Origin of the sequence: Bacteroides sp. 214 (assembly GCF_010501015.1) — a bacterium.
Lineage (GTDB): Bacteria > Bacteroidota > Bacteroidia > Bacteroidales > Bacteroidaceae > Bacteroides.
Genome location: NZ_QVML01000006.1, coordinates 173,014 through 230,684, shown reverse-complemented (window position 1 = coordinate 230,684; position 57,671 = coordinate 173,014). Strand labels below are relative to the sequence as shown.

54 protein-coding genes, 2 tRNA genes and 2 pseudogenes (2 of these 58 only partly in view) are annotated in these 57,671 nt (G+C 44.7%); 24 read left to right on the top strand and 34 right to left on the bottom strand.

Features of this window, described 5'->3' with window-relative positions; translation table 11 throughout:
- The 11 genes from D0T50_RS06860 to fucI form a co-directional block, all read right to left on the bottom strand.
- Positions 1 to 499, bottom strand: partial view of an AMP-binding protein gene (locus D0T50_RS06860; protein WP_163222767.1) — the 5' portion only. It extends 1,157 nt beyond the left edge of the window; the window shows 499 of its 1,656 coding nt (coding positions 1-499); the start codon lies at positions 497 to 499; its stop codon lies off the left edge, out of view.
- Positions 500 to 529: 30 nt separating this feature from the next.
- Entirely contained in the window at positions 530 to 1,084 is a 555-nt protein-coding gene (locus D0T50_RS06855; protein ID WP_163222766.1) for a helix-turn-helix domain-containing protein, read from the bottom strand.
- Positions 1,085 to 1,095: 11 nt separating this feature from the next.
- Complete coding sequence (proC, locus tag D0T50_RS06850; protein WP_163222765.1) at positions 1,096 to 1,878, bottom strand: pyrroline-5-carboxylate reductase; 783 nt, start codon at positions 1,876 to 1,878, stop codon at positions 1,096 to 1,098.
- Positions 1,875 to 2,999: an aspartate aminotransferase family protein gene (locus D0T50_RS06845; RefSeq protein WP_163222764.1), complete on the bottom strand. Its 1,125-nt coding sequence runs from the start codon at positions 2,997 to 2,999 to the stop codon at positions 1,875 to 1,877. Before D0T50_RS06845 ends, proC begins: the two co-directional genes overlap by 4 nt.
- A gap of 1 nt (position 3,000) precedes the next feature.
- The gene (gene argC / locus D0T50_RS06840; RefSeq protein ID WP_163222763.1) at positions 3,001 to 3,969 is read right to left on the bottom strand and encodes an N-acetyl-gamma-glutamyl-phosphate reductase; all 969 of its coding nucleotides are present in this window, start codon (positions 3,967 to 3,969) and stop codon (positions 3,001 to 3,003) included.
- Positions 3,966 to 5,168: an argininosuccinate synthase gene (locus D0T50_RS06835; protein ID WP_163222762.1), complete on the bottom strand. Its 1,203-nt coding sequence runs from the start codon at positions 5,166 to 5,168 to the stop codon at positions 3,966 to 3,968. Before D0T50_RS06835 ends, argC begins: the two co-directional genes overlap by 4 nt.
- A gap of 73 nt (positions 5,169 to 5,241) precedes the next feature.
- Positions 5,242 to 5,829 carry a GNAT family N-acetyltransferase gene (locus D0T50_RS06830; RefSeq protein ID WP_163222761.1) on the bottom strand — a complete coding sequence of 196 codons (588 nt, stop codon included), beginning with the start codon at positions 5,827 to 5,829 and terminating at the stop codon, positions 5,242 to 5,244.
- A gap of 31 nt (positions 5,830 to 5,860) precedes the next feature.
- A complete protein-coding gene (locus tag D0T50_RS06825; RefSeq protein WP_163222760.1) occupies positions 5,861 to 6,337 on the bottom strand; it encodes an arginine repressor in 477 nt (158 codons plus the stop codon).
- Positions 6,338 to 6,453: 116 nt separating this feature from the next.
- Entirely contained in the window at positions 6,454 to 7,572 is a 1,119-nt protein-coding gene (locus D0T50_RS06820; protein WP_163222759.1) for a serine hydrolase, read from the bottom strand.
- A 124-nt stretch (positions 7,573 to 7,696) separates the two neighbouring features.
- Complete coding sequence (gene fucP / locus D0T50_RS06815; RefSeq protein WP_163222758.1) at positions 7,697 to 9,013, bottom strand: L-fucose:H+ symporter permease; 1,317 nt, start codon at positions 9,011 to 9,013, stop codon at positions 7,697 to 7,699.
- A gap of 80 nt (positions 9,014 to 9,093) precedes the next feature.
- Positions 9,094 to 10,887 (bottom strand): L-fucose isomerase, encoded by a 1,794-nt coding sequence (gene fucI / locus D0T50_RS06810; RefSeq protein ID WP_163222757.1) that lies wholly within the window; start codon positions 10,885 to 10,887, stop codon positions 9,094 to 9,096.
- A 179-nt stretch (positions 10,888 to 11,066) separates the two neighbouring features.
- On the opposite strand from fucI, the gene D0T50_RS06805 reads away from it, so the two are divergent.
- Positions 11,067 to 11,915 carry an AraC family transcriptional regulator gene (locus tag D0T50_RS06805; RefSeq protein ID WP_163222756.1) on the top strand — a complete coding sequence of 283 codons (849 nt, stop codon included), beginning with the start codon at positions 11,067 to 11,069 and terminating at the stop codon, positions 11,913 to 11,915.
- Positions 11,916 to 11,994: 79 nt separating this feature from the next.
- Positions 11,995 to 12,552 (top strand): hypothetical protein, encoded by a 558-nt coding sequence (locus tag D0T50_RS06800; RefSeq protein WP_163222755.1) that lies wholly within the window; start codon positions 11,995 to 11,997, stop codon positions 12,550 to 12,552.
- A gap of 34 nt (positions 12,553 to 12,586) precedes the next feature.
- On the opposite strand, the gene D0T50_RS06795 is transcribed toward D0T50_RS06800, so the two are convergent.
- From D0T50_RS06795 to prmC, 9 genes are all read right to left on the bottom strand, one after another.
- Positions 12,587 to 12,670: transfer RNA gene (locus D0T50_RS06795), tRNA-Leu, on the bottom strand.
- Between the two features lie 21 nt (positions 12,671 to 12,691).
- Positions 12,692 to 12,764, bottom strand: a tRNA-Gly gene (locus D0T50_RS06790).
- Positions 12,765 to 12,828: 64 nt separating this feature from the next.
- Complete coding sequence (locus D0T50_RS06785) at positions 12,829 to 13,269, bottom strand: hypothetical protein (RefSeq protein WP_163222754.1); 441 nt, start codon at positions 13,267 to 13,269, stop codon at positions 12,829 to 12,831.
- A gap of 36 nt (positions 13,270 to 13,305) precedes the next feature.
- The gene (locus tag D0T50_RS06780) at positions 13,306 to 14,310 is read right to left on the bottom strand and encodes an aldo/keto reductase (RefSeq protein ID WP_163222753.1); all 1,005 of its coding nucleotides are present in this window, start codon (positions 14,308 to 14,310) and stop codon (positions 13,306 to 13,308) included.
- A 38-nt stretch (positions 14,311 to 14,348) separates the two neighbouring features.
- A complete protein-coding gene (gene argH / locus D0T50_RS06775) occupies positions 14,349 to 15,689 on the bottom strand; it encodes an argininosuccinate lyase (RefSeq protein WP_163222752.1) in 1,341 nt (446 codons plus the stop codon).
- 33 nt (positions 15,690 to 15,722) lie between these two features.
- Complete coding sequence (locus tag D0T50_RS06770; RefSeq protein WP_163222751.1) at positions 15,723 to 16,133, bottom strand: SRPBCC family protein; 411 nt, start codon at positions 16,131 to 16,133, stop codon at positions 15,723 to 15,725.
- A gap of 201 nt (positions 16,134 to 16,334) precedes the next feature.
- The gene (pyrE, locus tag D0T50_RS06765; protein WP_163222750.1) at positions 16,335 to 16,973 is read right to left on the bottom strand and encodes an orotate phosphoribosyltransferase; all 639 of its coding nucleotides are present in this window, start codon (positions 16,971 to 16,973) and stop codon (positions 16,335 to 16,337) included.
- Positions 16,974 to 17,095: 122 nt separating this feature from the next.
- On the bottom strand, positions 17,096 to 17,569 hold the full coding sequence (locus D0T50_RS06760) for a regulatory protein RecX (protein ID WP_370520891.1): 474 nt from the start codon (positions 17,567 to 17,569) through the stop codon (positions 17,096 to 17,098).
- Positions 17,556 to 18,407, bottom strand: coding sequence for a peptide chain release factor N(5)-glutamine methyltransferase (prmC, locus tag D0T50_RS06755; RefSeq protein WP_163222749.1), 852 nt, complete (start codon positions 18,405 to 18,407; stop codon positions 17,556 to 17,558). The genes D0T50_RS06760 and prmC overlap by 14 nt, the downstream gene beginning before the upstream one ends.
- Before the next feature lie 55 nt (positions 18,408 to 18,462).
- On the opposite strand from prmC, the gene ribD reads away from it, so the two are divergent.
- The 10 genes and pseudogenes from ribD (at position 18,463) to nrdG (ending at position 30,077) form a co-directional block, all read left to right on the top strand.
- Entirely contained in the window at positions 18,463 to 19,470 is a 1,008-nt protein-coding gene (gene ribD, locus D0T50_RS06750; protein WP_163222748.1) for a bifunctional diaminohydroxyphosphoribosylaminopyrimidine deaminase/5-amino-6-(5-phosphoribosylamino)uracil reductase RibD, read from the top strand.
- A gap of 199 nt (positions 19,471 to 19,669) precedes the next feature.
- Complete coding sequence (locus D0T50_RS06745) at positions 19,670 to 21,070, top strand: DUF6242 domain-containing protein (RefSeq protein ID WP_163222747.1); 1,401 nt, start codon at positions 19,670 to 19,672, stop codon at positions 21,068 to 21,070.
- Positions 21,071 to 21,140: 70 nt separating this feature from the next.
- Positions 21,141 to 21,842: a DUF6089 family protein gene (locus D0T50_RS06740; protein WP_163222746.1), complete on the top strand. Its 702-nt coding sequence runs from the start codon at positions 21,141 to 21,143 to the stop codon at positions 21,840 to 21,842.
- A 6-nt stretch (positions 21,843 to 21,848) separates the two neighbouring features.
- Positions 21,849 to 22,580 (top strand): isoprenyl transferase, encoded by a 732-nt coding sequence (locus D0T50_RS06735; protein ID WP_163222745.1) that lies wholly within the window; start codon positions 21,849 to 21,851, stop codon positions 22,578 to 22,580.
- Positions 22,581 to 22,714: 134 nt separating this feature from the next.
- Positions 22,715 to 25,243 (top strand): annotated as a pseudogene (locus D0T50_RS06730) (outer membrane protein assembly factor); the annotation flags it as partial.
- 26 nt (positions 25,244 to 25,269) lie between these two features.
- Positions 25,270 to 25,785 carry an OmpH family outer membrane protein gene (locus D0T50_RS06725; protein WP_163222743.1) on the top strand — a complete coding sequence of 172 codons (516 nt, stop codon included), beginning with the start codon at positions 25,270 to 25,272 and terminating at the stop codon, positions 25,783 to 25,785.
- A 57-nt stretch (positions 25,786 to 25,842) separates the two neighbouring features.
- Positions 25,843 to 26,349, top strand: coding sequence for an OmpH family outer membrane protein (locus D0T50_RS06720; RefSeq protein WP_163222742.1), 507 nt, complete (start codon positions 25,843 to 25,845; stop codon positions 26,347 to 26,349).
- 94 nt (positions 26,350 to 26,443) lie between these two features.
- Positions 26,444 to 27,292, top strand: coding sequence for a glutamate racemase (gene murI, locus D0T50_RS06715; RefSeq protein WP_163222741.1), 849 nt, complete (start codon positions 26,444 to 26,446; stop codon positions 27,290 to 27,292).
- Positions 27,293 to 27,532: 240 nt separating this feature from the next.
- Positions 27,533 to 29,632, top strand: coding sequence for an anaerobic ribonucleoside-triphosphate reductase (gene nrdD, locus D0T50_RS06710; RefSeq protein ID WP_163222806.1), 2,100 nt, complete (start codon positions 27,533 to 27,535; stop codon positions 29,630 to 29,632).
- A complete protein-coding gene (gene nrdG, locus D0T50_RS06705; protein WP_163222740.1) occupies positions 29,610 to 30,077 on the top strand; it encodes an anaerobic ribonucleoside-triphosphate reductase activating protein in 468 nt (155 codons plus the stop codon). Before nrdD ends, nrdG begins: the two co-directional genes overlap by 23 nt.
- Before the next feature lie 106 nt (positions 30,078 to 30,183).
- Here nrdG and D0T50_RS06700 read toward each other — a convergent pair whose 3' ends face one another.
- Both D0T50_RS06700 and D0T50_RS06695 read right to left on the bottom strand, forming a co-directional pair.
- The gene (locus D0T50_RS06700; RefSeq protein WP_163222739.1) at positions 30,184 to 32,265 is read right to left on the bottom strand and encodes an LruC domain-containing protein; all 2,082 of its coding nucleotides are present in this window, start codon (positions 32,263 to 32,265) and stop codon (positions 30,184 to 30,186) included.
- A gap of 831 nt (positions 32,266 to 33,096) precedes the next feature.
- The gene (locus tag D0T50_RS06695; protein WP_163222738.1) at positions 33,097 to 33,507 is read right to left on the bottom strand and encodes a DUF4332 domain-containing protein; all 411 of its coding nucleotides are present in this window, start codon (positions 33,505 to 33,507) and stop codon (positions 33,097 to 33,099) included.
- A gap of 157 nt (positions 33,508 to 33,664) precedes the next feature.
- Between D0T50_RS06695 and D0T50_RS06690 the strand changes: the two genes are divergently transcribed.
- From D0T50_RS06690 to D0T50_RS06660, 7 genes and pseudogenes are all read left to right on the top strand, one after another.
- On the top strand, positions 33,665 to 35,044 hold the full coding sequence (locus tag D0T50_RS06690; RefSeq protein ID WP_163222737.1) for a hypothetical protein: 1,380 nt from the start codon (positions 33,665 to 33,667) through the stop codon (positions 35,042 to 35,044).
- A gap of 45 nt (positions 35,045 to 35,089) precedes the next feature.
- Positions 35,090 to 35,631 (top strand): annotated as a pseudogene (locus D0T50_RS06685) (CatA-like O-acetyltransferase).
- Positions 35,632 to 35,718: 87 nt separating this feature from the next.
- Entirely contained in the window at positions 35,719 to 37,053 is a 1,335-nt protein-coding gene (locus D0T50_RS06680; RefSeq protein WP_163222736.1) for a hypothetical protein, read from the top strand.
- A 72-nt stretch (positions 37,054 to 37,125) separates the two neighbouring features.
- Positions 37,126 to 37,359 carry a DUF2007-related protein gene (locus D0T50_RS06675; RefSeq protein ID WP_163222735.1) on the top strand — a complete coding sequence of 78 codons (234 nt, stop codon included), beginning with the start codon at positions 37,126 to 37,128 and terminating at the stop codon, positions 37,357 to 37,359.
- 73 nt (positions 37,360 to 37,432) lie between these two features.
- A complete protein-coding gene (gene proB, locus D0T50_RS06670) occupies positions 37,433 to 38,515 on the top strand; it encodes a glutamate 5-kinase (protein WP_163222734.1) in 1,083 nt (360 codons plus the stop codon).
- A gap of 4 nt (positions 38,516 to 38,519) precedes the next feature.
- On the top strand, positions 38,520 to 39,773 hold the full coding sequence (locus D0T50_RS06665; protein ID WP_163222733.1) for a glutamate-5-semialdehyde dehydrogenase: 1,254 nt from the start codon (positions 38,520 to 38,522) through the stop codon (positions 39,771 to 39,773).
- 13 nt (positions 39,774 to 39,786) lie between these two features.
- Positions 39,787 to 40,743, top strand: a complete 957-nt coding sequence (locus D0T50_RS06660) for an acetylornithine carbamoyltransferase (protein WP_163222732.1) — start codon at positions 39,787 to 39,789, stop codon at positions 40,741 to 40,743.
- 7 nt (positions 40,744 to 40,750) lie between these two features.
- Here the strand turns inward: D0T50_RS06660 and D0T50_RS06655 are convergent, their stop codons facing one another.
- From D0T50_RS06655 to D0T50_RS06640, 4 genes are read right to left on the bottom strand one after another with little or no spacing between them, the layout of a single operon-like run.
- Positions 40,751 to 41,902, bottom strand: a complete 1,152-nt coding sequence (locus D0T50_RS06655) for an acyltransferase (RefSeq protein ID WP_163222731.1) — start codon at positions 41,900 to 41,902, stop codon at positions 40,751 to 40,753.
- 12 nt (positions 41,903 to 41,914) lie between these two features.
- Positions 41,915 to 42,889, bottom strand: coding sequence for a D-alanine--D-alanine ligase (locus D0T50_RS06650; RefSeq protein ID WP_163222730.1), 975 nt, complete (start codon positions 42,887 to 42,889; stop codon positions 41,915 to 41,917).
- On the bottom strand, positions 42,889 to 43,962 hold the full coding sequence (locus D0T50_RS06645; protein WP_163222729.1) for an RluA family pseudouridine synthase: 1,074 nt from the start codon (positions 43,960 to 43,962) through the stop codon (positions 42,889 to 42,891). Before D0T50_RS06645 ends, D0T50_RS06650 begins: the two co-directional genes overlap by 1 nt.
- Before the next feature lie 12 nt (positions 43,963 to 43,974).
- Positions 43,975 to 44,589 carry a PASTA domain-containing protein gene (locus tag D0T50_RS06640; RefSeq protein ID WP_163222728.1) on the bottom strand — a complete coding sequence of 205 codons (615 nt, stop codon included), beginning with the start codon at positions 44,587 to 44,589 and terminating at the stop codon, positions 43,975 to 43,977.
- Between the two features lie 133 nt (positions 44,590 to 44,722).
- On the opposite strand from D0T50_RS06640, the gene D0T50_RS06635 reads away from it, so the two are divergent.
- The gene (locus D0T50_RS06635) at positions 44,723 to 46,135 is read left to right on the top strand and encodes an alkaline phosphatase (RefSeq protein ID WP_163222727.1); all 1,413 of its coding nucleotides are present in this window, start codon (positions 44,723 to 44,725) and stop codon (positions 46,133 to 46,135) included.
- Positions 46,136 to 46,465: 330 nt separating this feature from the next.
- Here D0T50_RS06635 and D0T50_RS06630 read toward each other — a convergent pair whose 3' ends face one another.
- The 8 genes from D0T50_RS06630 to efp all read right to left on the bottom strand — a co-directional run bounded on the left by D0T50_RS06630 (position 46,466) and on the right by efp (position 55,208).
- Positions 46,466 to 47,281, bottom strand: a complete 816-nt coding sequence (locus D0T50_RS06630; RefSeq protein WP_163222726.1) for a hypothetical protein — start codon at positions 47,279 to 47,281, stop codon at positions 46,466 to 46,468.
- 317 nt (positions 47,282 to 47,598) lie between these two features.
- On the bottom strand, positions 47,599 to 49,305 hold the full coding sequence (locus D0T50_RS06625; protein WP_163222725.1) for a helix-turn-helix transcriptional regulator: 1,707 nt from the start codon (positions 49,303 to 49,305) through the stop codon (positions 47,599 to 47,601).
- A gap of 19 nt (positions 49,306 to 49,324) precedes the next feature.
- A complete protein-coding gene (locus D0T50_RS06620; protein WP_163222805.1) occupies positions 49,325 to 50,089 on the bottom strand; it encodes a UDP-2,3-diacylglucosamine diphosphatase in 765 nt (254 codons plus the stop codon).
- A complete protein-coding gene (locus D0T50_RS06615) occupies positions 50,089 to 50,400 on the bottom strand; it encodes a metal-sulfur cluster assembly factor (protein WP_163222724.1) in 312 nt (103 codons plus the stop codon). The genes D0T50_RS06620 and D0T50_RS06615 overlap by 1 nt, the downstream gene beginning before the upstream one ends.
- A 116-nt stretch (positions 50,401 to 50,516) precedes the next feature.
- Positions 50,517 to 52,829 carry a TonB-dependent receptor domain-containing protein gene (locus tag D0T50_RS06610; RefSeq protein WP_239058224.1) on the bottom strand — a complete coding sequence of 771 codons (2,313 nt, stop codon included), beginning with the start codon at positions 52,827 to 52,829 and terminating at the stop codon, positions 50,517 to 50,519.
- A 100-nt stretch (positions 52,830 to 52,929) separates the two neighbouring features.
- Complete coding sequence (radC, locus tag D0T50_RS06605; RefSeq protein WP_163222722.1) at positions 52,930 to 53,622, bottom strand: DNA repair protein RadC; 693 nt, start codon at positions 53,620 to 53,622, stop codon at positions 52,930 to 52,932.
- A gap of 26 nt (positions 53,623 to 53,648) precedes the next feature.
- Positions 53,649 to 54,638 (bottom strand): glycosyltransferase family 2 protein, encoded by a 990-nt coding sequence (locus tag D0T50_RS06600; RefSeq protein ID WP_163222721.1) that lies wholly within the window; start codon positions 54,636 to 54,638, stop codon positions 53,649 to 53,651.
- A complete protein-coding gene (gene efp / locus D0T50_RS06595) occupies positions 54,639 to 55,208 on the bottom strand; it encodes an elongation factor P (protein WP_163222720.1) in 570 nt (189 codons plus the stop codon).
- A gap of 189 nt (positions 55,209 to 55,397) precedes the next feature.
- Here efp and rpmH point away from each other — a divergent pair, with 189 nt between their 5' ends.
- The 4 genes from rpmH to D0T50_RS06575 form a co-directional block, all read left to right on the top strand.
- Positions 55,398 to 55,556, top strand: a complete 159-nt coding sequence (gene rpmH / locus D0T50_RS06590) for a 50S ribosomal protein L34 (protein ID WP_163222719.1) — start codon at positions 55,398 to 55,400, stop codon at positions 55,554 to 55,556.
- Positions 55,557 to 55,697: 141 nt separating this feature from the next.
- Positions 55,698 to 56,279 (top strand): hypothetical protein, encoded by a 582-nt coding sequence (locus tag D0T50_RS06585; RefSeq protein WP_163222718.1) that lies wholly within the window; start codon positions 55,698 to 55,700, stop codon positions 56,277 to 56,279.
- 37 nt (positions 56,280 to 56,316) lie between these two features.
- Positions 56,317 to 57,558 carry a GTPase HflX gene (gene hflX / locus D0T50_RS06580; protein ID WP_163222717.1) on the top strand — a complete coding sequence of 414 codons (1,242 nt, stop codon included), beginning with the start codon at positions 56,317 to 56,319 and terminating at the stop codon, positions 57,556 to 57,558.
- A 24-nt stretch (positions 57,559 to 57,582) separates the two neighbouring features.
- Positions 57,583 to 57,671 carry the start of a DUF4954 family protein gene (locus tag D0T50_RS06575; protein WP_163222716.1) on the top strand. The gene runs 1,900 nt beyond the window's last position, so only the first 89 of its 1,989 coding nucleotides appear in the window; its start codon is at positions 57,583 to 57,585; its stop codon lies beyond the right edge, outside the window.

Below are 57,671 nucleotides of genomic sequence, written 5' to 3'. Positions count from 1 at the left end.
CAGGACCAATGCTCACCAATCGTTTCACGCTGGGCGAATCGGGCATGGCATCTACAATGTGCTTGGTAATGTTCTCTTCTCCGGCGGCAACAATCATCTTTATATCGGCAGCGTTGCAGCGATAAACAATGTCTTTCTTGGTCAGCAAATGTGTAGCCGGAATAACCACAGCACCCAGTTTATGTAGCGCGATGATGCTAAACCAAAACTCATAACGACGCTTGAGGACAAGCATTACCATGTCTCCGTGTCCTATACCCAGGCTCTGAAAGTAGGAAGCAGTCATATCGGTATACTTCTTCATTTCTGCAAAGCTGAATGTTTTGCACTGATCCTGGTCGTTAGTCCACAACAGCGCTTGTTTGTTGGGTGCTTCTGCCGCCCAAGCATCAACCACATCGTAGCCGAAGTTGAAATTGGCAGGTACCTTTATCCGGAGATTATTCTTGAAATCTTCTTGCGAAGTAAATGTTGTTTGTTCTAAAAAACGTTCTACCATTGGGTTTCGTGTTATCGAGTTTGTGTGATGTTACATGATGATTGCTAAGAAACGCACCTTCTGCCCGTCGAGTGCCTTCATGCCGTGCGGGTACTTGGAGTCGAAAAAGATGCTGTCTCCTTCGTTGAGGATAAGTTCTTTACCATTGATACTGAGTAGTAGTTTACCCTCAAGCACGTAGTTAAACTCCTGTCCGGTGTGGTGGTTGTAATTCATCGGGATGCTTTCGTCTTTGGGTTCTACAGTTACGATGAAAGGATCGGCGTTGCGGTTTCTAAAGCCCGAAGCAAGCGACTGGTATTTGTATGCTTTCGTACGTTCTATGGATACTCCCTTGCCTGAGCGGGTCACAAAGTAAGTGCTCATTTTGGGTTCTTCACCAAACATCAATGCATCCAACGCGATGTTGTACTTACGGGCAATGGTTTGAAGCATGCTCACCGATATATCATGTTCTCCCGTTTCGGCTTTAACGTATTCATCGTGGGCAATGCCACACTCGGTGGTTATCTCTTCTACAGAGAGCTCCAGCACTTCGCGCAGTCCGCGCAAGCGTTCGGCTATTTGTTTGATTTGGTCTTCCATGTATATTGTTTTTATGTTGTAGGATTCGAGACTTTCATCGCTTTGATGATAGCCGAGGTAAATCCCGCGTGTTCCAGTTCATTTATCCCTTTGATGGTATAGCCACCCGGAGTCGTTACTTTGTCTATCTCTACCGAAGGATGGGTATCATTATTGAGTATCAGCTCGGCAGCTCCTTTTACGGATTGTGCTACCATTTTCATCGCACTTTGAGGCGGAATACCCATTTCGACACCGGCTTGCATAGCAGCTTGCATATATTTCAACGCATAAGCAATGCCACAGGAAGCTAATGCCGTAGCTGCCCCCATTTGGTTTTCGGGAATAAGCATAGCAAGTCCCATCTCGTTAAAGATGTCCAACATAAGTTGATTTTGTTCTTGAGTAGCAAGTCGTGAGGCAATAAGCGTCATACTTGCCTTATCGGAGATGCCGGTGTTGGGCAATAAGCGAAAGATTGTAGCGTCATCTCCTATCAGGTCGGCAATATTGTAAAACGTAACGCCTGCAGCTATCGAAATAATTACCTGCTTCTCTATATTGAGTTGAAGGCCTTTGATAACCTCTTCTACCAACCAAGGTTTTACAGCTATCATTACCCAATCCGCACCATTTACCGCTTCCTGATTATTGGTGGTTACATTGATACGGTCGTCAAATGCTTTGAGCTTGTTCAGGCTCTCTTTACTTGGGTCGGCAACGAAAACATCTTCACTGGCAACCAGTGTACCTTTGGCAAGTCCACGAGCAATGGCTCCACCCATATTTCCGGCTCCTATAATGGCTATCTTCATATTAATACTTTCTTCAAGCGGGTTAAAAATTCCTCTGCCTCTGCCATACTCAAACAAAGCGGAGGTAACAAACGAATTACATGGGTGCCGGTAACTCCGGTAAATACTTTTTCTTCGAAAAGCAGGCGGCTACGAATTTCTTTGATGGGTTGTTCGAATTCTAAACCAATCATTAAGCCTTTGCCACGCACACTCTTTATTTGTGGGAACTTACTAAGCTCTTCCAACAAGAACGCACCAACAGTAGTAGCATTCTCCACCAGATTTTCCTTTTCAATAACATCGAGCACAGCAAGTGCGGCTGCACAAGCCAGATGATTGCCACCAAAGGTAGTTCCCAACAGACCATAGCTTGGGGTAAACAAAGGACTAATGAGTACGCCACCCAGCGGGAAACCATTACCAATGCCTTTTGCTACAGTAATAATATCTGCTTTGATACCCGCGTATTGATGTGCAAAGAACTTTCCGCTTCGTCCGTATCCGCTTTGTATTTCATCGAGTATCAGGATAGTGCCGTGCGCGGTACATGCCTCGCGAAGCTCCTGCATAAACTCGTTGGTTGGTATTTGAATTCCACCCACACCTTGTATTCCTTCGATGATAACGGCACAAACATCTCCTTTGGCAAGCTCTGTACGCATAGCGGCTATGTCATTCCAAGGCAGGTAAGTAACATGTTCGTTAGCATTGATAGGAGCAATTATCTTAGGGTTGTCGGTTGCTTCTACCGCCAAAGAGGTACGTCCGTGAAAAGATTTCCGGAAAGAAACCACACGTGTACGTCCGTTATGAAAGGAAGCAAGTTTCAGAGCGTTCTCATTTGCCTCGGCTCCCGAGTTTATCAGGAAGAGTGAGTAATCGTCATAGCCACACATTTTACCTAAACGGGTAGCTACCTCCTCCTGCAATTTGTTAACCACCGAATTGGAGTAAAAGCCCAACCGGGCAACCTGTTCGCTGATCATCTTTACATACGTAGGGTGCGAGTGTCCGATAGAAATCACCGCATGACCTCCGTAGAGGTCGAGGTATTGCGTGCCTTTCTCATCCCACACATGGCAGCCTGCTCCTTTTACGATATTTATATCGAATAGTGGGTATACGTCGAATAAATTCATGTTAGAATGCGCTTGGTTTTAATTTCAGCCCAACAGTCTCTTCGAGGTTGAACATCAAGTTCATATTATGCACAGCTTGTCCGGATGCACCTTTCAACAGATTGTCGATGCAGGAAATAATAAAGAGTTTATCGCCATGTTTCTCCAGATGAAGCAAACACTTATTGGTGTTTACCACCTGTTTGAGGTCAATGTTTTTATCGATAATATGTACAAACGAGTCTTTCTCGTAGTACTCGGCAAACATACGGTTGATTTCGCTCAGTTCTACCTTACATTTCAACACAATGGTTGCGAATATTCCACGTGGGAAGTTACCACGATACGGAATGAAGTTGATATCTACATCGAAACTATTTTGCAACTGTTTAAGCGACTGCACTATTTCAGGAATATGCTGATGCTCAAATGCTTTGTACACACTCAGGTTGTTGTCTCTCCAACTGAAGTGAGAGGTTGCACCCGGCTTCACTCCTGCCCCGGTACTTCCGGTGATGGCATTCACATAAATATCGTTGTTCAACAACAGGTTCTTAGCCAATGGCAGCAACGCCAACTGAATAGCGGTAGCAAAGCAACCGGGGTTAGCCACGTATCTGGCTTTGCAGGTAGCACGACGATTCAACTCGGGTAGACCATACACAAATTCATGCTCATCGGACGCTATGCGATAGTCCATAGAGAGGTCAATAATCTTCAGCTCCTGAGGCAGCTCATGGCTTTCGATAAACTTGCGAGTATCGCCATGCGCAGTACAGAAATAGAGCAAGTCGATATCTTGCAAAGGAAGCTCGTCGGTAAAGGTAAGATCGCACTCGCCATAAAGCCCTTCGTGCACATCGGTTATTTTGTTACCGGCATTACTGCTACTATTAATAAAGGTGATTTCCACATCGGGATGATTAACCAACAAACGAATCAATTCGCCTGCCGTGTAACCCGCTCCACCTATGATTCCGACCCGTATCATAATTTCCCGTTTTTGCGTTGGTTAGCGTAGAATATCCGCAATGCTGTTGAAGTAATCTTCGTGAAGCCTTTCGCATCTTCCGAAGTCCATCCTTTTTGTATTTCTCCGTACTCGCCGAAGTCGTTTTTCACCAAGTCAAAATCAGATTCCACACCGACCAGTGTATAACTGTATGGGCGAAGAATAATGCTTACCGTACCGTTTACATTTCGCTGCGAACTGCTGAGCATTGCTTCGATGTCGCGCATTACGGGTTCAAGGTATTGCGCTTCATGCAGGAACATGCCATACCAGGTAGCCACTTGGTCTTTCCAGTAAAGCTGCCATTTGCTCAGGGTATGCTTCTCTAGCATTTTGTGTGCATTGATTATAAGTAATGGTCCTGCCGCTTCGAAGCCCACACGACCTTTGAGCCCAATGATTGTATCGCCCACATGCATATCGCGACCAATACCATATTTATTTCCAATCTCCTCTACTTTATTAATTGCTTTCACCTTGTCGGCAAAAGCTTCTCCGTTCACGGCACACAGCTCGCCTTCTTTGAATTCCAGCTTCAGGACTTCGGTACCTGTTTGGGTTACCTGGCTTGGATATGCCTCTTCGGGAAGGGTTTGTTCGCTGTTCAAGGTTTCTTTACCACCGATAGAGGTTCCCCATAATCCTTTATTAATAGAGTATTCCATTTTGGTGAAGTCGGCTTCATAGCCATGTTCGCGCAGATAATTTATTTCATATTCGCGGGTAAGAATCATATCACGGGTAGGCGTAATTATTTCAATACCCGGTGCCAACACCTCGAAGGTAAGGTCAAAGCGCACCTGATCGTTGCCTGCTCCGGTACTACCGTGCGCAATAGCATCGGCTCCTATTTCTTTTGCATAATCGGCAATGGCAATAGCTTGAAAAATACGCTCCGAGCTTACCGAGATGGGATATGTTCCATTGCGCAGCACATTGCCAAATACCATGTATTTAATACTCTTTTCGTAGTAATCTTGCGTAACGTCCAACGTAGCATGTTTTACCGCACCCAGCCTGTAAGCTTTCTCTTCAATGGATTTTAGCTCTTCGGGAGTAAATCCACCGGTGTTGGCAATAGCTGTATATACTTCAAACCCTTTGTCTTTTGACAAGTACATGGCACAGAAAGAGGTATCCAAACCTCCACTAAATGCTAAAACTACTTTCTTTTTCATTGTTATATTGTGTTTTAAGTGTCAAAATTAACGTTTTTAGTGCGATTAACCGACACCAACTATGATTATTTGCTTATTCTGTTTCTTTTTCCTTATCTGTTTCTTTCTTCGCCTGCTTCTTTTCATGCTTTTTGGGATCGTATAGCATGGCGGTACAGATACAATACTTGCGTCCTGTGCGTTCCAGTACATCATGGTTGCAACAGCCCTCGCATCCTTTCCAGAAGGATTCATCGTCCGTCAACTCCACAAAAGGAACCGGCACATAGCCCAGTTCTGTATTAATTTTCATCACAGGTCCGCCACTTGTCAAACCAAAAAGCTTTGCATTGGGCCACCGCAGACGCGATAGCGTAAAGGCGGCTTGTTTAATGCGTTTGGCAAGTCCGTGCCCACGGTACTTCTCTACCACGATAAGCCCGGAATTGGCTACGTACTGTTTGTTACCCCAGCTTTCGATGTAACAAAAGCCGGCAAACTCCTCACCGTCGAGCGCAATGATTGCTTTGCCCTCTTTCATTTTCTGAGCTACGTACTCGTGCGTGCGTTTGGCAATTCCTGTTCCTCTTATCTTGGCGGCAGCGGTGATTGTTTCTAAAATAATGTCGACATACATTTCATGCGATGCGTCGGCAACCATAACATCTATTTGATTGTCCATTGCTTGTTCTCTTCCTAATATGTTTAAAGGATTAATATAGCCTCGGCGGAATAATGAACGATAATAAATCGCTGGCTCTTTCGTGGCTCAGGTTCTCTGCTAATACTAATATAATTGTGTCGTCTCCGGCTACAGTTCCTAATATTTCTGCATAATTGCGGTTATCAATATCAAAGGCTATCATACTGGCATATCCGGGTTTGGTCTTGACTACGGCAATATTCCTTGAGAAGCGCAGCGAAATAAATCCGTTATTAACGGGTAGTTCGCCGGTGCTCTCTTCAAAAAATCGTCGATACATAATGTTGTTGGGCAACACATAAATGTATTCGCCGGTAGCCGTAATAGCTTTGGCTACCTTTAATTGTTTCAAGTCGCGTGATAGTGTGGCTTGCGTAAGCTTAAATCCTTCTGCGGCTAATTCTTTTAACAATTCATCCTGATTACTCATTTCTTTGCTGGATATAAGCATTTTGATTGCTTCCAGTCTATTGGCTTTTTGCTTCATCGTTGCATAATTATTCCTTAGAAGCTGCAAAATTATACCTTATTTTTGAATATTATGCAGAAACAAGCAAAAATATTCACTTTCGGTCGTGTTTTTATGCACTTTTAGTCATGCAACTAAATCCAGCTTGCGTATTGAAATATTGCATCGAGCTGTTCTGCTATCTGTTGTCTGTCCCTGTCGCTGCGATTGGCAAAGAAGAGGTATAACAGATTTTTCTCGGGGAATCTGCCTGCGTAGATTTGAAAACCGCCATTGTCGCCCGTATGATATACCTTCTTGGGCATGCCGGGTTTCTCTTCGATGAACCAACCATAACCATACGAGGTGTACGGACGGTTTTGATAGGTACTATATGGACTATCTGTAACAATGATTTGCGGTGCATGGGCAGTTTCTGTAGTCTCGGCAGAGATGAGAATATTATTCCGCAGGGCTTTCTCCCACAGTACAAATTCGTTTACAGAGGTATAAATCCCTCCATCGGCTTTGGAAGCAAAGAATGACTCCTCGCCATAATCGTATTCTTCCCAACGAAGCGTGTCTTTATCAAACTCATAGCCATGTGCCATTCGAGGTATCTCTTTACCGGCTTCAAAGTAGGTCGATTCGTTCATTCCTGCAGCCTTAAAAATGCGCTCTTGCATAAAGTCATCAAACTGCATACCCGACGCCCTTTCTATAATGGTGTACATCAGCTGATAAGTAGGATTCATGTATTCGTAGTAAGCGCCCGGTTCAAAATTCAGTTGCTCTAACGTACCGATATAAGCATAAGATTCTACATCAGTAGAATACAACACAAAATCACGGTCGCTACGATCTCGCGTATCAGGAATACCCGAAGTATGAGTGAGTAGATGCTTTAACGTAATCTTTTCCAAAAGTGGAGAAGTAAATTCGGGAAACCATTTGCTGACTGCATCATCGAGCGAGAGGCGTTCTTCTTCGGCAAGCATAAGGATGGCAACCGCAGAAAACTGTTTTGAAACGGAGGCTATATTAAAAAACGTCTGCTCGTTTATCGGTGTTTGCTCGTCCATATCGGCTATACCATAACCTTTGCTGAAGAGAACATTGTTATCTTTTAAGATTAAAACTGCCGCACCTGGCTCATTGACAGGGTAGAGCGATGTAAAAAGAGAATCGATTTTTTCGAGAGCAACCTCATGTTTGCTCTTATTGCATGATGTAAGCATAAGAGTGACGAATAGAGTTATTAATAAGGGTTTCATACTTTGTGCTTTTGGATTCTTGAACAAAGGTAATAAAAGAAAAGAAAACCCAGTGAGCTTTTCTAAAAAGTCAAAGAACTTTTAGAAAGACTCACTGGGTTTTGGAGTAAAACTCACTGGATTTTCAGGACATTTTGTAACTCTTAAACGTGCGATAGCCATACCACGCCACTACCACAAAACAAATAAGCGGCAATACGAACGATATATTCACAGCATGGAAACCACCAATCATACCTTGGTCAATAATACTTGCTTGCAGCGGTGGGAGCACCGACCCACCAAGGATAGCCATGATAAGACCTGCCGCACCAAACTTAGCGTCGTCTCCCATACCTTCGAGGGCTATACCGTAAATTGTGGGGAACATAAGCGACATACACGCCGACACACCCACCAAGCAATAAAGACCGTAGATGTTTTCAAAACCTATAACACCTGCCGTTAAACAAGTAGCCATTATTGCAAGCACCATAAGTAGCTTACCTGCATTGAGGTAGCGCAACAAAAATGTGCATACAAAGCGGCTACAACAGAAAATAATCATCGCCACGATGTTGTACTGCTGAGACAGTACTTCGGCAGCTTTCTCGCCCATACCTTCGGAAACGAAATAGCGTGTACCATATTGAATAATGAATGTCCAGCACATAATCTGCGCACCTACATAGAAGAATTGCGCGATAACACCCTCGCGATAGCGTGGCAAGGAGAAGATGCGTTTGAGCGTAGGAACAAAGTCTATATTCTGCGATTGGTCTTTACCTTTAGGCATTTTAGTGAAACGAATAATCAGGAAGATGGCGGCAATAACCAAACCAATCATTAAATAAGGAGTAACCAATGTGGTAAGTTCCGCATTCTTTACCGTCTCGAAAGCTTCGGGTGTTAATGCTTCTCGCTCTGCCGACTCCATAGGGTTGAGTCTCGCCTGAATAAAGTTCATCGCCACATACATTCCCAGTAGCGAACCCATAGGGTTAAACGATTGTGCCAGGTTTAAACGACGGGTAGCTGTCTCGGGCGAGCCCATGGAAAGGATGTAAGGATTGGCACTTGTTTCGAGAAAAGACAATCCGCAGGTAAGGATAAAGTATGCCAACAAGAATGGATAGTACTCTCCGGTGAGTTTCGCCGGAAAAAAGAGGAACGCCCCAATGGCATACAGTCCCAAGCCAAGCAAGATGCCTGCTTTATAAGAGTATTTACGAATAAATATAGCTGCCGGAAAAGCCATAGCAAAATATCCGCCGTAGAAAGCAACTTGCACCAGTGCCCCGTCGGTTACGCTCATACGGAATATCTTGGAGAAAGCTTTCACCATGGGGTTAGTAATATCGTTGGCAAATCCCCAAAGGGCAAAGCAGAGAGTAATTAAAATAAAGGGAAGCACGTAGCTCACGCCTTTATAATGCAGCAATGTGTGTTTGTTGTCTTTCATGGTGTGTATTTATGGGTTATAAAGATGAGGGCGCCATCGAAGCGCCCTCTTTTTGTTCAATTGTTGCGCAAGTTACAAAATTATTTGTAAATAGCACCATATGTTTGGCATGCGCGATAATCGGCTCCTTCTTTATCCATTCCAAACGCGTTCCATGCGGTAGGACGGAAGATTTCGGAATCCTCAACATTGTGCATACACACCGGTATTCTCAACATGGAAGCGAGCGTTATTAAATCCTTGCCTATGTGCCCGTAGCTAATAGCACCATGATTGGCACCCCAGTTGTTCATAACCGAATAAACATCCTTGAAGGCATCTTTCTTTGGATCCAGACGAGGGGCAAACCAAGTGGTAGGCCATGTTTTATCGGTGCGGTGGTGCAGGATGTGATGTATTTCGGGGTCGATGTCACAAGTCCATCCTTCGGCAATCTGAAGCACAGGTCCTAAACCTTTCACCAAGTTCAAACGCGACATGGTTACGGGCATACCGCCTTTAGATAGGAAGTTGGACGAGAAGCCACCTCCACGGAAGTAGTCACGGTCGGCAGGGAACCATGTTGTAGCTTCCAAGCATGCTTCCATTTCCTTTTCGCTGATTTCCCAGAAAGGTTTCATGGCCGGTTCACCGGCAGCATTGGTTTGTTGTCCGGTACCATCGAGCGTAGTTGCTCCCGAATTGATAAGGTGGATAATACCATTGGCTGCTTGTCCGGTAAGTTTCTTGCCTGTTACACGCTCCACAGCTTCGGGGCTCCAATAAGTACGCACGTCCGAGAAGATTTGCGCGGTGTTGGTCAGCAGATGTCCGAACAACATAGCAACTCCATTGCAAGCGTCATTTTCGGTTGCCAAAACATAGGCTTGACGAATACCGTTCCAGTCGAATGAGGTACAGAGCAATGCTTCGCTGAAGTCTCCATTGGGCATGAAATCCGTCCACTGGCGTTGTCCTTGGAAGCCTGCAGCAATAGCGTTGTGTCCAAGGGCTTCTTCTTTAAAACCTTTCTCTAACAGTTTGGGATTTCCTTGCATCAGGTCGCGAATAATGAGTGTCATTTTCACCACAAACTCCCAGTCTTTATCTTTTTCTTCGCGTGCTTTCTGTTTCTCGGCACGGTTGTAATCTGTTCCTTCGTTGGGTTTGCAATATTTCTTTGTCCATTCCATCGCTTTTTCAAACTCTGCCTCGTCATAGATTTTTTGCTCCATACGGCGAATTATTTCGATAGAGTCAATAGACTCATTGCGCATACCAAGATATTCCTGGAAGAAATTTGGGTCTACGATAGAACCGGCAATACCCATAGACACACTACCCACAGAGAGGTATGATTTACCACGCATAACAGCTACCGCTTGTGCTGAACGGGCAAAACGAAGTATCTTTTCTGCTGCATCGGCAGGGATGGTATTATCGGAGAGGTCTTGAACATCGTGTCCGTAGATACCGAATGCCGGCAAACCTTTTTGTGCGTGTGCCGCCAATACTGCAGCCAGATATACAGCTCCGGGACGTTCTGTACCATTGAATCCCCAAACAGCTTTAGGATAGTGGGGGTTCATATCCATAGTTTCGGCACCATAGCACCAGCAAGAGGTTACGGTAATGGAGCTACCCACACCTTCGCGTTCGAACTTAGCGGCACATGCAGCACTCTCGGCTACGCGACCAATGGTTCCGTCGGCTATCACACACTCCACCGGTGTGCCATCACCATTTTTCAGATTGGAGGTAATGAGGTCGGCAACTGCCTTTGCCAGTGCCATTGTTTTTTCTTCCAGACTCTCGCGTACGCCGCCCTGTCTGCCATCGATTGTCGGACGAATGCCGATTTTTGGCCATTGGCCTTGAAATCTTTTGGTGCTCATGATACGTTTTGTATAATTGGTTAATAATGAATGAGTCAAAGATAGAATTTAGGTTTCGCAAACCATTGCATTATTCCGACGTAAGAGTTGCACTTTTTCGACACTTTATAAAGTATTTCTTTTGTTTCAGCCTAAAAACTAACTATGTTTGCAAAACGAAAGAGTAACAGAATAACGATATGGCATTACTCCCAACGCTACTCAATGTGGGGCATCTTAACCTCTTTGCCAACTGGAACTGGAAAGATGTGTACAGTCCTTTCGCCCGTATTTACTATGTAGAGAGCGGTAGTGCCAAGGTGCACATATATAATAAGGTGTACACACTACGACCCGGCAACCTATATCTCATTCCGCCATTTACCCGACACGATGATACGTGCGATGATCATTTCTCGCTTTACTACGTCCACTTCTACGAAAGCAACACCAATAAAAGCTCCATCTTCGACCGTTTTAATTTTCCGTTCGAAGTAGCTGCGACAGATGTACTCACCACCAGTCTGTTTTCTCGTATACTTACCATCAACCCTAATCGTCATTTACCACAAATAGACCCAGTGCTTTACGACAATATGCCCAAACTTTCGCAATTTGCCGCCGAAAACAAACGTATGCCACTGCACTCCATTATCGAAACGCAAGGCATCTTGTTACAACTCCTCGCCTGTTTCCTGCAGATGGCAACACTGAAAGCTGCTTACACCGACGATCGCATCAACAAATGCCTTGCCTACATACAAGCGCATACCGACAAGAGCATCACCCTTGCCGAATTGGCAAATACCTCTTGTCTGAGCGAAGATCATTTGATACGTCTGTTCAAAAAAGATGTGGGGTGCACACCACTCAAATACATCAACGGCAAGAAAATGGAGCGGGCACAACTGCTACTACTTACTACCGACCTCTCCGTAAGAGAGATTGCCATGGAGTTCTCCATCGACAACATATCTTACTTCAACCGCATGTTCAAACAGCACACGGGCAATACGCCAAGCGAATATCGTAATACGCGCCACTCCTGATTAAAAAGGGAAACATACAGACAACTCGTTGATAATGTTTTTTGTATGTTTGCAATATATTAATCTAAAACGAGCTATTATGAATACGTCATTAGAAGTCGTTAAAACCATAACACCCTATTTAGCACTATCGGGGTTCCTATTATCCATCGTTTCGTTTATTGTCAGCCTTTCTTCGAACAGAAGAAACTTCAAAAAGCAATTATTCAAAGAGATATTAGATGAGTTTGACCAAGAGAAATTAGGCAAATGCACGTACGACCTATGGAATTTCTATGGCATTGACCCCGAAACCTATATAGAAAGATATGTAGAAGCGGTTAAAAATGGCGATAACGAATTACACTTCAAAAGAAGACACATCTCGTCATTTTATCAAAAGCTGGCTTTTTATTATAAAAAGGGGTATATATCCAAGAAAGACATCAAGGTGTTTTGGGGAAAATCCTTTGCCGACACTATCACTCTTTTACTACTCCCAATCGAGTACAAAGCCATGCCCCAGATATTGCATACCGAAATGGCACTCAGTGAGAAGATCAAGAATATGAGTAAGATAGCAGCAATCTATTCGCCAAGAGAGAAGCGGTGGAAGCGCGTTTTTTCCCTACTCCTTAAAAACAGAAAAACCCCATAAGTCATTGACTTATAGAGCTCATCTTCATCTTCCGTACTCGGAGCGGGACTTGAACCCGCACAGCCGCTATGGCCAAAGGATTTTAAGTCCTTCGTGTCTACCATTCCACCATCCGAGCATCCTTATTTCAAAAAAAACGAGCGAAAGACGGGATTCGAACCCGCGACCCTAACCTTGGCAAGGTTATGCTCTACCAACTGAGCTACTTTCGCGATTGCGGATGCAAATATAAGTGGTTTTCGGTTATTGACAAAACTTTTTTTATTGAAAGTTCTATTAATTGGTAACTTTCAGTGTTGTGCCACTAACAGAAACGGTATATCTTTTCAGGTATTCGGTGCCTCCACCCTCTTCGGGATGCCCTCCACCACTCAGATTATAACGGGTACCACACTTAGGACAAGTGGCTCTGCCAATGCCATCTTCAATGACTGTTACCGAAACTTTACGGTCTGCCTCTACAGGGCAAGCGGCATCATACGCTATATAATCGCCATAAATAGAGCGACCAATGATGAGTCCACCATAGCCCAACGGCAGGTAGTGGCTATCCTTCGTCACCGGAATAAACATGCCTTGTGTTTGTATCTTATAATAAGGAGATTGCAGCAGGCTACACGAAAAATTTATCCGCACATTGGGAATACTGGAGTCGTAGCTGTCGCTACACGAAGCCACAAACGCACACAAAGATATTATAAGGAGAAGTTTACGCATACTATAATATACGATGAAACCGAGAATATATTGCCCTTACATCTGCACCGTAGCCAGAATTTCTTCTATTCCCGCCAATTCCTCGGACGAGAATTCGAGTTTGTTCAAGGCAGCCAAATTATCACTCAACTGCTGCACGGAGCTTGCACCTACAATAACCGAAGTAACATATTCATTGTGCAATACCCACGCCAACGCCATCTCAGCAAGTGTTTGTCCACGCTGCCCTGCTAGTTCGTTCAATTTTATCGCCGCGCTGATTTTATCATCAGTTACCTGCTCTTTCTTCAGGAAGCCGGTAGCACGTGCGGCACGAGAGCCTTCAGGAATACCATTTATGTATTTATTGGTCAGCAATCCCTGCGCCAACGGCGAGAAAGCTACAAACCCACAACCATATTCACCTGCAAGCTGCAACACCCCCTGTTCCACGGCACGGGTAAACATACTGTATCTATCTTGACACACCAGGCAAGGCACACCGGCAGCTTTCAGCATTTCGTAGGCTACGCGTGCCTGCTGGCGTGGATATTTAGAGATACCCACATAGAGCGCCTTGCCTTGGCGAACGATATCGATAAGCGCCTGCATGGTTTCCTCCACAGGCGTAATACCATCGTAGCGGTGGCTATAGAAGATATCGAAATATTCCAGCCCGGTACGTTTGAGGCTTTGGTCGATGCTTGCCATGAGGTTCTTGCGCGAACTGCGGTCGCCATAGGGTCCGGGCCACATTTCGTGTCCGGCTTTGGAAGCAATAATCATCTCGTCGCGATATGCGGCAAAGTTATTCTTCAATATTTTTCCGAAGTTAGTTTCAGCAGAACCAGGAGGAGGACCATAATTGTTTGCCAGGTCGAAGTGTGTAATACCATTGTCGAACGCATAGCGAATCATATCTGTTGCCACAGAGAAATCATCCACATCGCCAAAGTTATGCCACAGCCCCAAAGAAACACGGGGAAGCAACAAGCCACTATTACCGCAGTACTTATAGGACATTTTATTGTCGTAGCGGGTTTCGGAGGGTTTGTAATTCATGATTTAAAGTATTTAGTAAACAACAGGAAAGTTCAAGGCTATTCGCCCAGCAAGCGCTTCTCGGCAGCTTGTGCACGTTCAAAGTCGAAGCCGTCCATTACGTTTTGCATCAGCAGTTGCACGTGTTCGTTGCAAAGGTTACCAATGCTTCCTTCGTGCATATGATCCACGGTTTTATCGTGCGCAAAGTTTCCGGCTTCAATATCCATTCCCACTTTTTTGTACGCGTCGCGAAACGGCATACCTTCACGCGCCAAGCGGTTCACTTCTTCTACGCTGAAGATGCTCAAATACTTGTCATCGTCCAAGATGTGTTCGTTTACGTTAATTTCCTGCATGATGTAGGTAGTCATCTGCAAACAGTCTTTCAGCTCTTGAAAAGCGGGTATAAAGACCTCCTTGATAATCTGTAAATCGCGGAAATAGCCCGACGGCAGGTTATTGATAATCATCATTATCTGCTGTGGCAGGGCTTGTATCTTGTTGCACTTGGCACGGGTAAGTTCAAATACGTCGGGATTCTTCTTATGTGGCATGATGCTCGAACCGGTAGTACATTCGTCGGGTAGTTTCACAAAACCGAAGTTCTGGCTATTAAACAGGCAGGCATCATAAGCAAGCTTAGAGATGGTTCCTGCTATGCTTGCCAAAGCAAAGGCTACGTTACGTTCCAGTTTCCCACGACCCATCTGCGCATAAACCACGTTGTAGTTCATAGAGTCAAAACCCAACAGTTCGGTAGTCATGGTGCGGTTCAATGGAAACGAAGAGCCGTAACCGGCAGCAGAACCCAGCGGATTTCGATTACACATTTTATAGGCAGCTTGCAAGAAGAGCATATCGTCGGTAAGGCTCTCGGCGTAAGCACCAAACCACAACCCGAAGGAAGAAGGCATAGCTATCTGCAAATGGGTATAGCCGGGCAGTAATACGTTTTTGTATTTCTCGCTTTGGTTGATGAGCACCTGGAAGAGCTCTTCCACACACTCGGCTATGTTGCGTATCTGCGCACGGGTAAATAGTTTCAAATCGACCAACACTTGATCATTGCGTGAACGACCGCTGTGTATCTTCTTTCCTACATCGCCCAGTCTGCGGGTAAGCAGTAGTTCGACCTGCGAGTGTACATCTTCCACCCCCTCTTCGATGAGGAAGTCGCCGCTTTCTATTTCGGCATGGATATTTTTCAGTTCGGCAAGCAATTGCGCCAGTTCGCTCTTTGTGAGCAGGTCGATGCTTTCGAGCATGGTGATGTGCGCCATAGACCCCAATACATCATATTTAGCAAGGAAGAGATCCATTTCGCGATCTCTACCCACAGTAAATCGTTCTATTTCTTTGTTTACCTGTGTACTTTTTTCCCAGAGTTTCTGTGCCATCGCAAAGCTGTATTTTTAGGTGAAACGCCTTAATTAATAAGGTATGGTAGCCAAGGCTGAGGCCATCTTCTCCAAACCGTCTTGCAGTGGTTTTTGTATCATACCCGCCATCATGGGATTGATGTCTAAACCTATGGTGAGTTTTATCTTACACTCTTCTTCGGTGGAAGGTACAAGTTGTATCCATAATTTAAAGGGGATGGGCGAAACGGATGTTTCAAACTTGATGCATTTACATGGTTCGCGTTCCACGACTTCGAGTGTAAGGCTACCTACGGGTGCTACGCTGAAGCTAATGGAGTTATCATCGAACGAAAAATCTTGCACCTTGTCGGCAGGTATCTTATCTTGAATACTTTTCAGGTTATTCATATCCGATAGTTTGGCATACACACGCTCCTGACTAAAGGGAATAAGCTGAACGCTACTTTCTATTTTCTTCATTATGTGGTTTCTTTATTATTAAAGTGTAGAGAGGGAAAGCTGCTTTAACCAAATTCTTTCCTGCTTTTGGCTAAAGCCATGTTTATGCTTGCAACCTGCCCGTCGGTTAAAACCGACGGCAACTAATGGCTGACAACTATCAAAATCACAGTAGACATTCAAGACCATAGATATCTTAGCCCTAAACATCTTGAAAACGAACTACTTTCCGGGTTCCCAGTTCGCAGGGTCTTCCCTCCAGCGCTCCAATGTTTTGATATCGCCTTCGGCTATATAATCGGTGCGCAGCGCTGTGTCGAGCACTGCAGCATAGTTGGTCAGTGTTACCAAAGGTACTTTAGCTTCCTTAAATGCCTTCACCGACACGTCGAAGCTATAGGTAAAGGCGGCAATCATACCGATTACCTCGCAGCCGTCGCGACGAATGGCTTGTACTGCCTTCAAGCTGCTTCCACCGGTTGATATCAGGTCTTCAACTACCACTACTTTCATTCCTGGACGCAATTCGCCTTCGATTAGATTTTCCAACCCATGATCTTTCGGTGTGGCACGTACGTACACAAACGGCAGATTGAGCGCGTCGGCAACCAATGCTCCTTGTGGAATGGCTCCGGTAGCTACACCAGCGATGGCGTCTACCTGTCCGAAACGTTCTAAAATAAGACGGGTGATTTCTATCTTCACAAAGTTGCGTAAGGAAGGATAAGAAAGTGTTTTGCGATTATCGCAGTAGATGGGAGATTTCCAACCCGACGCCCACGTAAACGGATTGTTGGGCTGAATTTTGATGGCCTTAATCTTCAGTAGTTTCTCTGCAAATAATCTTTCTAACGTTTTCATAACTTAATTTGGTTCTGAACATAATATTATGAGACAAAAATAGAGATTCGTAATGAGATTGGAAAGCAAAAACGCTAACTTTTTCGCAAAAAGTTAAAAGCGCACACCAAATTGAACAGCTATTACTCTTCGTACGCTTGGTCCGATGCATGAACGAAACGCAGAATGTCTTTCATCACAAAACCTCTGCCAAGGGCAAAACGAATCAGTTTCGCGTTTATTTCGTACTCGTTCTTACCTTTAGTGATGCGCCGTTTGGCTTTGAGAAGTTGTTGCAAGATGGCAAGATATTCTTCTTCATCTATGGTACTGTGCAGACAACGGTCAACAACCGTGCCCGACACTCCTTTTTGTTGCAAAGCTTGCTTAATTTTACGTTCGCCCCACTTGGCAAAACGGTATTTATCCTTAACAAAAGCCTGACAGTAACGTTCTTCGTCGAGGTATTGTTCATTTTGCAGCCACTGCACCATTTCGTCTATCTGCTGGGTGGGGAGTTCCCACTTCTTCAGCTTGAGGCGCACATCCGAGAGGCAACGTTCGGCTAAGGCGCAATAGGCAGTTATGCGGGTAAGGGCATCTTTATCGGTTATCATACGCAGGGTGTTTGGCTGTTACGATTCGGTCGTTTTTGAATAAGTCTTTCAGTAGCTCCACCTCGCAGTAACCAAGCGAGTTGAGCAAGGAAACCACCTCGGCTCCATGCCATTGGTTTATCTCGAAGTAAAGTTTCCCACCGGGTTTCAGGGCGTTCAGCGCTAACTCGGCAATGCTGCGATAAAAGAGCAGGGGGTCAGTATCGGGCACAAAAAGTGCCAGTTCGGGCTCCCAACGAAGCACATTGTCGGCCATCTCTTCTTTCTCCTTTTCTTTGATGTAGGGTGGGTTGCTCACAATGAGGTCGAAGGAAGGAACAACCTCGCGTGGCGACAACACATCCACCTCTTCGAAACGGACGCTTGCCTGCAGTTCGTCGTTGTTCTTACGGGCTATGTGCAGTGCTAGTGGAGAAACATCCCATGCTTCGACATACGCTTCGGGGCGTGCTTTAGAGAGACTTATGGCAATACACCCGGTTCCGGTTCCTATGTCGAGTATGGAAGGGTTGCCTTTGTTATCGCGCAATATCAGGTCTACCAATTCTTCAGTTTCGGGACGAGGAATGAGCACACCGGGAGCAACGCTGAAAGTGTGACGAAAGAATTCCGCCTTACCCAGCACATATTGAATAGGTTCGCTATCGGTCAGCCTCTTCAGGAGTTCTGCAAGGAGTTGCTGTTTTTCTGCGGATAAATCAATATCTTTGCCGAGGTACACATCGGTAGCTGGTATGCCAAGCACCTCCTCTGCAATTATCAGTGTGAGTTGCTTAAGCTCGCCGGGCGAGTAAAGCGAATGCAGCGAATCAGTAATGAGTGCCTTTATGCGGTTCATCGAGAATGTATTTGGTGATGCAAAGATAGTTTTTTAATTCAAAAAGAAGCGTAAGATGAGCAAAGACGAAATATTTATGCGTAGATGCATACAGTTGGCACGAAGCGGACAGAACCACGTTGCGCCCAACCCTATGGTAGGAGCGGTAATTGTACATGACGACGTTATTATAGGCGAGGGCTACCATGTGCGATGCGGAGAGGCACACGCGGAGGTAAACGCTGTTCGCTCGGTGAAGAACAAGGAATTGCTCGCACAGTCTACCATCTACGTGAGCCTTGAACCTTGCTCGCACTACGGCAAAACACCTCCTTGTGTAGACCTCATACTGGAACGACAGATACCGCGTGTGGTCATTGGCTGCCAAGACCCTTTCGAAAAAGTAGCGGGACGAAGCATACAGAAACTACGCGAAGCAGGACGTCAGATTACAGTGGGTGTGCTGGAGCAAGAATGTCACCAATTGATATCTCATTTCATTACATTCAACAGAGATAAAAGACCCTATATTATTTTGAAATGGGCCGAATCCATCGATGGTTTCATAGACAGAAAACGTACCGAAGGAGCCGCTGCTATGCTATCAACAGAACTTACATCCATGCTCGTTCATAAACGACGGGCAGAAGCCGACGCCATCATGGTGGGCACACGGACAGCACTGCTCGACAACCCCTCACTCACCGTGCGACACTGGCATGGGAAAAGCCCTATTAGGGTAGTAACAGACCGCCACTCCACCCTACCCCGTTCGCTACAACTATTCGACGGCAAGGTAGAGACGCTGGTGTACTCCTCACCACTCACCGATATCTTGAGCGACCTCTACCAAAGAGGCATCCAAACCCTGCTGATAGAGGGTGGCAGCCAGCTTCTGCAAGCCTTTATCGAGGCTCAGCTTTGGGACGAAGCATTTATAGAAAAGAGCAAAACATCGCTAAAGAATGGCGTCAAAGCTCCGCAGATACTGGAATATGGCTACACGGAAACAGAGAGACATTTCGGGGTAGAAATCGTACATTTCGAACGCACAGCAAGCGACTCGGTGCTTATGGCAAAGTGACCGTTTACCTATGACTGAGTGATTGTTTGTCTATGGCTCATAGAGGAGTGGCGCAAGTGTGGCAAGTTCACTTATATTTACCTACATCCGTCGATAAAACCTCCTATATTATCTATAATTTTATATAAAACTTGCTTTGGCTGAACAGAATAGCAAAAAATGTTTCTACTTTTGCAGCCATAGTTAATAACGCAGTTAAATGAAATCAAAACTTTTATCGGTACTTGCCGGTTTTTTAACATTATCATTTGTCGTTACTTCGTGTCTTGACTCCAACAACAAAGGCTATGAATTAGGTTCGGACGACACCATTTGGGCATTCTCTTTGGATGCGATTTACAACGTTGATTATAAATTTACAATTGATCAGATAAACAGAAGAATCTATAATGTAGACTCCGTGCCCTTCAGCGCTGATACCATTATCAACAAAATCCTGATTAAAACACTCACCACCTCCTCTGGAACCACTTATTTCGAACACCTCAATAAAGACACCGTATTTAATTATACAGCCGACTCGCTCGATTTCTCGAACACCATGACAGGATTGGGAGGCGAACCTTTTAAGATAAGAGTACATGCTCCTAACGGCGAAACGTACAGAGATTACCTCATCGAAGTAAGAAGACATCAAATGGACCCCGACACCATGGTTTGGACCAAACTCAGCAATGCGCTAACAACAGATGAGTTGAACCAAAACCAAAAAACAGCCATCATAAACGAAACCCTGTTTGTGTACTCCACAAACACCACAGCCTATAGCAGCAACATGCTGGACGGAACTTCCTTTAGCAAAACAGCCGTTACAGGATTACCCGCCGACATCAAGCTGCACACCATCACCAACTACGAAGGTAGCCTCTACGCTGTGAGCGAAGCAGGTGACGTATTCGTTTCTACTGACGGCACAACATGGAACGCATCTTCATTGAGCGGAAACGCTGTAACTTTGCTTGCTTGCTTCCCAGATGCATTGGCAGGAATCGTAACAGTAGACGGTGTAAAGAAGTTTGCCATCACTAACAAAGAGGCAACCGCATGGGCAGAGATTGGAGATGCCACACCCGAAAATTTCCCCACAGAGAACATCTCAAACACCCTGTTCAAGACAAATACAGGGCTGTGGAAAAGTATACTCGTAGGAAAAAACCCAACCGAAGAGCCAACAAGTACCATTCCGTGGTTCTCGTTCGACGGAAAAACATGGGCAGACCTCGCTACCACCTCTGTTTACAGTCTGCCTTACATGGAAAGACCTACCGTAATGTACTACGACAATAAACTGTACGCCTTTGGCGGGGACTTTGAAGGCATGTATCACTCCGAAGTGGGCATTGCATGGCGATTGGTGCAGAAGAAAGTATTCTTCCCTGTAGAATTCTACGAAAGAGGAAGCTACTCTACTGTGATAGACTCCAACAACTTCGTGTGGACTATCTGGAACAAAGGGACATGGACCAAAGTAACCGTCGAAACCATCGAGTCCGAAGATGAGGACGGAGAAGACGAAGAGGTTACAAAAGAAGAAACTATAGAGCATGATGCGGAAGTTTGGAAAGGTAGAATAAACCGCACCAGCTTCATCATACAGTAAGCAAAAAGAACAATTAAAATCCGATTGCGCCGTTCTTTAAGTTAATTGAAATTACACCAAAGACAACAGCATGAATTTGATCTGTAGATTATTATTTTTGACTATCGGATTAGGACTTTTTCTCACGCCACTCTCCGCACAGGAAGATGTGTACAGAATGGAGCTTGGAGTAGCCGTAGGAGGTAGTTTTTATATGGGAGATGCGAATTACAGCACACCCTTTAAGAACATGGGAGTAGCAGGAGGTGTAATGGCAAGATACCTGCTCAACCTACGAATGGCACTGAAAGGAAATTTAATTGCTGGGAAGATATCCGGCAATACAACGTATATAGACGACAAATTCCCCGGTGGACTGGAAGCGAATTTCAAACGCAACGTCTACGATCTGGGAGTTCAGTTCGAATACAACTTCTGGGGTTATAACTCGGCGCAGAACTACATAAGAAACCAACGGATTACACCTTATATATTAGGTGGGCTGGGGTTTACGTTCGCACCCGAACCAGCAGAAAATGTATTCACGGCAAACATCCCCATAGGAGTTGGCGTAAAATACAAACTGGCACACCGCATCAATATAGGATGCGAGTGGACGATGAGATTCAGCTTGTCCGACAAGCTGGATGTAACAAAGAAAGATGGATTGCAGTTGAACGATCCCTTCCTTATAAAAGGAAAAGGGTTTAAGAACAAAGATAGCTATTCGTTCACTGTATTTTTTATAACATACGATTTATTCCCACGATGTAAGGGATGTAACAGAGAATAGGCATAGATGTTGAATGAGATAAACATAGATCCGGCGCTGATACCTCAGCACATAGCTATTATCATGGATGGCAACGGCCGATGGGCCAAGCAACATGGTAAGGAACGCTCTTATGGGCACCAGGTCGGTGCCCAAACAGCAAGGAAAATCATCGAAGAATCGGCTAGAATCGGCATAAAACACCTTACCCTATACACCTTCTCTACCGAGAACTGGAACAGACCAGCCGAAGAAATATCGGCACTGATGAACCTGTTGCTCGACTCCATAGAAGAAGATGTCTTCTTGAGGAACAACGTTAGTTTTCGCGTTATCGGAGACATGAGCAAGATGCCTGCCGATGTGCAGGAACGCTTGCAAAGTTGCATAAACAACGTGGCACATTGCACAGGTATGTGCTTGGTATTGGCACTTAGCTACTCCTCGCGTTGGGAAATAGCCGAAGCAGCCAAACAAATAGCGTTAGATGTACAAGTCGGTAAGATCACCGCAAATGAGGTAGACAGCGTTGCGTTCAGCTCCTACCTATCTACCAACTTCATGCCCGACCCCGACCTGCTTATCCGCACCGGAGGCGAAGTACGATTGAGCAACTACCTATTATGGCAATGCGCTTATTCGGAGTTATACTTTTGCGACACCTACTGGCCCGAATTCGACGAAAAAGAACTTCACAGAGCCATATACGGCTATCAGAGACGAGAACGGAGGTTTGGAAAAACCAGCGAACAAATTTAAATAGAAACATATAATAAAATAAATAAATGCACTATCGTATTACTTTCATCGCTGTACTAATCATAAGCTTTTTAGGTATTATGCCTACACAAGCCCAACAAGCAGAAAGAGTTGTAGGAGACACTATTTACAACCCGAACATAACTTATTCGGGAAAAGGGAAAAAGTATGAAATTGCAGACATCCAGGTAGAGGGCGTACCCAATTACGAAGACTATGTTCTCATTGGTCTTTCAGGACTCTCGGTAGGGCAAACCATAGAAATACCCGGCGACGAAATTACAGGCGCATTGAAACGTTACTGGAGACACGGGTTATTCTCCAACGTGAGTATTACAATCGATAAATTCGTACTGAACAAAGCCTATCTTAGGATTACACTGGCACAGCGTCCGCGCATCTCCAAAATAACCTACTCGGGAGTTAAGAAATCCGAACGCGAAGACCTCGAAAGCCGCTTAGGGCTGGTAGTGGGTAGCCAAATCACCCCCAACCATGTAGACCGTTCCAAACTGCTCATTAAGCGCTACTTCGACGATAAAGGCTTTAAGAATGCCGTAATTACAATTGTGCAACGCGACGACGTATCCAACGAAAACCAAGTACTGGTAGATATAAACATCGACAAAAAAGACAAAGTAAAGGTACACAAAATAACCATCGAAGGAAACGAGGCACTGAGCGACAACAAGGTGAATAAAATGATGAAGAAGACCAACGAGAAAGGAAAACTCAAGAACTTCTTCCGTACCAAGAAATTCGTTCCCGAGAACTACGAAGCTGACAAAGAACGAATCATCGAAAAATACAACGAACTGGGATATCGCGATGCACGCATCGTAGCCGATAGCGTTACCGCCTACGACGAGAGAACCGTAGACGTATACTTGCACCTCGAAGAAGGGGAGAAATACTACGTACGTAATATATCATGGGTAGGAAACACCCTCTACCCATCCGAATATCTGGATCAAATCCTACGCATGAAGAAGGGTGACGTATATAATCAAACCTTGCTAGGCGAAAGAACCGTAGGCGACGACGACGCCATTGGTAACCTATACTACAATAACGGATACCTATTCTTCAGCATAGACCCCGTGGAGGTCAACATCGTGGGCGACTCCATCGACCTTGAGATGAGAATCTTCGAAGGGCAACAGGCAACCATCAATAAAGTAACCATCAGCGGTAATGACCGGTTGTACGAAAACGTAGTACGCCGCGAGTTGCGTACCCGTCCGGGAGAACTCTTCAGCAAAGAGAACTTGATGCGTTCCTTGCGCGAAATACAACAGATGGGACACTTTGACCCCGAAAACCTCGCACCCGACGTACAACCCGACCCAGCCAATGGAACGGTAGACATAGGTTTCCCACTGGTATCCAAAGCTAACGACCAGATAGAATTCTCGGCAGGATGGGGACAAACCGGTGTTATTGGTAAGCTAAGCTTGAAGTTTACCAACTTCTCTATAGCCAACCTCCTGCACCCTGGCGAAAACTATCGTGGATTCCTACCACAGGGAGACGGAGAAACCCTCACACTGAGCGGACAAACTAATGGTGACTACTACCAATCGTATAGCATCTCATTCTTCAACCCGTGGTTTGGCGGCAAGCGTCCTACTTCGTTCTCTGTATCGGCATACTATTCTTTGCAAACTGACATCAGTGACCGCTACTACAACAGCTCGTACTACAATAATATGTACAACAGCTATTACAGCGGTATGTACGGCATGGGTAGCTACAACTACGGTTCGGGCTCTTATGGCTACGAAAACTACTACGACACCGACAAATACATGAAGGTATTTGGAGTTTCGGTGATGTGGGGAAAACGCTTGAGATGGCCCGACGACTACTTCCAGTTCTCGGCAGAGGTATCTTATCAGAAGTACCTGCTTAGTGACTGGGTTTACTTCCCCGTAACGGATGGTAACTGTAACAACATCAGTCTCAACCTTTCGTTGTCAAGAAGTTCTATTGACAACCCCATATTCCCGCGTCAAGGTTCAGAATTCTCGCTGACCGCACAGCTCACTCCTCCCTACTCACTGTGGGACGGTGTAAACTACGGGTCGTACAGCCAAAGCAACCAAGACGACATGAACAAAATGCACAAATGGGTAGAGTACCATAAATGGAAGTTCAGATCTAAAACCTACACCGCCCTGAGCGAAGCTGTGAAATGCCCCGTATTGATGACACGCGTGGAGTTCGGTTTATTGGGACACTACAACAAACATAAGAAATCTCCGTTCGAAACCTTCGAAATGGGTGGCGACGGGATGACAGGATACTCCAGCTATGCCATCGAAACCATCGCGTTGCGCGGTTACGAAAATAGTTCTATCAATTACGAAGAAGGTAGAGGATACGCCTACACACGTCTTGGTTTGGAACTGAGATATCCGCTCATGCTCGAGCCCTCTACCAGCATCTACGCTCTGGGATTTGTAGAAGCAGGTAACTCGTGGAACGACGTAAAACGCTTCAACCCCTTCCAATTGAAGCGCTCGGCAGGTCTGGGTGTACGTATCTTCTTGCCAATGATTGGTATGATGGGTATAGACTGGGCATACGGATTTGATAAAATCAACGGATCTATGCAATACAGTGGTTCGCAACTCCACTTTATCTTAGGTCAGGAATTCTAATAATCATCACTAACAACTTAACCGTTATGAAGAAACAAATTCTACTGATTATCGCTATGCTGGCATTCGCAGTAACAGCCAGCGCACAGAAATTTGCCTTGATAGACATGGAGTATATTCTCAAGAATATCCCTGCTTACGAGCGTGCTACCGAGCAGCTGAACCAATCTTCCAAGAAATGGCAAAGCGAAGTAGAAACCATCATGCAAGAAGCACAAACGCTCTACAAGAACTATCAATCGGAATCGGTATTCCTCTCCGAAGAACAAAAAACCGAACGCGAGAACGCCATTGTAGCCAAAGAAAAGGAAGCAAACGAACTCAGAAGAACCTACTTCGGAGCAGAAGGCGAACTGTATAAGAAAAGAGAAAGCCTCATGAAACCCATACAAGATGAGATATATAACGCCGTGAAAGCCGTAGCTGAACAACAAAGCTACTCCGTGGTGATAGACAGGGCTTCAGCAAGCACCATCATCTATGCCACCCCGCGTATAGACATCAGCAATGAAGTTTTGGCTAAATTAGGTTATTCAAATTAAATTCATATATTTGCACCGTACTAAGTAAATTATCACTAACAGTTAAAGTATAAAACTATGTTTAAAAAAATCATTATCGCATTAATGCTCATCCTTCCAGTGGGTGCTTTTGCTCAAAAATTTGGTCACGTATCTTCTCAAGAAATCGCAGTGCTTTTGCCCGATTGGTCTAAAGCAGAAACAGAAATGAAAGATTTACAAAAAGCATATGCGGACGACTTGCAAAGAACAGAGCAAGAAATCCAAAAGAAATATGCCGAATTTCAGGCAGATTTGCAAAAAGGGAATGTGCCCGAAAACATACAGGAAAGAAGACAAAAAGAGATTCAGGACATGGTAACAAAGGCACAACAGTTCCAAGAAGAAGCTGGCCAAGCTATGGATCGCAAGCAACAAGAGTTGATACAGCCTATCTTCCAAAAGGTAGACAACGCTATCAAGGAAGTTGGTCAGGCAGGCGGATTTACTTACATCTTCGACCTATCCAGAACTTACATTCCTTTTATCAACGAAGCACAAAGCACTGACGTTACAGCGCAAGTAAAAGCTAAATTGGGCATCTAACAGATACCCAGTAAGAATTTCAAAATATACGCTAACGCGGATGGAGTGTTTATTCGCTCTGTCCGCGTTTTTGCTTCTTACACCACACACCGATATGAAAGCAACACTACCTCAAGCACCGGGAGCCATCGGTGTATTCGACTCGGGATACGGAGGGCTCACCATCCTTTCGGAGATACGCCAACTACTCCCACAGTACGACTACATCTACTTGGGCGACAATGCGCGCGCTCCCTACGGACCACGTTCGTTTGAAATTGTTTACGAATTTACCTTGCAGGCTGTGAACAAGCTCTTCGAAATGGGCTGCCACCTGGTAATACTGGCATGCAACACCGCTTCGGCAAAAGCCCTGAGAACCATACAGATGAATGACCTCCCGCAGATAGACCCTAATAGGCGTGTGCTCGGAGTTATACGCCCAACGGCAGAGTGTATCGGAGAACTCACCCAGTCTCGCCACGTAGGTGTGATGGCAACGGCAGGAACTATCAAGTCGGAGTCCTACCCTATGGAGATACACAAACTCTTCCCAGACATACAGGTAACAGGACAAGCATGCCCCATGTGGGTATCGCTGGTAGAGAATCAGGAGTTCGATAGCGATGGAGCCGACTTCTTCATCCGCAAGGATATTGATATACTCATGAACAAAGACCCGCAGATAGACACCATCATACTGGGCTGCACACACTACCCCCTACTCATACCCAAAATAAAGAAATACACACCAGAAGGTGTAAAAGTTATTCCACAAGGAAAGTACATCGCCCACAGCTTAAAAGACTACCTCCACCGGCATCCCGAGATGGACGCTAAATGCACCCGGCAAGGAACCTGTCTTTTCTTCACCAGCGAAGCCGAAGAAAAGTTCAGCGAGTCGGCATCCATCTTCCTCGACGAAAACATCAAAGTAAAAAGCATTTCCATAGAGTTACACTAAAACTTACAAAAAGAGCAACTACAGTGAACAGCTTATAAAACTATAAGTATTCTTTTCGGGAAACTTTAGCAGCACAATAAATTATTAATCATTTGATTTACTGTGTATTATAAAATATTTTGGGAAACTTAATCAATTTGTTGATAAATAATTCTTCCCAAAACAGACAACTTATTATCCTTTTTCTATCTTTGCAACAGTTTGACATTCGATAATAATAAGACAACAATACATCAATAAATCATCACTATGGAACTTTTCATAATAAAAAGAGACGGAAAGAGAGAAGCATTCTCGCTTGAGAAAATCAGGAATGCAATAGCCAAGGCATTCTTATCAGTAGGCAGCTTTGCCAGTCAGGAAGTAATCACAAACATACTAAGCCGCGTAAGTGTAACCAGCAACACCACTGTTGAAGAAATTCAAAATCAGGTAGAGATAGCACTCATGGCAGAACGCTACTACATGGTAGCCAAATCTTACATGCTATACCGCCAGAAGCACCTCGAAGATCGCGAAGTACGCGACAAGCTGCAATTCCTCATGGAGTACTGCGACGCGCAAAACGCAGCCAGCGGAAGCAAGTACGATGCCAACGCCAATGTAGAAAACAAAAACATGGCAACACTCATCGGCGAACTACCCAAATCTAACTTCATACGCCTTAACCGACGTATGCTCACCGACCGCCTCAAAGAGATGTATGGCAAGGAACTGTCCGACAAATATGTGGAGCTGCTCAACAACCACTTTATCTACAAAAACGACGAAACCAGCCTTTCCAACTACTGCGCCAGCATCACCATGTATCCGTGGCTCATTGGAGGCACCTATTCCATAGGAGGCAACTCCAGCGCACCAACCAACCTCAAATCCTTCTGCGGGGGATTTGTGAACATGGTATTCATGGTATCGAGCATGTTAAGCGGAGCCTGCGCCACCCCGGAGTTCCTGATGTACATGAACTACTTCATCGGGCTGGAATATGGCGAAGATTACCACAAGCAAGCCGACAAAGTAGTAGATCTCTCGAAAAAACAACGCAACATCGACAAAATCATCACCGATCACTTCGAGCAAATCGTCTACTCCATCAACCAACCCACCGGAGCGCGCAACTTTCAAGCTGTATTCTGGAATATATCCTACTACGACAAATACTACTTCGAAAGCATTTTCGGCGACTTCCTATTCCCCGACGGCAGTAAACCACACTGGGAATCACTCAGTTGGTTGCAAAAGCGCTTCATGAAGTGGTTCAATCAAGAACGCACACGAACCATACTTACCTTCCCCGTAGAAACCATGGCGCTGCTCACCGAAAACGGAGATGCCAAAGATGAAGAATACGGCGAATTCACCGCGCAAATGTATAGCGAAGGGCACTCGTTCTTTACCTACATAAGCGACAATGCCGACTCACTGAGTAGCTGCTGCCGCCTGCGCAACGAGATACAAAACAACGGATTTTCCTACACACTGGGTGCCGGAGGCGTATCTACAGGATCTAAGAGCGTGCTCACAATCAACCTCAACCGTTGCATTCAAAACGCGGCGCGCAAGGGAACACACTATATGTTCTTCCTCGAAGAGGTGGTAGACCTCGTACACAAAGTACAGGTGGCATACAACGAAAACCTCAAGTACATGCACCAAAAAGGAATGCTCCCACTCTTCGACGCGGGATACATCAACATGGGACGACAATACCTCACCATCGGTGTAAACGGGCTCGTAGAGGCAGCAGAGTTCCTCGGTATAGAGATTACTGACAATCCTAAGTATGAAGAGTTCGTGCAGCAAATCCTTGGACTGATAGAGGATTACAACAAACGGTTCCGAACCAAAGACATCATGTTTAACTGTGAAATGATACCCGCCGAAAACGTAGGTGTGAAACATGCCAAGTGGGACAAGCGCGATGGATATGTGGTAAAGCGCGACTGTTACAATAGTTATTTTTACATCGTAGAAGACGATTCCATCAACATCGTAGACCGCTTCCGTATGCATGGCAAACGCTACATCGAACACCTAACTGGCGGTTCGGCACTACACCTTAACCTCGACGAGCACCTCGGCAAAGAGCAATATCGCCACCTCATACGATTGGCAGCAAAAGAGGGGTGCAACTACTTCACGTTCAACATACCCAACACGGTATGCAACAAGTGTGGACACATTGACAAGAACAACCTCAAAACCTGTCCGTCGTGTCAAAGCTCCGACCTCGACTACCTCACCCGTATCATTGGCTACATGAAGCGTGTGAGTAATTTCTCGCAAGCAAGGCAAAAAGAAGCCAATCAACGCCACTATGCTACGTTACGCGAACTATAATATCGTATTTCAGGAAATACCTGGCGAAGTAACACTGGCAATAAACCTGTCCAACTGTCCAAACCGCTGTAAGGGCTGCCATAGCCCTTACTTGCAGGTGGACGAGGGCACGGTGTTAGACCAGAGCGAGCTCCTCGAAATACTCCACAAGTACGGCTCCGCTGTTACCTGCGTATGCTTCATGGGAGGAGATGCCGCGCCCCACGAAGTGGAGCAGTTATCACTCTTCCTGAAGTCGCAACATGAATATTCCCTCAAGACGGGCTGGTACTCCGGGAAGAACGAACTACCCCCCTACCTCTCAGTACAGAACTTCGACTTCATCAAAATAGGCGCTTACGAAGAACGCTGTGGCGGGCTAGACAGCCCCACCACCAACCAACGCTTCTATCGTATAGAACAAGATGAGATGATAGATGAGACAGAGCGTTTCAGGAATAAATGAGAAATAATCTTTTTGGATAAAAACAGAGCACAATCACCATTACAGTGACTGTGCTCTTCCCTTAATTTGTGTATCAATCAACAGCAGATATATGCTGCATCTTTATTTAGTTTATCGGATGCAGATACCAATCGGCATCCTCACTTCCACATTTTTTCTCTCTCCAATTTTTATACCTAGGATAAGTATAATCAATAGGTTTAGATTCGGTAGGTATTGTAAAATAAGACGTCCCGAATATATGCAATGCGAATGGATAGTAGCTATTCTCTTTCGATGCATAATAAGTACCTGTCGCAGGATCGGACACATCGAATCGAGTACCAAACAAACTCATATCAGCCATGGTGGTAGGGTGATAGAAGGGTAAATGCACTTCTATACCATCAGAGTCGATATTGGTGTTAGCAGGTCTGATGTATGGATTATAAGGAGCTTGCAGCGCTACGAATTCTTTACCTTTTACTGCCTTTTCGTTAAAGTCCATTCTCACTGTAAATACAGCAGGAGTTGTAACGGGCACCATCGGAGAGATCAGTTTCTTAACATCATCGCAAATGTTCACAATAAATCCGGCGCCATCGGCTATCGCGTTATAATCAACAGTCTTGCCTTTATTATCTGTAATCCGTATTGATTTTATCTTACTTGGATCAATATCTACCTTATAAGAGAATCCATTGGCGAATGTAGCTCCTGTATGAACGAACGAAAATACATCTTCTACTTTCTTCACAGTAACCTCACCTTTACCTACTAATTCACCACCACTGTTTTCGGTCGTTTCACCATCTTGAACATAGGTGATAGTAGAGTTGTACTTAACCACCACGTCGTTCAAATCATAGTCGCCCTTATTAGGCCAGTTGTCTTCGAATGCCAAAACACCGCAATGGGTCGAGGTCTTTTCTATTGTACCCGGCTCCGGAATAAATGGAGGAGGATTCACTGCGTCGAATGGGTCGATATGCACATGGAATATAACGTCGTTACAGTCATTATCACCGCCTTCTGGAGTATCTTCAAATCCAAAGCAACTATACTTGTCGCCACCCTTAGTTTCGTAACCAAAGAAAATAGTTCTCTTAGCATTATTAGGATTCCAACTTGCTATAGAATAAATATTTGTAGCATCTTCGTTTACTTTAAAGTTCTTTTCATCAAAACCGTTGCTATGAAGTATCCAGCCTATTTTAGAACCAATAGGGAATTCATTTACATACTGTCCCTCTTCGTTTTTATATTTAAGCTGCACATAGTGTCCGGGAGTTAATCCCATTTCCTTAGATTTGAAAGAATTATTGTATACATCGGCAAACTGGAATACGTTTATCACCTCAAGTTCGTTGCGTTCTTCCAAAGTAAGGTCTTCTAAATTCTTCTCTCCGCTATATACAAAATAACTTAAAGCGTTGTTATGTCCGCATCCAGCATGAAGAACAGACACATGTATTCTTGCTCCGCCCACATCGTTTGGGTCGCTCTTCACCTCGACCATAGCGTCTTCGTAATATTTCGCGGCTACTGCTGTTTTCTCAGGGAAAGATTGTGCAATCGCGTTCAAAAGTTCGGATGGAATTTCTTTCTCCATATCCGGTACTTTAAGGTCGTATTTAGATTCAAGTAGTTTGTATCTCCAACTACCCCAATCAAATTCTTTTTTGTTATCGTCATAGAAGTCGCTCTTAGCCTTCAAATACTTATCTACTTTCTTATTTCCAATAGTACGCGTTTGGGCAACTTCTTCGTTAGCTACATTTATAGTAGCAGGCATAAACATAGCAACACCAGCGGCATTGTCTATTGTAGCATGCAGCAAACGTGGGATAAACAAATCTTCAGAATACACATAAAGCTCTTTTGCATAAGCAGGAATCACACGTTTAATTTCGGAAACTCCCGCAATATTAATACCACCCGCAATGGGTTGCAAGTCTTGTTTCAAGACTCCATCACCATCCAAAGGATATTCTGTATATACATCAAATGTAGAAACATAACCCGGCGAAACTTGATAGTTCAAATTCAAAGTCAAGGTTTTTGATGTTGAATAGTCCAATGTAGATGGTCCCTCACCTTCAATAGGAGGCTCCGGATTGTACAAATCCTTGTCCTCACATCCTGTAAAAAGCACTAATAAAGCCATTAAGCATAGTGCACCAAAACTGAAAAATAATTTCTTACTCATGATACTCAAATTATATAAAACAATAAGTTAGTTGTAGCATAGGTTTCTCTATTTCGCATAGGTTCATCTATTCACGATGCAAATATAACAACAAAAACAACTCGATGGTCAGAATTTGCATCTTTTTATTAAAAACAAGCATTGTTTAGACAAAATACAAATAAGAAGAAGAAAGAGAATATTACGCATAACCCTTATAGAAAGTATTTTAAGCAAAAGAATACAACTAATTAGCGGAAATTCAGAAAACAAGCATCGAAAGAGAGCAATTTATACAACTTTGCAATTAACAAATACATTTACTCCTTATTATATATAACAAAAAACTCCGGCACCACACTCGCCACCGCACATCAGCATAATGCATGCCATTCAATGCTGTCCACCAACTCCAAGAAGTTATTAAATAAAATCTTACACCTTAAAAGAGCCCTGCAAACTACTTAATCGAAATGCTGCATTTCGCTTGATTGAAATGCAGCATTTCGATTAAGTAGTTTGCAGCATTTTAAAGTCATCAAATGCAGCATTTACAAAAACCCACTCACAGCACCCTGTGGGGAGGATTTTTTGTAAACAATTCGCACCTTTCGCAATCTCAATCTATCACCTATATTAAGATAATACTTTACATTCATTGGAGAAAATCGGACTATTTGAGTCGCTAGAAGGAAAGATTTTGTCTAAATCAACCAATAATTGACGCTAAAAAAACAGTTGAATCAAGCTAGTAATATAATGTGAGAGCAACCAATGAAAGTAGCTAAAAACAGCAAAGGTCGAGCTCCGAGTGGAAGTTCGACCTTTGCTGTTTTTAGCTACTCATCAATATCAATAAGTTAGTTTTCTTGAAAGTTCTTTTGCTTCTTCCACCCACTTTTGAACTTCTTTCAAAGAAGGAGTACGGCGAGTGAGTTTCTTTTCATTATTCACTTCCTCCATCTTTGTAGTTAGATTCTCTGCATTACGCATAGCCAGTTCCGGAACAGTATCTACTCCGGCAGCTTCCAGAAGCTCTGAAAACTCTTGTCCCACTCCAGTAATACGGAAAAGGTCGGCCATGTTTGCAAACTTCAGAATTTGCTTTTCCGAAACACCAGTTTCTTCGGCTAACCTCTTTCGATCTGCATTTGTTAATGTCGCCTCCAACAAAGCGTCGGTAGAAGCAACTCCCGCGTTACGGAATTTCTCTCCTAACACCGGACCGATACCTTCGATCTCTTCAATTTTGTAATTTGCCATAAATCTTCATTTTAAAGTTATTACTATTGTTCTAATCTCTTAAAACAACGCTGACGATAATATGTTCATTATCGCGACTTTTCGCTGGATGCGAATAGATATTAACAAAAAAGATATATATTTGTATTCATTAACAACAAACTAATTTATTACACGTATGAACAAAATTAAAATTCTCTTAGCTTTACTGATCACATTGTTTTCTATGTGCGATATGCACGGTCAAGACAACAAGGATTACAACTTGAAAGCGTATGAAGTGCCCGACATTGCTAGAAACACATTAGACTTCTCACTTATGGCAACGGGAGCTTATCACAAAAGTAAACATGAAATTGATGACCTAACGTCCAAAGCGTACAGCTTCAGTGGCGGGTTCAAAAGTATGTTCAATCGATATACAGATACACGCAAGTTTTTTGGTAGCCATAAGGCTCTGTTGGGAATACACAACTATAAGGCACGAACACCAGCTACAACAGATATGGATTATGAGAGTAAACAAAAAACATTCTATGCCAATGTTTACTACTCAAACATTAGCCGTTTCTACTTTAAAGATAACTTCTTTTTTGCCACAGGAGGTAGCCTACAATACGAGTTCAACAGAATGAAAATTAGGTCATATACAGAAAAGGAAACAACTCTTCAAGCTGAAATTCCGGTAGGGATTGGCATGGGGCGCATGAAAAATGTAACAGAAGTACATCAAGCCATTTATATACTACAAGAGCTAACCAAGAAAAATATTCTCAAAAGAGAACTCTCGAGTGATGAAACGCTTGCCCTAGCACAAATTATGGCTACGGCTAAAAACAAACGTTTTCTCAACGCCGGCAAACGAATGAGAACAGAAGTAAACCAAGTAGATTCCTTCTTTATAGCCAATAACATGTTTGCAGATAACACTACTGCCTATTCGACCATATTACGTGATTTTTGGAAAACAAGCGATCTTTTCGAAAGAAAAGCCGGAATCGTATATTCAGCCGGAATAAACACATCTTACAACTATCAGAAGAAAAAGATGGAGGAACCTGGTTTAAGTCGCAATGGTAGTATGGATAACGATTGGTTCTCCTTCAACCCTTTCTTGCTGTTGCAATACGAAAATCCAGTTAGTGTTCATTGGCAGCACACAGCAACTTTGTCGCCCAATTTTGATTACACAGAAATCAAGTCGGGTGATAACGAAAACACTAACAAGGGCTTCCAAATAGATGCTCTGTATCGATTGGGATTCTACCCAACACCACGAACAAACATTAGCTTGACGGCCACTGAAAAGATGAGGTGGGGCAAACATGCATTTAAATATTCAATTCAACCTACAACAAACTCAACATCATTTTCTGCCTCTACACAATTGGCGCTTGATCTTTGTTATTATGTAACACACAATATACGTGTAACCGGCAGCGCAACTTTACAACACTCGTACTCGAAGAGTAAAATCCCTCTTCTTGATACTAACCCTTATGTAATAAAAGGAATAACGGCCAGCTATATGATTGGCTTAGCCTATGTGTTATACTAAGGATTAAGAAAATACTGTAGCCTAATCATCAAAACTCCATTATTTATGAACCTAAGAAAAAGAACAATCGATAAAGCCCGTTGGAGTCGCAGGGAGCATTTCGAACATTTCAGCACTTTCGACGACCCCTTCTTCGGAGTTACCATCAACGTAGATTGCACAAACTCATATCGTCAAGCCAAAGAGAAAGGAGTTCCCTTTTCGCTATTGGTGTTGCATCGCGTCATTACGGCAGCCTGCAAAATAGAGGAGTTTCGTTACCGCATAGAGGGAGATATGATGCCGATGAAGCCATCTTTATACAGAAGGCGCGGGAGGAAATGGAGCGTCTGCAACAGACCACCGGGTTGAACAAAAGCGGGGTGTTTCATCCCAACGCCATACACTACTCGGCTGTGCCGTGGCTCAGTTTCACCGACATGAAGCACCCTACGAATATGCGTTCGGGCGATAGTGTTCCGAAAATATCGACAGGGAAGTTCTTCAACGAAGGAGAAAGGCTGCTAATGCCTGTTTCGGTAACCTGCCACCATGGATTGATGGATGGGTATCATGTGGCACGGTTTGTGGAGGTGTTGGAATTATAGGCTAATAAAAATTGTAGTATTCAGAAAAAAATAGATAGATTTGTAACAAACCATTTTTTATTAATAACAAACTAATACTCTATATTTATGAAAAACGTTAAACTCATTTCAACCTTATCGGTTATTTTGCTTTCCGTATGCACCATGTTTGGTCAGACTTACCAAGAGTACAAAACCCCTACCATTGTTAGAAGTAGCTTTGACCTGTTGCTTCAGGCAACCGGTTCCTACGAAAAACAAAGAACCGATTACTATAAAACCAACAGCCATGCCTTTGCTGCCGGACCCGAATTTGCTTTCGTTACCTACAAAGAGACTAGTAGCTCATTTACTAACCATACATTCTTATTAGGTGCGGAATTTGGGAAGTATCGCAGCAAAGAAAAAAGTCGTGGATCAACTGATAGATTAAAAGCAAATACAACAGAAGTAGCTGCTGCCTACTCGCTCACCAAACGTTTTTACTTCGAGAAGAACGCGTTCTTTGGCACTGGAGGAGGCCTCACGCTTCAATACGAAAATTACAATCTGCGAGGAAGCGACTATTCAAACAAAAACACACTCTTTCAGGCTATGCTTCCTCTAGAAGTGGGTAGTGGTCGCCTCAAGCATGTTACAGAGGTGTATCAGGCAGCCTACCTGCTGAAAGAACTCGCAAAGAAGAACGCACTAAAAAGAGAACTTACCACCGACGAAGAGTTGGCATTGGCACAGGTAATGGCTACCGCCAAAAACAAACGTTTCCTTAACTCGGGCAAACTACTGACAGAGGAAGTAGCAGTTGTGGACTCTTTTCTACAAGCCAAAAACTTACTTACCGATGATGGATCCGCCTACACCACCACGCTAAACAATGTTTGGAAAACAAGTGCTTTGTTTGAAAGGAGAGCCGGAACAGTATTCTCGGCAGGGATGAACACCTATTACCATTATATGGAAGCAGAAGAGTGGAAAGAAGAGACAGACGGTGATGCCTTTTCGTTCAACCCCTTCCTCTTGTTTCAATACGAAAAACCAATGAATCTTCGTTGGCAACATAGCATAGCCGTATCTCCCAACGCTATGTTTACAAAGATGGATAATATAAAGAACAGATACTTTGCCCTGGAAGCTATGTATCAACTGGGCTTTTATCCCACGCAACGAACAAACATCAACCTCGCCGTTGCCGGAAAGCTGCTATCGGGGAAACAAATCCCAAGCAACCCGGATCGTTGGAACCCCAGCAAAAAAATTACTGAAACAAGCATAGGTATATCGCTTACCGGCTCCCATTATATCACTCCGCACCTACGCGTAACAGCTCAAATCAACGGTTCGTTCGATCATCAGAAGCAAAGGCCCAACGGCACCTATACCGATTACAAAACAAACCTCACCAAAGCAAATTATGTGATTGCGTTTGCGTATGTATTGTATTAATAAAAAAGCCACTCCCGTAAACAGAAATCTTCCGAATATTGTTATATTTGTATAAACCAAAAACAGACAGATATGAAAGAGAAAGAAGACAAAGCTCTGGTCGAAGCTTTTGTAGGCAGCCCATGGGAAGCCGAATTGGTAAAAGGATTGCTGGCGAGTAACGACATACAAGTTGTGCTCAGAGACGGCATATTGGGAACCCTCGCACCCTACTTTAGCAACGGGGTGACGATTATGGTAACGCAAGACGATTATGAAGCAGCTATGCAGATTATCAGGGATAGAGAAAAGGAAGAGAACGAATAGGAAAGCGATTTTAGTATAAAATATAACAATTCGACAAAAAACTCCTATCTTTGCGTTTCAAATTGTTAGCAAAATGAAGCAAAACTATGCACGCATAGCCGTAAAGATAGGAAGCAATGTGCTGACCCGCGCGGATGAGACGCTGGACGTAACCCGTATGTCAGCCCTGACAGATCAGGTTGCCCGGCTGCACAAACAGGGAGTGGAGGTAATTCTTATCTCTTCGGGAGCTGTAGCGTCGGGACGTAGTGAAATAAAGCCTACCCGCAAGTTGGATAGTGTAGACCAACGCCAACTTTTCTCGGCAGTGGGACAAGCCAAACTCATCAACCGATACTACGAACTGTTTCGCGAGCACGGCATCGCTGTTGGGCAGGTACTCACCACCAAAGAGAACTTCGGAACACGAAGACACTACCTCAACCAACGAAAATGTATGACGGTGATGCTCGAAAACGGCGTCATACCCATTGTAAACGAAAACGATACCATATCGGTTACCGAACTGATGTTTACCGATAACGATGAACTCTCCGGACTCATTGCCGCAATGATGGATGTACAAATGCTGGTTATCCTCAGCAATATAGATGGTATATACAACGGTAACCCTGCTGACCCCGACACCAGCGTGATACGCCACATAGAGCAAGGACGGGATATATCGAGCTACGTGCAACCCACGCACTCCAACTTTGGACGTGGTGGCATGATTACCAAAACCAACATAGCACGCAAGGTTGCCGATGAAGGAATAGCCGTCGTCATTGCCAACGGAAAGAAAGATAACATTCTTATAGACCTGATAGAACGCCCCGAAGAGACGATTTGCACCCGTTTCGTGCCGGCTGCAGAAGGTACTTCGAGCGTAAAGAAGTGGATCGCGCATAGCGAAGGGTTTGCCAAAGGAGAAATCCACATGAACAACTGCGCTACCGAAGTAATGACTTCGGAGAAAGCCGTCAGCATACTACCGGTAGGAATAACACGCATAGAAGGTGAGTTCGAGAAAGACGACATCGTGCGGATTATCGACAACAACGGGAAACAGATAGGCGTGGGACGCACAAGCTACAGTTCGGAGCAAGCACGCGCTGCGATGGGCAAACATGGCAAAAAACCTGTTATACACTACGATTACTTACATTTATATTAACCGCATGGAGTCTTTAACGAATACATTTACGGCGGTTCGAAAAGCAAGCCGCAGCTTGTTGTCGCTTACCGACAAACAAATCAACGAAGTGCTTTGCGCGGTAGCAGATGCCGCAGTAGCCAACACAGACTTCATCCTTGCCGAGAACGCAAAAGACCTCGCACGGATGGACAAAGCCGATCCTAAGTACGACCGGTTATTACTTAACCGCAAACGAATAGAAGATATCGCTGCCGATATGCGCAGCGTGGCTTCCCTACCCTCTCCGCTTGGCAAGGTATTGAAAGAAACTACCCGTCCCAATGGGATGAGACTCAGCAAAGTATCTGTGCCGTTCGGTGTAATTGGCATCATCTATGAGGCACGCCCCAACGTTAGCTTCGATGTTTTTTCACTCTGCTTCAAGAGTGGCAACGCCTGTATCCTGAAAGGAAGCACCGATGCGCACGACTCCAACCGGGCTATTGTATCCGTTATTCATGAGGTGCTGAATAAGTATCACATAGACACCTATGCCGCTACGCTCCTACCTGCCGACCGCGAAGCAACCAACCAACTGCTACACGCTGAGGGCTACGTAGACTTGATTATTCCGCGCGGCAGCAGCAACCTCATTCACTTTGTGAGACAGAATGCCACCATTCCTGTTATTGAAACAGGCGCGGGCATCTGCCACACCTATTTTGACGAATATGGTGATGTAGCGAAAGGCGCACGTATCATCAATAACGCCAAGACACGCCGTGTAAGTGTATGCAACTCGCTGGATTGCGTGGTGCTTCACGCAAAACGGCTGAACGATCTGCCGGCATTGTGCCAGGAGTTAAGTAAGAGTAATGTAGTCATCTATGCCAACAGTGCCGCCTACAAAGCCCTTGCGGGTAACTATCCTGCCGAACTACTGAAACCTGCTACAACAGAGAGCTACGGCACGGAGTTTCTCTCCTACACCATGTCAGTTAAAACAGTAGCAAACATAGAGGAAGCCATAGAACACATTACCGACTACTCCTCCAAGCACAGCGAATGCATTGTTACGGAAGAAGAAATACACGCCCGCCGCTTTGTGCAGATGATAGACGCCGCCTGTGTATATGTCAATGTTTCCACCGCATTTACCGATGGAGCACAGTTTGGCTTGGGTGCGGAGATTGGCATCAGCACACAGAAGCTGCATGCACGTGGCCCTATGGGATTGGAAGAAATAACGTCTTACAAATGGATTATCCAAGGAGACGGACAGATAAGAACACAATAAGAAAGAAAAAAATATGAGAAATTTTACCTGCGTTCAGGACATTGGCAATCTGCAGGATGCCCTGAAAGAAGCTTTTGAGATAAAGAACGACCGTTTCAAATATGTAGAGCTGGGTCGCAACAAAACGTTGATGATGATTTTCTTCAACTCCAGCCTACGCACCCGCCTGAGTACACAAAAAGCCGCGATGAATCTTGGCATGAACGTGATGGTGCTGGACATTAACCAAGGTGCATGGAAATTGGAAACCGAGAGAGAAGTAATTATGGATGGCGATAAGCCCGAACACATCCTCGAAGCCATCCCTGTAATGGGTAGCTACTGCGACATTATAGGTGTGCGTGCCTTTGCCCAGTTCGAGAACCGTGACGAAGATTATCAGGAAATGATTATCAACCAGTTCATAGAACACTCCGGCCGACCGGTATTTTCGATGGAAGCCGCTACGCGCCATCCACTGCAGAGTTTTGCCGACCTCATTACTATTGAGGAATACAAGAAGACCCCTCGTCCTAAGGTAGTGCTTACGTGGGCTCCGCATCCTCGCGCGTTGCCTCAGGCTGTGCCCAACTCCTTCGCCGAATGGATGAACGAAACAGATTACGATTTCGTCATTACCCATCCCCAAGGTTATGAACTTGACCCCGCCTTTGTAGGGAAAGCAAAAGTAGAGTACGACCAGATGAAAGCCTTTGAAGGTGCCGACTTTATTTATGCCAAGAACTGGGCAGCATATAGCGGTGATAACTATGGAAAGATATTGAGTACAGACCGTTCGTGGACTGTAAGCGACCGTCAGATGGCGGTAACAAACAATGCTTACTTCATGCATTGCCTGCCTGTACGTCGCAATATGATTGTAACGGACGACGTTATTGAAAGTGCACAATCCATTGTAATCCCCGAAGCTGCGAACAGAGAAATATCGGCAACAGTGGTATTGAAAAGATTGTTGGAGGGGTTGCGATAGCAGCCCGCTACCCCTTCAATGCCGCCAAATAGTTCTTCAACGGGTTGGCATACATCAGCAGCAGTTTATGACGTAAGAATGGTATGTCTTTGTTGGGTAAATCAATCTTATCTAACTGTCCATTGATGTATTCTTCGAACCGTGCCTTTTCCTTCAAAGAATAGTGCGAAGCAAAGATATTGCTGTCATTGAGCAAATCGAGTGCTACATAATTGCCGGGATACATGCGATAGTTGCGATGAATCTGTGTGTCGATGAGTGAAACAACCTGTGGCACAAGCTCCGCTTTAGGCAGCGTGCGATCTAATTTCTGCAATTCGCCGGTTATGCAGGTTCCTGTTTGCAGATGTACCCTTCCCTTATAACCTATCAGCCCTGTCTTCATGTTTTCCAAATCATCTTGCTGCGATTTCTTAAACGTAGCATCATCTCTCTTTTGTTGAAACTCTTTAGCTTTGAGGAAGTCGCACGGATCGTATTCATAAGAAAGGGCAAGGGGTGTGATGTTCATCTCCGTCAAGCTGTCTATCATGTTTCCTTCTTTGCCCATCGCTATCATCTTGACGATACTTTCTTGTGTACGATCGTTAGAATCTTTGGCACGCCCTTCGCGTTGTGCTATCCAGATAGAGTGTTTCTTTTCGGTGATAGTATAGTGCATGTAGCGCGACATTCGAGCCGATGACTCCAATATCTGGCGCATGGTTAGCCCACGTTGCACGATAAACGATTTTACCACCCGCACCAGTTTTTTTATCCACGGGTACACCAACAGGTTGTCGCCAATAGCTATTTCCACCGTCTCCATGCCATTGTCCAATAAGAGGATGGAAAGGAACCCCGAGTCGAGAATGATGTCGCGATGGTTGGTAATAAAGGTATAAGCCGCTTCTTTGCTGGGTAGCGACGTAAAATCGCCTGTAAGACCGTCCGAGAAATTGTTTGCGAACATCCACATCAGCCTATACACAAGCTGGCGTTGAAGCTCGCTCTTTGTTTTGCATTGGCGCATCTTTGCCGCGAACTGGTCGAAAGGGATGTCTGGAAAAGCAACCGCCACCATGTTGCGGAAAGCGGGGTCGGCAATCAGTTCCTCGTATATTTGAGGCAGCTCTTCATCGTGATACGGACGAATTTCGTCAAACTCGGTTGTATTCATACCCATAGAGACTTAAAATTTATCTTCAATAATCTCGGTCAAGACGTTTTTCAGTTCGAGTCCAGCAGCGCGTACTTGCTGTGGCACGAGGCTGGCTTGCGTCATTCCGGGAGTGGTGTTTATTTCCAGTAGGTTTATTTTATTGTCGGAGGTTACGATGTAATCAATGCGGATAATGCCCGAGCAACCCAGAATATCGTAAACAGCCGAAGTAAGCAATTGAATACGCTCTGCCAACTCTTCGGGGATAGGCGCCGGTGTTATCTCTTCGGAGGCACCGTTGTACTTGGCTTCGTAGTCGAAGTATTCGTTTTTGGAAACAATCTCGGTGAGTGGCAGCACCACTTCGTTCTTCTTTGTTTTGTAGCACCCGCAGGTTATTTCCCTCCCGGGAACAAAAGCTTCGATGATAACCTCGCTGGATTCGCCGAAGGCAGCTTCGATAGCAGGCTGTATCTGTTCTACTGTTTTTACTTTGGTGATGCCAAAGCTTGACCCGCCTTGGTTGGGTTTGATGAAGCACGGCAGTCCTACTTTGCTCACTACTTCTTCGTCGAGTATTTCGAAGCCTTCGCGCAGCATAAGCGATTCGGCTACACGGATACCAAATCCTTTGAGGTACTGGTTGCAAGCAAACTTGTTGAATGTAAGTGCTGCAGGAAGTACACCACAGCAAGAGTGCGGTATTTGCAACATTTCTAAATAGCCTTGCAGGATTCCGTTTTCGCCCGGTGTGCCGTGAATGGTGATGTAGGCAAAGTCGAAGGTAACGCGCTGCTCATTATGAACGAAGCTAAAATCGTTGCGTTCTATAGGTGCCACGCTGCCATCGGGCAAGCGAACTTCCCAGCGCAATCCTTGCATCTCTACTGTGTATACCTGATATTTTTCTTTGTCTATGGCGGCATAAATGGTTTCGGCGCTACGTAGCGACACGGGTAGCTCCGAAGAGTCTCCACCGGCAATGACAGCAATTGTACGTTTCATTATTCTATTTCTCTGTTACTAATGTAGTTTCTCCATTTCTCCAGCAGCTGCGTCATGTCTTGGGGTAGCTGCGTGGTAAAGTCCAGGTCTTCGCCCGTAAGCGGATGCTCAAAGCCGAGCGTCAGGGCATGGAGCGCCTGTCGCGGACAAATGTCGAAACAGTTGTTTACGAATTGTTTATACTTACTAAAGTGGGTTCCCCTCAGTATTTCGTCGCCTCCATAGCGCGCGTCGTTAAAGAGGGTATGACCGATGTGCCTCATGTGTGCACGTATCTGGTGTGTGCGTCCTGTTTCGAGGCGACACTCCACAAAGGTGACATAGCCAAAACGCTCGAGCACACGGTAATGCGTTACGGCGTATTTCCCCACAAAAGGGTCGTCAAAGACTTTCATCTGCATGCGATTGTTGGGGTCGCGTGCGAGGTTGCCTATGATAGTCCCTTCGTCGACCTCGACATTGCCCCACACAAGGGCACGGTAGAGCCTGCGGGTGGTTTTATTAAAGAACTGAAGACCCAGATTTGTTTTGGCTCCGGGCATTTTTGCCACGACCAACAGGCCAGATGTATCTTTGTCTATGCGATGCACCAGTCCCACATGCGGGTCGTTGGCATCGTAATAAGGATTACTTTTCAGGTGCCACGCGATGGCATTGACCAGCGTGCCGGTATAGTTGCCATGTCCGGGGTGTACCACCATCCCAGCGGGTTTATTGATAACCATCAAACAATCGTCTTCATACACGATGTCGAGGGGAATGTCTTCAGGTATTATGTCGTTGTTGTAGGGCGGACGATTCATCATAATCGTCACCACCTGGTCTGGTTTTATGCGGTAGTTGCTCTTCACAGGTACTCCGTCTACATGTACGAAACCTGAGTCGGCAGCATTCTGTATGCGGTTGCGCGACACATTGGGTATACGGTCGTGCAGGAACTTGTCCACCCGTATAAGCGTTTGTCCCTTGTCTGCCACCACACGGAAATGTTCGTATAAATCGGGTGCGCTATCTCCCGAGTCTATATATTCAATGTCGTTATCTTCTATTTCGTCCTGATACTCTTCTATCATCAATATAGCGTGTTAAAACCAAGATTCGTCTATCTCCGCGCTGTCTACCGCCAAGGAGTCTGTCACCACCACTTCCTCACCACTACCCACCACGAGCGTAAGTGTGGCGCCAACGGGTACTTTATCTGTTGGTGTAAGTTCGTTGCCGTTGTACTTCACGGCATATATCCAGTCGCGTTCGCCGGGAATCAGTTCTACTTCATCGAGTTTGAAGCCTGCTGCCAATATGCGTGCCTCTCCCTGACGGAAGGAACTGTTATCCGCCACATCGGGTACTGCTATCAGGGGTGTATTATTTGTATTTACGGTGAGATAAATTAATCTTCCCTTCTTCACCCGCGATCCGCTCTCCGGGTTGTGTTCCAGCACCACTCCGGGTAGTTGATCCTTTGCATAGGTAGAGTCAGCTATCACACAAACAAGGTCATTGTCGTTAAGAACTTTGCGTGCCTCCTGAAAGCTTTTTCCTTTTAGAGTGGGCACTACCACCGCCTCGCCATGATGCGTATAGCGGTCTATCCCTCTTAACGAAAAAAAGATGAGCACACCTGCTACAACCACCATTGCCAAAAGGCTTCCCCAAAACAAAAAGTTCTTCTTGAAAGAAAAGAATTCTTTAATCGTCATAATCTTTAAACCATTTATGTACAAAAAGAGGTTTCAAAGATAGTGCAAAAAAAAAGAATAAAAGATTTTTTTCGTACCTTTGCTTACCTTTCAATATAAGGGTTATATCTAATCAATAAAAATAATCTATGTTATGAAACGAATTACGTATCTATTTTTGATTCTATTTATCTCTTGTACAGCTGCGCTGGGACAAGGAAAAGCTAAGTATGTTTTCTACTTTATTGGCGATGGAATGGGAGTAAACCAGGTGAATACCACCGAGGTATACCTCTCCGAGCTTCAAGGAAATACCGTTGGAGTTGTGCCACTTCAATTTACTCAATTCCCGGTAGCGGGCATGGCCACTACGTTCTCGGCTACTCACTCTGTTACCGACTCGGCCGCCGGAGGTACAGCATTGGCTACCGGACAAAAGACTTATAATGGTGCTATCGGTGTAGGAACAGAGTACGAACGAATCACTACCATAGCCGAAAGAGCAAAACAATCGGGCAAAAAGGTGGGTATAGCCACCAGCGTAAGTATAGACCACGCCACACCAGCATCCTTCTACGCGCATCAAACCTCGCGTTCCAAATATTACGAAATAGCGATGGATATACCTGCATCTAATTTCGATTTCTTCGCAGGGGGTGGCTTTATACGACCTACTACCAGCTACGAAAAGAAAGAAATGCCAAGCATCTATCCCATTCTGGAAGAAGCGGGCTACACCATCGCAAGAGGATATGATGACTATAAAGCGAAAGCAGCCTCGGCAAAGAAAATGATTTTGATGCAGCAAGAAGGCAAAGATCCGGGATGCATTCCCTATGTGCTCGACCGCAAAGAAGACGACCTCACCCTGCCGCAGATTACACAGAGTGCCATCGATTTCCTGATGAAGGACAACAAAAAAGGTTTCTTCCTCATGGTAGAGGGTGGAAAGATTGATTGGGCATGCCATAGCAACGATGCCCACACGGTTGTAACGGAGGTTATAGACATGGACGAAGCCGTAAAAATAGCTTTCGAGTTCTACAAAAAGCACCCCAGAGAAACATTGATTGTAATCAGTGCCGACCACGAAACGGGTGGTGTAGCCGTAGGATCCAGTAGTTACATGACCAACTTCAAGGCGATGCAGTATCAGAAACAATCGTTGCCTGCACTCTCCGACAAGGTTAAAGAGATCAGAAAAGAGAAAGGACACAATACCACGTGGGAAGAGATGAAAGCGTTGCTTACCCAGACGATGGGATTCTGGAAAGAGCTACCCATAAGCTGGACACACGAAAAGATGCTCCGCGACTCTTTCGAAGAGTCTTTCTCTGCTGCCGCCAACGTTATTATGGTAGAGAGTATGTATGCCAAGAGCGAGCCACTCGCAGCGAAGGCTAAAGATGTGATGAACGACATTGCACGCTCCTACTGGACAACTACCGGACATACAGCGGGTTACGTTCCTGTGTATGCCATTGGTGTAGGTTCGGATATGTTCAAAGGAAAGATAGACAACACCGACATTCCCAACCGCATTGCCAAGATAGCGGGCTATAAGTAAACGGTCCGAATGCTATAAGTATCCGATGTTATGTCATAACTAAAGGGGCTGTCTCAAATTGGTGAGATGGCCTTTTTCCTAGATATTCATGTCTTTTTGCCAGTGCATTGGCAAAGTTGTGCCAACGCATTTGCACTATTGTGCATCAACACTGGCACGACAGTGCCAACACGTTGGCACAACCTCTTTCATGTATGAAAATAAAGTACAGGGAATAAGCAGAAATGAAAGGGAAGACAAACACCAACAAAGATTTCGACTTGAGCCAATAAAAAAATCCTGATCTCAATTGAAATCAGGATTCTTTTATTTATACTTCTATACAAATTGTTAGAACATAATTTTTTGAGTATAATTACCAGCTTTGATGATATATATACCTTTAGTAAGAGATACGTTCAAATCAACTGTATTGCCGCTTACACATGATGTCAGAACTTTTGCACCTAACGCGCTGTATATTTCAACAACTGTACCATCAGCTACATTGTCAACACACAATGTGTTACCTGCAAAATAGAATGTAGGAGAATCTACCTTTGAGTTTTCTACATTTGTTCCTGTTTTTTCAGCAAATGAGAATTTGTCCCAATATACAACAGCGCCTTTATAAGTACGGAATTGGAAATCAAGTCCATCAGCATTTAAAGGAACGGTTACATCTACTGTATATGTTTCCCATGCACCTTTTTTATCTGGGAAATAAGAACTTCCTGATGAGCTTTCATTACCCGGCCCACGCAATATAGGATATAAGCCTGTTGCAAGTAATTCTGCATCTGTAAAGAAAGTATCACCTGACTTAAAGTTACACCATATACGTGCGTCTGTACCGTCTCCGGATTCAATATAATAAGACATAGACAATGTATACGTCTTTCCCGGAGTAAGTGAAGCGATTGACTGACTCCAACTGATAGTACCACTGGCAGTAGTAGGAACATCCAATTTAGCTGAACTTGTACCATCAAGAACGATACTTGTCTCTGCTGTAATAGTATATTTTGAAGGAGAACCTATAACACTCCAGCCCGTAGGAGTGCCACTAGCCCAATCTTCAAAGCTTCCGTTAGTTAATAGATTTGTCTGTGCATTGGCAAACGCAAAACACAATACTAAAGATAAAAGAAAAGTAATTTTTTTCATAACTCTAAGTTTTAAAAAGGATTTATAAATTACCTGTATAATGAAAGAGGAAATTCCTCCTCTATATACAAGCATAAACTATTCGTATTAAAAACAAACTACGACATCAGTTATTTGATACCATTTTAAAGAAAAAACATTAAAAAGGCTTAACAAACAAATGCGCAAACAGTGTTTTTCAAAATAATTTCAAAAATAGACTAAAATACTTTACGACAAACAGGGAATCGATCTGTTTTGTGTTTTTTTCACAATATCCGACACAGTCTATCGTAACATACTATTTCAAAAATATAAATAAGGCTGATATAGCGAGATTAGTTAGAGAACCGTCGGAACTCATCGGGTGTCAGTCCACATTCTTTACGGAAAAGATTATGAAAGGTGTTGCGCGCTCCAAATCCGGATTCAGCGGCAACCACCTCAATTGTTAGCTTTCTATTGGTCAGCAATTCCCGGGCGTAGCGCAGGCGAAGGTTGTTCAGATATTCGTTTACGGTAAGGCCAGTATTGCTTTGTATGCTTCGGCGCACGTATGTTTCGTTGCTTCCAACGAGTGCCGCCAGCGATGTACGGTTGAGCGATGGGTCGACGAAAGCGCGTTCTTTTTCTACCAATTCGGTAATGCGTTCGAAGAGCTCATCAACTTTGGTCTCCGGTTCAAGGGCTTTGCGCTCCAGCGCGCAGGTTTGTAGCTGTTCGCGTAGGCGATCTTGCTCGTTGATGCGCTTAATGAGCAACTGATTTTTTATTTTTAGGTTACGCGAATAGAATATCCACAAGGTAAGCGCAATGAGTGCAAGTGCTAACCCGATGACAGCGAAGATGGCATAGTTTTTATTTCGGGCTTTCTCAAGTATGTGGCGGTCTACTTCGTACTTAGTTCGCATTTCGCCAAGCTTTGACTCGAGATTAAGACCCGTTATGGAGTCTTTCTTATCAATGTACATTTCGAAGAATTTCTCCGTTTGCTTGGCATTTCCCTGCATCGCATATATACGAGCTTTTTGGCGCAGCATCATGGCAACTGTATGCGGCTGGTTATCTTCTACGGCCGATTGATAGATCGAATCCAGGAGTACTAATACTTCGTCATACCTCCCCATTGTATATAGTATATTTGCTTCAAGATTCCATAGTTGACGATTAGTTCCGCTACCCAATAAGCTGCCGTAGGGGCGAGCCAGCTCGAGGTATTCGAGTGCTTTTTGGGGTTCATCGTTCCATGCATATACTTTCGCATACCCTTGGTATATTTCGTTATATTGGTCATGGTGCTCATGAGGAGAATCACCTTCGGCAATCATTTGATTTACTTCGGCTTCCCATTGTTTTATCAGCGCTAGTAGTTTCTCTGTCTTCCCTTCTGTAGCGTACTGCCTGCTGAGGTACCAGTATGCCGAGAAGCGGAAGTCTGATCGCGGATTTCCATCGAGCATTTTCAAGGCCTCCTCAAAGGTTGGTGTAGCTTCGGCATCGCGCACCAAGACGTTGTATCCTTTCCCAAGGTTTAGCAGAGCTGCCGCAATTGCTTCTTTATTTTTCAGTCGGATGGCCATGTCGTACATCTTTTGTGCCTCCTCGATACCCAGAGCTGCATCTTCTTGAAATATGATGCGACCCACCTTGAGGTTGTATGTATAGAAGTACATTTGCCACTGCTCATTCTTATGCATAAACTCAAGATAGCTTGGCATTACTTTGTCCATTTCGGTGTACATATTTTTGTTGAAGTACATTTCTATTTCCCAAAATTTGGCACGGGCTTCTTGAGCTATGTTATCTTGCCGTTGTGCTTCTTTGCCGTAGGCATGAATGTTAGCTATTACCTCTTCGGGGGTATGTGTAAATTTGATGATCTGGTGCAAACGCTGGTAAGCATCCAGTTTTTCTTCGCCTTCGAGGGTAGGAAGAAGAGCGACAATAGAGTCGGCATCGGGTTGTTTTGTGTCAATAATTTGAGCTATACCGAAGGTTGCGAATGCTGTTAGCAAGCATAGCGAGAGTATTATTTTTTTTAGCATGTTTAATTTCAGAATTTTATCAGGGCTGCGTTTCGCCTTCCACAAATTCCTCTAAGTAGAGGTGTTCTCCATCAAACACCGCATACGAGAAGTAGCTAATCCAGTCTCCCAGTATTATCATGCGGGCAGAGGCAGTAAGCATCAGGTCGAGCAGAATATGACGATGTCCATAAATGAAGAAATTGATATTGGGATGGTTTTTAAGATACTCTTTGGTGTAAAGCACGAGGTGTTCTTTGTCCTCGCCCATATAGTCAGGTTCTTTACCGTTTTCGCGTTTGAGGCGGCTGTTCCTTGCCCAGTTCAGCCCCAGTTCTACCGTCCAGCGAGGATGTATAGCCGAGAATATTCGCTGCAGGAATGGGCTGTGAAACGCTGCGCGTAGTATCTTAAATTTCTTGTCGGGGTCGCCCAATCCATCGCCATGTGCCAGATAAAACTCCTTGCCATGTATCTCGGTAGTAAGTGGTTGTTTGTGCAGAATGACGCCACACTCGGTGGTGAGGTAGTCGAAGCACCAGATATCATGATTGCCTATGAAGAAGTGCACTTCCACCCCCAAGTCGGTAAGCTCGGAAATCTTTCCGAGGAAACGAGTGTATCCTTTTGGCACCACATTTTTGAACTCGTACCAATAGTCGAACATATCGCCCAGCAGATAAACCGCCGATGCCTTATGTTTGATGCTATCAAGGAAATTCACCAAGCGGCGTTCGTGCGTACGTGTACTGCTTATGGCACGAGAGCCTAAGTGTGCATCGGAGAGGAAATAAACGTTTTTCATCATAAAAATCCCAGTTCGAGTTTGGCTTCTTCGCTCAGCATATCTTTGCTCCACTCGGGTTCAAAGACCAAGTTGATGATAGCAGCTTTTACGCCTTCTACCGATTCCACCTTCATGCGCACATCCTCCATGATGAAGTCTGCCGCGGGACAGTTGGGAGCCGTCAGTGTCATATCAATGGCTACCTCTCCTTCTTCAGAGACATCTATTTTATAGATCAGCCCCAAGTCGTACACATTCACCGGAATCTCCGGGTCGAATACTGTTTTCAGCACAGCTACGATTTTTTCTTCTATTTCAAATGTTGTCATAATTGTAGATTACAGCCTGTTGTTTAAGAAGGCTTTCCTGCAAAACTACACTTTTCCGACCGAACAGGCAAAAGATAAGATGTTATTTACACTTTTGCGAGCGTATGCCTCTGTTTTTATAGTCTTCCGCGTTCAGCTTCCGATGCCGACTCGCCTTTGTACTTGCTTCGGGTAGCATTAAACTTGTATCTGACGGAAAGAATAACCGCTTGCGTATCGTTTTTCTTATCGGCCAAAGAAGTTACGGGATACACGTTCATTCCATACTTCGATTTGGATGTTCCCAAAACATCCTGCCCTTGCAGATTGAGGATTAACTTATCGTTGAAGAACTTCTTGGTCAGCCTCATGTTCAGGCTGAAGTTATCGTACATATACATTAGCGCGCTGTGGCCTTTGGTTCTCCCCTGTATGTCGGCCATCAACACAAAGCCAGCAGGAAGTTCGAACGTATTCTGAAAGCTATAGAACAGATAGGGATCGTCGAACTTTTCTTTTCTAACGGCAGTGTAAGCCAGGAAATCCTTAGACACGCCCATCCCTACCGTAGGCTTCCATATACCGAAACGGGGCGAGTAGTAGGCCGACACAGAAAGGTTTTGCGAGTTCTTTAGATTCTCGGGGCGGTATAACACAATATTCATATCCTTATACTGTTGCGGTACAAACAGGGTTCGGTTGCTGTATATTTTGTAGGAAGCCATGAATTTTACATCGCGCCAAAGGAGCGAATACGATATGTCGCTTACCTTAGTTGGTTTCAGGTATGGGTTTCCGGTTTCGTAAGTGTAGGGATCGTCGAACTGAATGCCGTTGCGCAACTGATAGTAGCTGGGCCTGCTGATGGTAGCGCGGTAGCCCAACATCATTTGTATTTTTTCGCCCTGATAACTTATGGAAGCAGTGGGAAAGAAATCGTTGTAGGTGCGACTTTGCTCATCAACACGATTAGCGTTCTCAAAATAGTCGAAGTTCACATTCTCGAAGCGCGCTCCCAAGCTGAATGCCCATTTGTTGATAGACCTGGAGTAATTGGCAAAGGCGGCAAACAGCTTTTGCTTAGACAGGTTGGTGTTCGACTCCAGGTCTTCGGCTCCTTCGTTATCGTCTACAATATAGTTTTGCTCGTTGGTGGTGCGGCTGTATTCAATCCCATATTTGAGTTCACTTCCCCATACAGGTGTCGTCAAGGTGAGCTTGGCAGCATACAAGTCGTAGTCCTGTAGCGAGCGGGTGGCTACTGTTTCTTCGTCAGTACGGGTGGTGAGCGAGGTTTGGCGATTCTTGCTGTCGCCGCTGGCATAATCGAAATCCAGTTGTACTTTCAGCCATGTAGCCAAACTGCCGGTGTAATACGCGTTTAATAGATGCGAACGGCTGTCCATTTCGAACAGGGATGTTGAACAAAGTTCATCGGCAAGAGTATTGTTGATGTAAACACGAGTGGGTAAATCCAGATTAATGTTGGTTTTGGGAGAAGTTTCATATATGTATTTGCCCCCAATAGAGTGGTTTTCGTTGAACATATAGTTGAGGCCTCCTTCTGCGTAATGGTTCTCGTAGTGGTGCATTTCAACGCCGTCGCCTATTACATTCGTGGCTTGCTGATCGGTTTCGAGCAGACGTTCCAGGTAGTTTTCTACTTTCCGGCGATTGTCGTTGTACCAGTAGTAACCAAATATATCGAGGTTGTTTATACGGTAATTCAGGTCGACCGACGTGGTAGAGGATAGTTTGTTGCGGAAGTCGAGTTTTCCAAACACTTCTCCTCCCAACCCTTCGCCCGGCGGACGGGTGGCTTCTATGCGGATAACGGCACTGACGGTCGCATCGTATTCAGGCCCCGGATTGGTTATTACGGTTACTTTCTTGATGTTGGTTGAGCTTAACCGTTCCAGTTCGTTGGCGTTTCTTACCAATCGGTTGTTGATGTAAATCAGCGGGGTTCCTTTACCCAATACACTAAGTGCATCACCATCCTTTACCACAAAGGGGAGTTTTTCCAGTACGTCGTTGGCTGTGCCCAAGCTGCTAAGCGGACTGTTTGCCACATCGGTAGATATACCTCCATTCTCCATTTTGAATATCTTGCGGGTAGCTTTTATCACCACCTCGTCGAGCAGATTCGCATCTTGAGCAAGCATGATAGTATTGAACGTGCTTCGAGATGCAATTGTATCTTTGGTGATGTAGCCCAAGTAGCTTATTTTGATGTTCTTGGTCTCCGCTTCGGACGCTAGTGCAAAGTTGCCGTCTGCATCAGTTACTGTTCCGGTTGCTGCTGTGTTGTTGTCCAATACTACGATGTTGGCAAACGGCAGGGGTTCGGATGTGGTTTTATCAATGACCCTTCCCTTGATTTGTTGTGCGTGAAGAGTGACACTTAAAAGAGAGAAAAAAAGAATGAATGCGGTAAGTAGCTTTCTCATATTAGTGCGCATTAAATATACAAAAGAATGCGCAAATGTATGAAATTTTTCTTTCGAAATAACTGTTTTTGTATCATTTTGTTCTTTCAAAAGAAAAACATCAAAGCTCCCCCTCATCGGCAAAGCTATAATACGTTCCATCGCAAACCACGAGGTGGTCGGCTAGACGGATGTTCATAGTCTTGGCACCCTGAGCAACGGATGAGGTCAGTTTCCTGTCGGCAGCACTGGGTGTGGCATTACCCGACGGGTGATTGTGCACAAGGATAATTCCGGTGGCACGATGCAAGAGGGCTTCGCGTAATATGGTGCGCACATCGGCGTATGTGCCATCTATACCACCTGTGCTAATGCGCAGCTTATCTATTATTTTGTTGGATTGGTTGAGCAATACCAACCAGAACTCTTCTTGCGGAAGATCACACATCACCGGGTGGAAGAGGTTGTATACATCCTTCGAAGATAGAATACGCGCACGCTCTTTCGGATCCTGCATCTTTCTGCGTTTTCCTATCTCTAGGGCCGCCATTAAGGTGGTTGCCTTGGCAGGACCTATTCCTTTGAAGCGGGCATATTCGGCAAAACTCCATTTACCCAGTTCGTTGAGGTTGTTATCGCAAGCAGCCAGGATACGGCGCATGAGTTCCACCGCACTCTCTTCTGTATTTCCCGAGCCAATGAGGATGCCCAGCAGTTCGGCATCGCTTAGTGTATCGATACCTTTGGATAACATCTTCTCGCGCGGACGGTCTTCTTCCGCCCACTGGTTAATTGTCAGCTTTGTTTTCAGCATGAATGTGTATCAAACAAGTCTTTTTATTATTTATAGCGGTTTTTATGGAAGATATCCGCCTCATCTTGTTTCAGCACGCAAAGCAGCCACCATGCGCGTAGAAATCCAGTCCCATAGCCCAGCAATTGAATAAAAGCCGCAACCACCGAATAGCATCCAATGGTAAAGCTCCGGTTTTTAATAGTCGCGTCCGCCAATACCAGCAGTATATAAAGAAGGATAAGCAAAAGCAGGGATGGGAAGAAGGCCCCGCCAATAAGCAATATGCCCATGCCCAGCGTAAAAAACGCCGGAAGCGTATGTACCAACTTTAACGACTCAGGATATTTTTGGTAAAGCAATATGCGTGCAATGCCAAAGTTATGTACCTGCTTAAAGAATCTTCGGAAGTTGGTGCGACGTTTGTGATATACCCACGCATCAGGAAACAACCGGCAGGAGTAGCCACTCTTAAAGATGCGGATGCTCAAGTCAATATCTTCGCCAAGGTGCATTTTAGGAAACCCGCCCAGCGCATCGAATACTTTTTTCGAGATACCCATGTTAAAGCTTCGGGGGTAGAACTTATCCATTTTCTTTTTGCCACCCCGAATACCTCCGGTGGTGAAGAAAGAAGTCATAGAGTAGTTGATTGCCTTCTGAATATCGGTGAAGGATTGGTGAGCCTTGTCGGGTCCTCCGAAAGCATCAGCATGCGCCCTATGCAGTTCTTCCTGCACAGCATTAAAATAACCTTCGGGTAGAATACAGTCCGAATCGAATATAACCAGATATTCGCCACGGGCTCTTTCGGCGCCATAGTTTCGTGTTTGCGCCGGTCCGGTATTGGGTTTAAAGAAATAGCGTATGGTTAGTCTGTCGGCATATTTATCGGCAACCTCTTTGCAAGGAATCGTCGACCCGTCTTCTACCAGCACAACCTCAAACTCCTTGTATTGCTGGAGTGTGAGGCTGTGTAATAGTTCGTCCACTTCGTCGGGACGATTAAAGACGGGGATAATGACGGAGAAGAACATTTATTGTACCTTCACGCGTCCTTGATATGAGCCGTCTCTTGTATCTATTTCGATGGTTTCGCCTTCGTTAATGAAAAGCGGAACACGTACTGTGGCACCTGTTTCTACTGTTGCGGGTTTGGTTGCGTTAGTAGCAGTGTCACCTTTTACGCCTGGTTCTGTATAGGTAATTTTCAGTTGTACTTTAACCGGTACTTCGGCAAAGAGTACTGTTTCCGACTCTGCGTGCGAAACTACATCCACCATGTCGCCCTCTTTAAGGAAATCAACCCCTGTAATCATATCTTTTTGAATAGGCACTTGCTCGAAAGTCTCCTGACTCATGAAGTTGTATCCCATATCATCTTGATAAAGGAATTGATATTGACGACGTTCAATGCGCACTTCGTCTATTTTAACGCCGGCGTTGAACGTTTTCTCGAGCGTACGTCCTGTTGTTACGCTCTTCATTTTGGTACGAACGAAAGCAGCACCTTTCCCAGGTTTTACATGCAAGAATTCTGTGATGAAATAATAGTGCCCATCCAAATCGATGCACATTCCGTTCTTAATGTCTGATGTAGTAGCCATATAACTTTTTTATGTGATTAGTATGATATTTTCTCTTAGGCAGAGTGTTTTAACGATGCAAAAATAGTCTAAATCGCCAAATTCGCAATAATAAATGACTAAAAAAGAGGCAATTCTTGGTTTATTAAAAAAAAGTCTCTATTTTTGCAACCCGATTTCGCAGAATAATAACGTAAAGAATATATAGTAATGAAAAGAACATTTCAACCCTCTAACAGAAAGAGAAAGAACAAGCACGGTTTCCGTGAAAGAATGTCGAGCGCTAACGGTCGTAGAGTATTAGCTTCTCGCCGTGGTAAAGGCAGAAAGAAATTAACCGTATCTGACGAATACAACGGATGTAAGTAATCTCGTCAAGATACCAGATACAAAGAATACAAAGGGAGTGTGGATGACAAATCTTCACTCCTTTTTGTTTTATTTTCTTTGTAGCAATGACATTTCTTATAAATATTCCTACTTTTGTATGAAACATCTTACTGTTGTACCATGAAATTAATTACTCTTTTAGCTGTAACGCTGCTTTCGTCAACACTCCTATTGGGGTGTCGTACGCAGAAAACACAGCAAACCGAAACCGAAACAAAAACCGAGATTATCGTGGAATCATCTCAACCCACAAGATTAGAAGCACAGCGCACAGGCGGAGGCAATAGAACCGCTAGCAGAGCTATGCCCGCTGTTATTGTTTACAAAACAACCAAAGATTACAATAACCTGGTGCCGGTTATCATGAATGATGCCCGCACTGCCATTGTGTCTTATCCGCATCCGACGGATGCAAAAAGAGGATCGGGCTATGCTACACCAACACGCTTAAAAAACGGCTACCTACTGGACAACAGAGGTATCAACCGCAATGTGGCTTTCCTCAATTACACCTACGAGGCATATAGCAAGTTAACCGCCGCACCTTCCATAGAAGAACTTCTTAACTGCATTGTAGACAAATACCCATTGGTGGAGATGTACGAATGTAGCAGAAAAACAGACTACAGCAACGTAGAGTCGGAGCTGAATGCTGTCATTGAAAAAGGTTTTCCTAATTGCAAACGCGTTGTAGGAGAATAAAAATAATTATCTTTGCTGCTCCATATAAACAAACCGAATGAAAGACTTTATAATATCCCAAGCTGAAGTAGAAACCACCGTACTCGTAGCGCTCATCACCCAAACACAAGATGAACGTAAAACCCTTGAGTACCTCGACGAATTGGAGTTCCTCGCAGAAACAGCCGGTGCAGAAGTGGTTAAGAAATTCACCCAACGATTGGACTCGGCACACCCCGTTACCTATGTTGGAAAAGGGAAACTACAAGAAATAAAAGAGTATGTGGAAGAGCACGAGATAGGGATGGTTATCTTTGACGACGAACTATCTGCCAAGCAATTGCGCAACATTGAAGGCGAACTAAAGATAAAGATACTGGACCGCACCTCGCTCATCCTCGACATATTTGCCATGCGCGCACAGACTGCACACGCCAAAACACAAGTGGAGCTGGCGCAATATCAATACATGTTGCCACGTTTGAAACGCCTTTGGACACACCTCGAAAGACAAGGGGGTGGTTCGGGTAGCGCACGTGGAGGTTCTGTGGGGCTTCGTGGCCCGGGTGAAACGCAGTTGGAAATGGACCGCCGCATCATCCTCGGACGCATGGCACTACTAAAAGAACAGCTAAAGGATATAGACCGCCAAAAATCGACCCAACGCAAAAACCGCGGTAAGATGATTCGCGTGGCACTGGTGGGATACACCAATGTGGGCAAGTCCACCTTAATGAACCTACTATCAAAAAGCGAGGTTTTTGCTGAGAATAAACTATTTGCCACACTCGACACAACCGTTCGCAAGGTAATTATTGAGAATCTTCCGTTCCTTTTGTCAGATACTGTGGGTTTTATCCGCAAGCTCCCTACCGACTTGGTAGAGTCTTTCAAGTCCACGCTCGACGAAGTGCGCGAAGCCGATTTGCTACTACATATCGTAGACATCTCGCACCCCGGATTTGAAGAACAAATAGAGGTGGTAAACAAAACCCTTGCCGATATTGAAGGCGCGGGTAAGCCCACCATGATTATATTCAATAAGATAGACGCATATACCTATATAGAAAAAGCATCAGACGACCTCACCCCCCGTACAAAAGAAAACTTAACACTCGACGAACTGATGAAAACATGGATGGCAAAGATGGAGGACAACTGTCTGTTTATCTCTGCCCGCGAGAAAATCAATATCGAAGAACTCAAACGTGTGGTTTACGACAAGGTAAGAGAACTACATGTGCAACGGTTCCCGTATAACGATTTCTTGTATCAGACGTACGAAGAAGAGGAAGAATAAGAATTAGATAACAATATTAGTATCATGGGGGAATATAGAAAACTGAGCGGGGGCGAGATCTCCCGACTTAGTAGTCAGTCGTGTGTGGCCGACAATTGGGATAACGTATGGGT

Coding starts and splice junctions, on each gene's coding strand:
- D0T50_RS06855 (WP_163222766.1), bottom strand. CDS start 1,084: ATGGAAGACCAAATCAAACAAATAGCCGAACGCTTGCGCGGACTGCGC.
- proC (WP_163222765.1), bottom strand. CDS start 1,878: ATGAAGATAGCCATTATAGGAGCCGGAAATATGGGTGGAGCCATTGCT.
- D0T50_RS06845 (WP_163222764.1), bottom strand. CDS start 2,999: ATGAATTTATTCGACGTATACCCACTATTCGATATAAATATCGTAAAA.
- argC (WP_163222763.1), bottom strand. CDS start 3,969: ATGATACGGGTCGGAATCATAGGTGGAGCGGGTTACACGGCAGGCGAA.
- D0T50_RS06835 (WP_163222762.1), bottom strand. CDS start 5,168: ATGAAAAAGAAAGTAGTTTTAGCATTTAGTGGAGGTTTGGATACCTCT.
- D0T50_RS06830 (WP_163222761.1), bottom strand. CDS start 5,829: ATGGACAATCAAATAGATGTTATGGTTGCCGACGCATCGCATGAAATG.
- D0T50_RS06825 (WP_163222760.1), bottom strand. CDS start 6,337: ATGAAGCAAAAAGCCAATAGACTGGAAGCAATCAAAATGCTTATATCC.
- D0T50_RS06820 (WP_163222759.1), bottom strand. CDS start 7,572: ATGAAACCCTTATTAATAACTCTATTCGTCACTCTTATGCTTACATCA.
- fucP (WP_163222758.1), bottom strand. CDS start 9,013: ATGAAAGACAACAAACACACATTGCTGCATTATAAAGGCGTGAGCTAC.
- fucI (WP_163222757.1), bottom strand. CDS start 10,887: ATGAGCACCAAAAGATTTCAAGGCCAATGGCCAAAAATCGGCATTCGT.
- D0T50_RS06805 (WP_163222756.1), top strand. CDS start 11,067: ATGGCATTACTCCCAACGCTACTCAATGTGGGGCATCTTAACCTCTTT.
- D0T50_RS06800 (WP_163222755.1), top strand. CDS start 11,995: ATGAATACGTCATTAGAAGTCGTTAAAACCATAACACCCTATTTAGCA.
- D0T50_RS06785 (WP_163222754.1), bottom strand. CDS start 13,269: ATGCGTAAACTTCTCCTTATAATATCTTTGTGTGCGTTTGTGGCTTCG.
- D0T50_RS06780 (WP_163222753.1), bottom strand. CDS start 14,310: ATGAATTACAAACCCTCCGAAACCCGCTACGACAATAAAATGTCCTAT.
- argH (WP_163222752.1), bottom strand. CDS start 15,689: ATGGCACAGAAACTCTGGGAAAAAAGTACACAGGTAAACAAAGAAATA.
- D0T50_RS06770 (WP_163222751.1), bottom strand. CDS start 16,133: ATGAAGAAAATAGAAAGTAGCGTTCAGCTTATTCCCTTTAGTCAGGAG.
- pyrE (WP_163222750.1), bottom strand. CDS start 16,973: ATGAAAACGTTAGAAAGATTATTTGCAGAGAAACTACTGAAGATTAAG.
- D0T50_RS06760 (WP_370520891.1), bottom strand. CDS start 17,569: ATGATAACCGATAAAGATGCCCTTACCCGCATAACTGCCTATTGCGCC.
- prmC (WP_163222749.1), bottom strand. CDS start 18,407: ATGAACCGCATAAAGGCACTCATTACTGATTCGCTGCATTCGCTTTAC.
- ribD (WP_163222748.1), top strand. CDS start 18,463: ATGAGCAAAGACGAAATATTTATGCGTAGATGCATACAGTTGGCACGA.
- D0T50_RS06745 (WP_163222747.1), top strand. CDS start 19,670: ATGAAATCAAAACTTTTATCGGTACTTGCCGGTTTTTTAACATTATCA.
- D0T50_RS06740 (WP_163222746.1), top strand. CDS start 21,141: ATGAATTTGATCTGTAGATTATTATTTTTGACTATCGGATTAGGACTT.
- D0T50_RS06735 (WP_163222745.1), top strand. CDS start 21,849: ATGTTGAATGAGATAAACATAGATCCGGCGCTGATACCTCAGCACATA.
- D0T50_RS06725 (WP_163222743.1), top strand. CDS start 25,270: ATGAAGAAACAAATTCTACTGATTATCGCTATGCTGGCATTCGCAGTA.
- D0T50_RS06720 (WP_163222742.1), top strand. CDS start 25,843: ATGTTTAAAAAAATCATTATCGCATTAATGCTCATCCTTCCAGTGGGT.
- murI (WP_163222741.1), top strand. CDS start 26,444: ATGAAAGCAACACTACCTCAAGCACCGGGAGCCATCGGTGTATTCGAC.
- nrdG (WP_163222740.1), top strand. CDS start 29,610: ATGCTACGTTACGCGAACTATAATATCGTATTTCAGGAAATACCTGGC.
- D0T50_RS06700 (WP_163222739.1), bottom strand. CDS start 32,265: ATGAGTAAGAAATTATTTTTCAGTTTTGGTGCACTATGCTTAATGGCT.
- D0T50_RS06695 (WP_163222738.1), bottom strand. CDS start 33,507: ATGGCAAATTACAAAATTGAAGAGATCGAAGGTATCGGTCCGGTGTTA.
- D0T50_RS06690 (WP_163222737.1), top strand. CDS start 33,665: ATGAACAAAATTAAAATTCTCTTAGCTTTACTGATCACATTGTTTTCT.
- D0T50_RS06680 (WP_163222736.1), top strand. CDS start 35,719: ATGAAAAACGTTAAACTCATTTCAACCTTATCGGTTATTTTGCTTTCC.
- D0T50_RS06675 (WP_163222735.1), top strand. CDS start 37,126: ATGAAAGAGAAAGAAGACAAAGCTCTGGTCGAAGCTTTTGTAGGCAGC.
- proB (WP_163222734.1), top strand. CDS start 37,433: ATGAAGCAAAACTATGCACGCATAGCCGTAAAGATAGGAAGCAATGTG.
- D0T50_RS06665 (WP_163222733.1), top strand. CDS start 38,520: ATGGAGTCTTTAACGAATACATTTACGGCGGTTCGAAAAGCAAGCCGC.
- D0T50_RS06660 (WP_163222732.1), top strand. CDS start 39,787: ATGAGAAATTTTACCTGCGTTCAGGACATTGGCAATCTGCAGGATGCC.
- D0T50_RS06655 (WP_163222731.1), bottom strand. CDS start 41,902: ATGAATACAACCGAGTTTGACGAAATTCGTCCGTATCACGATGAAGAG.
- D0T50_RS06650 (WP_163222730.1), bottom strand. CDS start 42,889: ATGAAACGTACAATTGCTGTCATTGCCGGTGGAGACTCTTCGGAGCTA.
- D0T50_RS06645 (WP_163222729.1), bottom strand. CDS start 43,962: ATGATAGAAGAGTATCAGGACGAAATAGAAGATAACGACATTGAATAT.
- D0T50_RS06640 (WP_163222728.1), bottom strand. CDS start 44,589: ATGACGATTAAAGAATTCTTTTCTTTCAAGAAGAACTTTTTGTTTTGG.
- D0T50_RS06635 (WP_163222727.1), top strand. CDS start 44,723: ATGAAACGAATTACGTATCTATTTTTGATTCTATTTATCTCTTGTACA.
- D0T50_RS06630 (WP_163222726.1), bottom strand. CDS start 47,281: ATGAAAAAAATTACTTTTCTTTTATCTTTAGTATTGTGTTTTGCGTTT.
- D0T50_RS06625 (WP_163222725.1), bottom strand. CDS start 49,305: ATGCTAAAAAAAATAATACTCTCGCTATGCTTGCTAACAGCATTCGCA.
- D0T50_RS06620 (WP_163222805.1), bottom strand. CDS start 50,089: ATGAAAAACGTTTATTTCCTCTCCGATGCACACTTAGGCTCTCGTGCC.
- D0T50_RS06615 (WP_163222724.1), bottom strand. CDS start 50,400: ATGACAACATTTGAAATAGAAGAAAAAATCGTAGCTGTGCTGAAAACA.
- D0T50_RS06610 (WP_239058224.1), bottom strand. CDS start 52,829: ATGAGAAAGCTACTTACCGCATTCATTCTTTTTTTCTCTCTTTTAAGT.
- radC (WP_163222722.1), bottom strand. CDS start 53,622: ATGCTGAAAACAAAGCTGACAATTAACCAGTGGGCGGAAGAAGACCGT.
- D0T50_RS06600 (WP_163222721.1), bottom strand. CDS start 54,638: ATGTTCTTCTCCGTCATTATCCCCGTCTTTAATCGTCCCGACGAAGTG.
- efp (WP_163222720.1), bottom strand. CDS start 55,208: ATGGCTACTACATCAGACATTAAGAACGGAATGTGCATCGATTTGGAT.
- rpmH (WP_163222719.1), top strand. CDS start 55,398: ATGAAAAGAACATTTCAACCCTCTAACAGAAAGAGAAAGAACAAGCAC.
- D0T50_RS06585 (WP_163222718.1), top strand. CDS start 55,698: ATGAAATTAATTACTCTTTTAGCTGTAACGCTGCTTTCGTCAACACTC.
- hflX (WP_163222717.1), top strand. CDS start 56,317: ATGAAAGACTTTATAATATCCCAAGCTGAAGTAGAAACCACCGTACTC.